Here is a 43,208-nt window from a genome sequence, read left to right as displayed (position 1 = left end):
TCCGGACGACAGATCTCGCGCAAGGCATCACGCCGGTCCCGCTCGGGGTCAGACCGGGTCGGGAGGACCACCATCTACATCCTCACTGTCCCGCTTAGCGTCACACCGAAATACGGTTTCCGGCAGAGGTCAGAACGCCGCTACCTGGCCGTGGTCCTCGCGGAGGGGCGGCAAGACGCCGGCGGCCAGGTCCTCGCCGGTGAAGCGCCAGGTCAGGGCGGTGTTGCGGCGGTCACCGGTCTGCTCGACGGCCATCCGCAGGGCCCGGGGCTGCCCGACCAGAACGACCATGGCCTTGGCCCGGGTGATGGCGGTGTACAGAAGGTTCCGGCGCAGCAACAACATCCCGGCGCTGGTGCTGAGTGGCACGACGACGTACGGGTATTCGCTGCCCTGCGAGCGGTGGACGGTGATGGCGTAGCCGTGGGCGAGCTCCTCCAGCTCGTCGAAGTCGTACTCGACGGCCTCACCGTCCTCCAGGGTGACCTCGAGGAGGCGGTCCTCCAGGGACAGGGCGGTGACGGTGCCGGCGGTGCCGTTGAAGACGCCGGCCTTGCCCTTGTCGTAGTTGTTGCGGATGGGCATGACCCGGTCGCCGACGCGGAAGGCGCGGTCGTCGGACCAGTACTGGGGGTCGCCCTCGCGGTGGGGGTTGAGCACGTCCTGCAACAGGCGGCCGATGTTGAGGGCGCCGACGTCGCGGGCGCGGCCGGGGCACAGGACCTGGATCCGGCTGGGCTCGATGCCGTACGCGGCGGGCAGCCGGCGGGTGGCGATGTCGACGACAGTCTCGGCGATGTCCTTGGGGTCCTCGGCGGGCACGAACCAGAACTCGGGGTTGTTCACCGGCAACACGCCTTCACGCACGTTCACGGCGTTGGCGGTGATGCCGCTGCCGGCGCCCTGCCGGTAGACGCGGCTCAGGTGCGTGCGAGGAATGTCCGGCACGTCAAGGAGATCCCGCAGCACGGAGCCGGGACCGACGCTGGGCAGCTGATCGACGTCGCCGACCAGCAACAGGTGCGCGCCGGGCGGGATCTTGTCGACCAGCGCGTCGGCGAGGCCGATGTCCAGCATCGAGCTCTCGTCCACGACGATCAGGTCGGCCGACAGCGGGTCGTTCACGTCGAACAGGCTGCCGTCGTCCTCGGGCTCGGCGTTGCGGCCCAGCATGCGGTGCACGGTCATCGCGGGCATGCCGGTCAGCTCGGACAGACGACGCGCGGCGCGGCCGGTTGGGGCGGCCAAGGTGATCTTCGCGCCGGCGGCCTTGGCTGTCTTGGCTATGTGCCGCACGGTGAAGCTCTTGCCGCAGCCGGGGCCGCCGGTCAGGATCGACACGGTGTGGGTCAGGGCCATCTCCACGGCCTGCCGCTGCGTGTCATCCAACTCCGGGCCGTCCAGCTTGGGCTTGCCGGGCAACGACGAGGGCGTGTCCAACAGACGGATCACGTTGTCGGCCAACAGGGTTTCCTGCTGGTGCAGGTGGGCCTGGAAGACCACGTCCCGGCCGTTGATCTGCTCCTGCACGACCTTTCGCCTACGCCGCAACGCATGCAGCGCCGCGCGGATCATCTCCTCGTCCTGCGCCACCATCGCCGTCGTATGCGTGAGCACCTCGTTCACCGACAGGAAGCAGTGCCCGCCCATGGTTCTGGCCTGGAGCAACGTGTGCAGCACCGCGGCCTGCATGCGTTCCGGGCTCTGCTCCGGGATGCCGGCGGCCAGGGCGATGGTGTCGGCGGTGGCGAAACCGATGCCCCAGACCTCCTCGACCAGCCGATACGGCTCGTTGCGCACCACCTGCAACGACTGCTCGCCCAGCTTGCGGTGGATGCGCACGGCCAGGGCGGGGCTGACGCCGACGCCCTGGAGGAACACCATGACCTCGCGGACCGCGCGCTGGTCGGCCCAGGCCGTGATGATCTTCACCATCCGGTCGCGGCCGATCTGGTGCACCTCCATCAGGCGCTTCGGGTCGCGGTCGATGACGTCCAGGGTGTCCTCGCCGAACGTGTCCACGATGGCGTCGGCCAGCTTGCGGCCGATGCCCCGGACCAGGCCGGAGCCGAGGTAGCGGCGGATCGCGTGCACCGTCGCCGGCAGCACCCGCTCGCACTCGCCGACCCGGAGCGTGCCGCTGGTGGTCCAGTCGCCGTCGACGCGGACGGTCTCGCCGGGCTGCAGGCCGTGCAGCACCGTGCCGGCGATCTTGGTCTCGCTGCGTTCGCCCGTGGTCAGGACCGCGACCGTGTAGCCGTCCGCCCCCACATATATGAGGCGGTCGACCACACCCTCCGCGACGGTCACGCTCCCCATCGTAGGTGTCAACGTTTGTTGACGGCGTGGTTATCGTCAACTAATGTTGACAACGTGACCGACATGAACGACCTCGCCGCGGCTGCCAGCGGCGCCGATGCCCGCACCGGCCTGCGGGCGGCGCTCGCGCTGCGCCGGCTGGCAGAGACGTTGGAGACGCTGCAAGTCGGCAACGCGCGGCGGCAGGGGTGGTCCTGGCAGGAGATCGCCGACGCGCTGGAGGTCACCAAGCAGGCCGTGCACAAGAAGTACGCCAACCTTCAGGAGGAATGATGTTCGAACGGTTCAGCCGCCCCGCGCGGGAGGTTGTCACGACGGCTCGGCAGGAGGCGGAAACGCTGGGGCACCGGCATTTCGGCACCGAGCACCTGCTGCTGGCCCTGGTGTCCGGCACCGGTGGCGGCCATGACGCCCTGGTCGCGGCCGGTGTGGACCGCGCGCTGGTCGCGGCGGCGATCGCCGACACCACCGTGCTCGGCGCCGCCGACGCCGATGCCCTGAAGTCCGTGGGCATCGACCTGGACGCCGTGCTCTCCCGTATCACCGAGTCCTTCGGGCCCGATGCCTTGCGCAAGGCCGTTCCCGGTCGCCGACGCGGTCGGGTCGGCGTTTCGCCCCGGGTGAAGAAGGTGCTGGAGCTGGCCCTGCGGGAGGCCGTGCACCTGGGCCACTCGGCCATCGGCACCGAGCACATCCTGCTCGGTATTCTCCGTGACGGCTCCGGGCGCGCCTTCACCATCATCACCGGCGCCGGCGTGGATCCGGTCGAGCTCCGGCGGACCGTCGTCGACGGGTTCGGCAAAGCCGCCTGAACCATGCCATGTTCTGTCAGGGTTACCCGGCAGGGTGCCCGGCATGGACGATCTCAAGGGCAAGATCGCAGTCGTGGCCGGGGCCACCCGTGGCGCCAGCCGGGCCATCGCGGTCGAACTCGGCCGCCGCGGGGCCCACGTGTACGTCACCGGGCGGAGCACCCGGGCCGAACGGTCCGAAGTGGACCGCGCCGAGACCATCGAGGACACCGTCGAGCTGGTCGAGAAGGCCGGCGGCAGCGCCGTCGCCGTGCGGGTGGACCACCTCGAAGCGGCCGAAGTGCAGGAACTGGCCGCCCGCGTCGACCGCGAGCAGGGGCGGCTCGACATCCTCGTCGACGGGCTGTGGGGCGGCGACGGCCTGATGACCTGGGGTGTTCCGGTGTGGGAGCACCCGCTGGCGGAGAGCCTCCGCATGATCCGCCTCGGCATCGACTCGCACGTCATCACCAGCCATTTCCTGTTGCCGCTGGTCATCCGCAATCCGGGCGGCCTCGTCGTCGACATGACCGACGGCACGGCCGAGTACAACGCCCAGTACCGGGAGGGCACCACTCTCGCCTTCTACGTGGCCAAGGCGGCCGCCCACCACCTGGCCATCGGTCAGGCGGCCGAGCTGAAGTCCTTTGACTGCACGGCAATTGCCCTCACACCGGGGTATCTGCGGTCCGAGGCGATGCTTGAGCACTACCGCGTCACCGAGGAGACGTGGCGGGACGCCCTCGTGCGGGAGCCCCATTTCTGCATCTCCGAGTCCCCGGCCTTCGTCGGTCGCGGTCTGGCGGCGCTGGCCGCCGACCCGGCGCGGGCCCGGTTCACCGGCCAGACCCTCAACAGCGGGCAGCTGGCCCAGATCTACGACATCGACGACGTCGACGGCAGCCGTCCGGACGGCTGGCGGTACATGATCGAGGTGGCCGGCACCGGCAAGCCGGCCGATCCCACGGGTTACCGATGAAACGAAGGCGGACTTGGTGGCGCATATGCCACCAAGTCCGCCTTCACGTCTCACGGTGGCGCGAGGCCATCCGCCGCACGACCGCTACGAAAGCGGCCCTGGTCTCGGCCGGCCCCAGCACCTCCACCTCGTCGCCCAACGCGATCAGCTGACCGGCGGCGATGGTGGCCTCTTCCAACTCCACGGTGACCTCCGTCCAACCGTCGGAAGCCGGCGGCCCGGCCTGCTCCAGGGCTTTCACGGCGGCGTCGGGGTCGAGGATCTTCGGCAGCGCACGCATCCCGTACGGGCTGAGCCGGATCCGCACGGGCACGGTCCGCAGCGACTGCTCGAACTGCGCCGAGGACTGCTCCCACCAGGCGACGAGGTCGAAGTCCGGCGGGCGTTCGAAGCGCTGGTCGGTCTCCGCGACGGCTTCGATCCGGGCCACGCGGTAGGTGCGGAGGTCCCCGTCGACCTCGGCCACCAGGTACCAGACGCCGGCCTTGAGCACGATTCCCAACGGCTGCAAGGTGCGCTGCACAGTCTTGCCGGACCGGCCGTAGGCGATCTCCACTCGCCGCTGCTCCCACACCGCCCGCGCGATCGCCGCCAGGTGTTCCGTGTCGTCGGCCGGACGGAACCAGGATGGCGCGTCGAGGTGGAAGCGCTGGGCCATGGCCTGGGCCTGTTCCCGCAGCGCTGGCGGCAAAGTCGCGAAGAGCTTGGCGTGCGCGGCGGACATCGCCGTGCCCAGGCCCAAATCGGCCAGCGCCTGCGGCACGCCCATGGCGAACATCGCCACGGCCTCCCTCGACGTGAGGCCGTCCAGGTGCGTGCGCCACCCGTCCACCAGCCGCACGCCGCCGTGCCGCCCCGCCTCCGTCCACAGTGGAACCCCGGCGTCGCGCAGGGCCGCGATGTCCCGGTGCATGGTCCGCTCCGAGACGTCCAACGCCGCGGCTAACTCCGCCACCGTCGCGCTTCTCTTGCTGTACAAGGTGAACAACAGGGCCACCAGCCGCTCGGCGCGCATCCTAGTGGGGCACGCCGTCGGACATCAGCTCCATCTCGGCCGGCGTCACGTCGAGCCGTGCCACAGTGGTGCCGGCCCGACCGCAGAGGGCGACCTCACCCGGACGCAGGTCGTCAGCCAAGCCGCCATCAGGCCGGTTGCGCAAAGACAGCACGGCCTCGCCATGACCAGGGGCGCAGACAACGACAACGTCGGCGGCACGCCAGAACTCGGAGCGGGTGGGCACGCGGGAGGCGACGTGGATGACCGTGCACCAGGGCGCATCGCCGACCCAGTTGGGCGGAGGCTCGGGGGCGTCGAGTACCAGGGCCTGCGGCGCACGGGGACCGGCCGGCACTCCCGGCCACCGCACCGAGCGCTGGGTGAAGGTCATGCGACGGCCGCCGACCTTGGTCCACAGACCCTGCCATGACGGCTGCCGCTGGCTGTACACCGTGACCTGGCAGCCGACGGCCAGCAGCCGGTGGGCCACGAGCCGGGCGACGCCGACGCCGTCGACCAGCCCGATGCGCACGGGGTGGGGCTGAATCGCCGGCAGGCAGGCGATGTTGCCGCCGCGGTCGGCCCCGAGCAGCACGCCGGCCGCCGGCACGTGCAGGGACAGGGAGATGTCGGCCAGGTTCCGCCACGGCTGGGCCGGCAGTTGAGAGGTGCTCATCGTCGTACCAATCCAATCGCGCTGGTCAGGTCCCGAGCCCCGCCGCCCAGCGGCAGCGTGGCGACGACACCGGCGGCCTGGTTGTCGGTCAGCGGCTCGACCAGCCCGGTGGCGATCAAGGCGGCACGGGCATTGGCGGCGGCGCCGTGGTCGGCGGCGAAAAGCCTTAGCACCGAGCGGGTCTGGGCCGAGTGACCGTCGAGTTCGACGGCCACGGACACGACGCAGCGGTCGGCGGCGATGGAGGCGGCGGTCATCAGGAGCTTGCTCCAGTCGCCCGTGACGGCGAGGCAGCAGTGCGCGCCGGCCTGCGTGAGCCAGGCGTCGGCATGGAACCGGCCCTGGTGGCTGGGGTCGCCGACGGCCCCGAGCAGCTCGGTCGCCGCCGCCGACCCGAGCAGATGAACCTGGAATCCGTTGTCCATCAGGTGCACCCGCAGCCGGGCGGCCGCCGCGACGAGCGCGGTGCGAGCGCCGGCGGTCCCGCCACCACGGCGCTCGGTGGCCTCGGGCGCCCACAGCGGTTCGTGCCGCAGCACCAGCCACACCCGTCGCAGCACGGGCACGGCCGAGGTCGGCAGCCGGCGGTAGACCATCGTCGGCCCGAACCGCTCGGTCACGTCCAGCGGCGGCAGCGGGAACTGCTCGATCAGCACCTGGAACCCGGCCAGCTCCGCCGGATCGGCCGCCACCTGGGCGGCCAGCGTCGCCACGTCCAGCCGCAGATTGCCGGCGATCTCCAGCTCCAGCACGGCGGCGAAGCCCTGCCCGTCGCCGATCACGCCGAGCGGCGCTGCGCCGCGACCCGTCACCTCGACGACGTGCAGGTCGGGCAGCACTTCCCGGATCACGCCGAATCCCGGGCCGGTCGAGGGTGGCGGTGGCCCCGGCGCGGGCGCGCGCAGCCGGAAGGCCAGGTGCTCGGTGGCCCATTTTCCTTGCCAGAACAGGAAGGTGCCGACCAGCGTGAGGCCGGCCAGCACCATCAGGGCGATGCCGAAGGGCCCCATGATCGCCACCCCGGCCCCGGCCGTGCCGACGGCGGCCTCGGCGGAGATCCACCGGGCCCGCCCGATCCGCCCCGGGCGCCGGGGTCGCGTGCGTGCGGGACTGTCTGCCACAGATGCAGTATGCCGATAGAGTCCGACTCGGCACGCCCAGTTGGGGAGGGCAGCGATGGTTACCACGCGAGACCAGGTCGAGGCCTACACGTACGAGAGCAGGCGGCAGGTCACCAGCCTGATGCTCGGCGCGGACGAGGCCGTGACCGATCCTCGCCGCCGGCTCAACCGGTCGACCGTGGGTGGCACGGTCATCGCCGTGCTGCTGATGGCGGGCTTCGGCATCGCCGGTTTCCTCGGCGGCGGCAGCGGTCCCGCGCTGCCCGGCTCGGGCGCCGTAACGGTGAGCGGCACCGGCGACCATTACGTGATCGTCGACGGGCAGGTGCACCCGGCGCTGAACCTCGCGTCGGCGCTGTTGGTCGGCGGCGGCTCGCTGACCGAGGTTCGCTCGGAGGTGCTGGCCGGCAAGCCGCGCGGCCTGCCGGTCGGGATCCCCAACGCCCCGGACGCGTTGCCGTCCAAGGACAATCTCACCAACGGCGCCTGGACGGTGTGTGCGCTGCAGTCGGGGTCCGTCTCGGCCCCGCCGCAGATCACGCTGCTCATCGGGGCCGCCCCGAGTCAGGGCACTGTGGACTCCGCCTCGGGCGTGTTGGCCCAGCTGCCGGACGACAGCACGTGGCTGATCAGCAAGGGCCGCCGCTACAAGCTGACCGGCAACACCCGGGCCCTGCTCGGCCTGCAACGCGCCGCCACCGTCCGGCTGCCGGCCGAGGTGTTGGCGGTCGTGCCGGAGGGCGCGGAAATCACCCAACCGAGTGTCACCTCGGGCGGCGCGCCGACCGTGCAGCTGCCGTCCCAGGTCGGCGTCGGCGACGTCATCCAGACCCGGCAGACCGGCGTCCAAGAGCAGTTCTTCGTGGTCGAGCCGGACGGCCTCGCGCCGATCTCCGAGCTGACCTACGCGCTGCTGGCCGCCTCCGGCAGCCGCGTCGACCAGCTCGACGCCAACGTCGCGGTGTCGGCCCCGCAGTCGCACGCCCAGCCGCCGGGCAGCAACACCTGGCCCGACCGCATCCCGCAGCCGGTCGGCCCGCAGCTGGACCAGCCGCTGTGCCTGAGCACCACGCCCGGCCAGGCCCCCGGCGACGCCCCGTGGCAGCTGTCGGTCAGCCTGCCACTGGCCATGCCTTCGCCCTCCGGGCTGTCCACCGTGACCACCAAGGCCGGGCACGTCACCAACGTCAAGATCGCCGCCGGCTCCGGCGCCGTGGTGAAGGCATCCTCAGCCGCCGGCCAGGACGGTGTGCTCACCCTCGTGACCGACTCCGGCCAGCGGTTCCCCATCCCCAGCGCCGACGCCGCGTCCCGGCTGCACTTCGACCCCAACGCCGCCAAGAACGTGCCGCTGCCCTTCGTCACGCTACTGCCGGCCGGGCCCACGCTGGATCCGGCCGCCGCGGCTAAGGAATTCCCCGGCGGCAACTAGGTCTCGGCCATTACGGTGGGGCCATGGCATCGGTCAGGCAGGTCCAGGTCACCTTCGACTGCGCGGACCCCAAGCGCGTCGCCCTTTTCTGGTGCGAGGTGTTGGGCTACGTCGTGCCGTCGCCCCCGCCGGGCTTCGACAGCTGGGACGACTTCGACCACTCCCTGCCCGCCGACCGCCAGGGCTCGGCCTTCGCCTGCGTCGACCCCAACGGCGTGGGCCCGCGGCTGTACTTCCAGCGCGTGCCCGAGGGCAAGGTCGTCAAGAACCGGGTGCACCTCGACGTGCGGGCCGCCCCCGGCCTCGCCGGCCAGGAGCGCCTCGCCGCCCTCCGCGCCGAGCGCGCACGCCTGGAGGCCCTGGGCGCGGTGTGCCATCTGGAGCAGGTGTCCGACGACTTCAACGAATCCTGCATCACCATGCTGGACGTCGAGGGCAACGAGTTCTGCCTGGACTGATCCGGCAACGAACGCCGGAAACACCGTTGGGCGGGGGCTGTGCCCGGTTCAAGGGGTGTCTGTGAGGGCGTCCAGGGCGTGGCGGAGTTGGCGGCGCTGGGTGGGGTCGAGGTGGTCGAGCAGGTGACGGCGGACGGCGTCGGCGTGGGCGGGGCGCGCTCGGCGGGCGAGGGAGTGGCCGGCGTCGGTGAGGTGGACCTCGACGCCGCCGTCGGCCGGGTGGCGGGTGAGAAGGTCGCGATGTTCCATGCGGCTGAGCTGGTGGGACAGGCGGCTGCGGTGCCAGCCGACGGATTCGGCCAGGGCGTTCTGGCGTAGGCGGCCGCCGCCGAGCTCGGCGACGCGGGTGAGCACGGCGAAGTCGGCGTCGGAGAGGCCGACGGCGGCGGTGATGTCCTCGGCGATGCGGGCCCGGACGGTGTCGGCGGCCGACTTCCAGGCGTGCCAGAGGGCCATCTCGTCGGCGTCCAGTTCGCTCACCCGGTCACGGTAGCGGGCCGGGTGTTGACATGACAACAGAAACGGGCGCACGCTGTTGTCATGACAACAGCTGGCCAAATCGCGCTGGTCACCGGCGCGAACAAGGGGATTGGCAAGGCGATCGTGGCGGGACTGGCGGGGCGAGGCTTCACGGTCTACCTCGCCGCTCGTGACGCGGACCGGGGAAAGAAGGCGGCGGACGAGGTCGAGGGGGACGTCCGGGCGATCACGCTCGACGTCACCTCGGACGACCACGTCCAGGCCGCGGTCGAGCGGATCGAGCACGAGGCGGGCCGCCTCGACGTCCTGGTCAACAACGCGGGCACGCATCCGCTCAACAACCGGAAACTCGATCACCTGCCGACGCCGACCGAGGAGACGGTGGAGGACCTGCGCCACGTCTACGAGACGAACGTCTTCGCGGTCGTGCGCCTGACGAACGCCTTCCTGCCCCTGCTGCGCCGCGCGTCGGCGGCGCGGATCGTCAACGTGACCAGCAAACGCGGCTCGATCAGCGAGGACGGCGCCTGGGCCGGGCAGCCGGTCATGTCCTACTCCAGCTCCAAAACGGCCCTGAACGCCATCACGGTCCACTACGCCCGGGCCCTGGCCGACACGCCGATCAAGGTCAACGGGGCGGCCCCGGGACACGTGGCCACGGACTTCAACGACTTCCGCGGCACCCGCACGCCCGAACAGGGCGCCGACGTGGCGATCCGCCTGGCCACGCTGCCCGAGGACGGCCCCACCGGCGCGGTGTTCCAGGACGACACGCAACTCGCCTGGTGAACGGCTACAACAGCTCGACCTCGGTCGGCTCCGGGGTCTGAGGCATCGAACGAACGTCGTCACGCCCGCCCGGGCGCCAGCGGCGGAGGGCGGCGCGGCGGAAGGCGATGCCGCCGACCAACGCCAGCAGGCCGGCGAGGGCGAGGCCGCCGGCCCAGGCCAGGGCGGTGCGCAGGACGGGGCCGAAACCCTCGTCCTCGGCGGGGCGGGGGAGCACGGCGACGGTCCCGACAGGACGGTCCGATGTGGACGGAGCAATCACGGGCGCGGTCAAGGCGGCGAAGGGATCCACGACACCGGCCCCGACCTTGTCGTCACGGGAGCCGGCGACGGGCACCGCGGTGTTGATCAACCGCTGCACGACGGCGGGGCCGGACAGGCCCGGGAACCGGGAGCGGACGAGGGCGGCGACGCCGGAGACGATGGCGGTGGCGAAGCTGGTGCCGGACTGGGTGATGTAGCCGCTCCCGCCGGCGGCGGTGCTGGTCAGATCGGAGCCGGGGGCGGCGATGCCGACCCAGGGGCCCTGGTTGGACTGGGCGATGGGGGCGCCGTTGACGTCGACGGCGGCGACGGCCAGAACCCCGGGATAGGCGGCGGGGTACCAGGTTTGCCCCGGCTGCGACTGCTGTTCGTTGCCGGCGGCGGCGACCACGACGACGTCCCGGGACAGCGCGTACTGGACGGCGTCCCTGATCGAGGGCCGGTCGACGGGCAACGCGAACGACAGGTTGAGCACGGAGCCGCGGTCGGCGCCGTCGTGGATCGCCTGCGCGATCACCTTGTCCGGCAGGTCGGAAATGGTGCCGACCATGCGGATGGGGGCGATCTTGGCGTCGGGGGCGACGCCGACGACCCGGTCGTCGTCCAACGGCCGTGCGGCGATCAGGCCGGCGACCATGGTGCCGTGGTTCTGGCAGTCCTCGGCCGTGCCCGGCGAGTCGGCGGCCACCCGGGGATCGTTCACGGCCGCCACGTCGACGCCGGGCACCACGGCCGGAGCCAGCTTGGGATGCCGACTGTCCACACCGGAATCGACGACGGCCACGGTGACCCCGGCCCCGGTGCTCAGGTCCTTGACCCGGGGCAGGCCGAGCCGGTCGATCATGGGATCACGGCCGGCCGCGGCGGGAATGGGCTGCCCCGCAGCCGGCGGCGGCTGGCACACGGCGAAGGCCATGGGGGCCGGCACGACCAGCAAACCCGCGGCCACCAACAGGACCGCAGCGACCCGCATCATGCGCGCAGGTTCAGCAGCGCGGCGTACACATCCCAGACCGCCAGCACCAACGGCACGACGGCGAGCAGCAGCGCGGTCTCGGTCATGTCCAGCAACCGGACCAGCCGCGGATTGGCCGCGCGGCGACCGCTGTTCACGCCGATCAGCCCGGCCAGCAAAGCAAGTCCGACCAGCACGGGCGCGGCGATGCCGAGCATGGCCGTGGTGTCGGCGGCGAAGTGCGTCACCGCAACTCCCGTGCCAGCAACAAAAACCGCCGCCACGGTGATGACCGGTGCGGACACCTGGGCGCGTTCCCGGAACAGTCGGGAGCGCAGCACGACCAGGATCGTCAGCACGGCGGCGAGCACAGCCGACCAAAGCGCCGCGTCCGCGGCCAGCAGCGCGATGCCGACGCCGACGGCGGCGTGACAGCCGGCGATGAGCCCGGTGAACAGCTGACGGGCTCGGGAAACCCGCTGCTGGGTGCGTTCCAGCTCGACCTGCCCCGGCAAATCGGCCAGGTCCTCGGCCGAGCGCGGCAACACCGGCCGCGGCAAGCGGGCCGCGCGCAACGCCAAAGTCGGCATGACGGTCGTGACGGCCAGGGCCAGCGGCGCGATGACACCGGCGGACCGCCCCGGCCCGACGTCGCCGACCACCGCCAACAACCCGCCGAGCAGACCGAACAGCCCGAGCACGCCCACCGCCGCAAACACTGCGTCACCGCCGCCGACCACCACCGGCCCGAGCCCGGCCACCAGCAGAAACACCGCGCTGGCCAGCAGCAGGTGCCCACGGCCCCAGTCGCCGCCGAGCAACACGACGGCGCCGACGGCCCCGACCGGGGCGGCCAGCGCGGATGTGAGGATGCCGGCCTGGAGGTCGCCGCCCGCGCGGGCCAGCGCCCCGCCGCCCAGCAGCAACAGAACCGCGGCCACCAAAGCGAGATAGCCGCCGACGAGACCGCCGTGCGCGGCGACAGCGGCGGTCGCCGACAGCACGGCGATGGCCGCCACCACGCCACAGGCCAGCCGGGTCTGGGCGCTCTCCCACGCCGTGTGCACGCCGCCCGCGCCGATCACCTCGACGACGTCGTCGTACAGCGGCGGCGGAGTGCGTTCCCGCGCCTGGTGCAGCACCAGCACATCGCCGTCATGGATGCCGGAGCCGGCCAGGCTCAGCGCGGAATCCAGCCGCGAACCGTCCGTCTTGCTCACGGCCCAGCCGCCATGGCCGACCCCGCCGTCGTCACCACCGCCGTCGGCGGCGTGCCGCAGCAGTGTCGGCAGCAGGTGCGCCAGCGGTATGCCGGCCGGCACCGCGAGGTCGACCCGGGTGCGGGGGCCGGCCACCGCGATACGGCAAAAGGCCCCGGTCTCTGCCTGCACGCTTCTCCCCCAAACGGAGTACGCCGTTGCCACGCAGCCCATAGAGTAGATCCGTCGATCGGGAGGTGTCGTGTCAACTGCGCTGTTCCGACGGCCGCCGAGAGCGCCGCGGCCGACGGTCCCCGCCGGTGACGTCCTGCTGCAACCGCCGCCCGAGCTGCCCAAACCCGACACGGGAAACGTGTGGCTGACCGCGTTGCCCGCGCTGTCCGGCCTCGGCTCGGTCGCCTACCTGCTCGGCGGGGCGGCCAACCCGATCACCTACGTGGCGGGCTCGTTCTTCCTGTTCTCCTCGCTGGCCATGGTGGCCGGCTCGCTGCTGCGCTCCAGATCCACCCAGAAGGGTGACTCTCAGCAGATTCGTCGGGACTACCTGCGCTACCTGGGCCGGATGCGCCAGCAGGTGCGGCGGACCGCGGCCGCGCAGCACGAGTCGTTGGGCTGGGGCGCGCCCGAGCCGGAGCAGCTGTGGGCGGTCGCGGCCAGCAAACGGCTGTGGGAGCGGCGTCCGGCCGACGAGGACTTCGGCGTGGTGCGCGTCGGCCGTGGCCCGCAGTACCTGGCCACGCAGCTGGTGCCGGGCGAATCCGGCCCGGTCGAGGACCTGGATCCCTTGGCCGCCTTGGCTCTCAAGCGTTTCATCAGCACCCACACGGTGGTGCCGGACCTGCCGGTGCAGGTGTCGCTGCGCCGGTTCGCGGCCATCGGCATCGGCGGCGACCGCGACGCCGCACGGGCCGTGGCGCGCTCGCTGATCTCGCACGTCGCGACCTTCCATCCGCCGCAGGACCTGCGGATCCTCATCTGCACGTCCGAACAGGACGGTCCGGACTGGGGCTGGGCCAAGTGGCTGCCGCACTGCCACCACCCCGACGAGGTCGACTACGCGGGCCCGGTGCGGCTGATCAACCCGTCGCTGGTGGCGCTGGAGGACTGGCTGGGCGTGGAGCTGACCCGCCGGCCGCGCTTCAACCGCACCGCCGAGCCGGATCCCGACGTCCCGCACGTGCTGGTGGTGATCGACGGCGGCATGGTAGCCGGCACCGAACTCGTGCTCGGCCACGACGGCCTGCAGGCGGTCACGGTCGTCGACCTGGACGGCCGGGCCGGCGACCTGATCCGGACCCACGGCCTGGAGCTGATCGTCGACGACGGCGAATTGGCCGTGCGCAACGGAAGTCGGCTGGAGGCGCTGGGCACGGCCGACGCGATGCCCGCCCCGGTGGCGGCCGCGCTGGCGCAGCAGCTGGGCGGCCGGCGCCTCGACGTGACCTCGCACGCCGACGACCTGGCCACCACCAGCCAGACCCTGCCCGGCCTGCTCGGCATCACCGACGCCGGCGCGATGGACCTGGACGTGCTGTGGAAGCCCCGCCCGCTGCGCGACCGGCTGCGGGTGCCGATCGGCATCAGCGCCGACGGCACGGTGCTGGACCTGGACATCAAGGAGTCCGCGCAGGACGGCATGGGCCCGCACGGCCTGGTCGTCGGCGCGACCGGCTCCGGCAAGTCGGAGCTGCTGCGCACGCTGGTGCTGGGCATGGCCGCGACCCATCCGCCCGACCAGCTCAACCTCGTGCTGGTGGACTTCAAGGGCGGCGCGACCTTCGCCAAGATGGGCCATCTGCCCCAGGTCGCCGCCGTGATCACCAACCTTGAAGACGATCTGTCCCTTGTGGACCGCATGCAGGAGGCGCTGTCCGGCGAGATGAACCGCCGGCAGGAGATCCTGCGTGACGCCGGCAACCTGGTGTCGGTCCGCGACTACGAGCGGGCCCGGCAGAACGGGGCCGGCCTGCCGCCGCTGCCCAGCCTTTTTGTCGTGGTCGACGAGTTCTCCGAGCTGCTGAGCCAGAAGCCCGACTTCGCCGATCTGTTCGTCCAGATCGGACGGCTGGGGCGGTCGCTCGGGTTGCACCTTTTGCTGGCCTCGCAACGATTGGAGGAGGGGCGGCTGCGCGGTCTGGAGGCGCACCTGTCGTACCGGATCGGGCTGCGCACGTTCTCGGCGCAGGAGAGCCGCACGGCCATCGGTGTGCCGGACGCCAACGACCTGCCCAACGCCCCCGGGCACGGCTTCCTCAAGACCGACACCGCGACGCTGCGCCGGTTCCGCGCCGCCTATGTGTCCGGCGCCTACCACTCCGCCGAGGATCGCGACGGGCAATCGTTGCTCGGGGTGGGCGATGTGCGGCCGTTCACCGCGCGCTCGCTGCCCGTGCCGGTCGGGCTGGACAACCTCACGCCGGCGGCGGCCGACGCCGACGAGGACGACGAGAACCCCAGCCGGCCAACGATTCTTTCGGTGATGGTGGACCAGCTGATCGGCCAGGGAAGCCCCGCGCATCAGGTGTGGTTGCCGCCGCTGGACGCCCCGGACACGTTGGACGCGCTGCTGCCGGGCCTGGCCGTGCGGCCGGGGCGGGGCTTCGGCGCGGCGCCGGAGTTGGCCCCGCTGACCGTGCCGGTGGGCACCGTGGACCGGCCGTACCACCAGCGGCGCGACCCGATGCTGATCGACCTGGCCGGGGCCGGCGGCCACGTGGCCATCGTCGGCGGGCCACGGTCGGGCAAGTCGACGCTGGTCCGAACCCTGGTCGCCGGGCTCGCGCTGCGGCACACCCCGGCCGAGGTGCAGGTGTACTGCCTGGACTTCAGCGGCACGCTGTTCGCGATGTCCGGGCTGCCGCACGTCGGCCGGGTCGCCGGCCGGCAGGACAACGAGATCGTCCGGCGCACGGTGGCCGAGGTCAGCGCCGTGGTGGAGCGGCGCGAGACCCGGTTCCGCGAGCTGGGCGTGGACACCATGGCCGACTACCGGCGGCTGCGGGCCGAGGGCAAGGTGGCCGACGACCCGTTCGGCGACGTCTTCCTGGTGGTGGACGGCTGGTCGGTGCTTCGTCAGGACTACGAGGACCTGGAGGCCTACCTGCTCAACCTGGTCGGCCGGTCGCTGACCTACGGCGTGCACGTGGTGCTGACCGCCAACCGCTGGCTCGACCTGCGGCTGGGGCTGCGTGACCTGGTCGGCGCCAAGATCGAGCTGAAGCTGGGCGACGCGCTGGACTCGGAGATCGACCGCAAGGCCCAGCAGGCCGTGCCGGCCGACCGGCCCGGCCGCGGCGTGACCAGGGAACGCCTGCACTTCCTGGGCGCGGTGCCGCGGGTGGACGGCCGCAGCACCGCCGACGACCTGGCCACCGGCATCGCCGACCTGATCGCCAAGATCAACGAGAACTGGTCCGGGCCGCCCGCGCCCGCGGTGCGGCTGCTGCCCCGGATGATCGAGTTCGCCGAGCTGCCGGTCCAGCGTGGACTGGTGATCGGCGTGGAGGGGCAGCGGCTGGAGCCGGTCGTGCTGGCCGACCAGGGCCTGGTGCTGATCGGCGACAGCGAGTCCGGCAAGACCTCGACGCTGCGGGCGATCGCGCGCCAGGTGGTGAACCGCGGCGACGCCAAGGCGGCCAAGGTCGCGCTGATCGACTACCGGATGACCATGCTCGGCGAGTTCGAGGGGCCGGAGATGCTGGCCTACGGCACTACGCCGCAGCAGACGGTGGAGATCGTGGCCGGCCTCGTCGAAGGCTTCACCAAACGGTTGCCGGACACCGATGTCACGCCCGAGCAGCTGCGCAACCGCTCCTGGTGGACCGGGCCCGACGTGCACATCGTGGTCGACGACTACGACCTCGTGGCCAACTCGGTGGGCAATCCGCTGGCCCCGCTGCTGGACTTCCTACCGCAGGCTCGCAACATCGGGCTGCACCTGTACGTGGCCCGGCAGGCCGGCGGTGCGGGGTCGGCGATGCTGGAGCCGGTGCTGCGCCGGATGCGGGAGCTGGGTTTCCCGGCCGTCATCCTAAGCGCGCCGCCCGACGAGGGCACCCTGTTCGGCGTGCGGTCGGCCCGACTGCCGGCCGGTCGTGGGACGTTGGTGCACCGCCGTCTCGGCGCCGTTCCCGTGCAGCTGGCGCGGTTGGACTCGCACCATGGTTGACATGCTTCTGGTGGCGCACCTGGTGATCGCCGCGATCTGGCTGGGCTCGATGAGCTACAGCCTGACCGTCGTGCAGCCGAAGGTGGACCGCTTCTTCCTGGACGAGGAGCAGCGCGAGGAGTTCCTTGTCCTGCTGGCCCACGGCAACCGCTGGAAGGTCGTCGGGCTGGTCGCCGCTTTGGTGCTGAGCGGAATCGCGCTGGCCGTTCTGGTCACGCCCTGGTACGCGGTCTCCGTTGTGCTGTACGGGATCGCCGCCTCCATCTTCTGGCACGTGTCGTGGCGGCACTGGCCGGCCCGGATCTTCGCCGTGGTCGAGGAACTGGCTTCCTACCGGCGTCGCCTGCGGATTTTGGCTTCCTGCATGGTGGTGCTGGTCGGCGTGGCGTTCGTGTTCGCGTTGGGCCTGACCGTGGTGCGGCCATGAAGGTCGCGATCACCGGCTCCAGCGGCCTGATCGGGACCGCGTTGCGCGAGTCGTACGAGGGCGACGGCCACACTGTGGTTCGGCTGCCTCGGCAGGTGGACCGGTCGCAGGTCGACGGGGTCGACGTGGTGGTGAACCTGGCCGGCGCCGGCATCGGGGCGCGGCGGTGGACGCGGTCGTATCGGGACGTCATTCTGCGTTCCCGGGTCGACACGACTTCATCGTTGGTGACGGCCATCGGCGAGGCCCGAAGGCCGCCCAAGGCGTTGTTGTCGGCTTCGGGCGTGAGCTACTACGGCGATCGTGGTGACGAGGTGCTGACCGAGAGTTCGCCTGGGGGCATGGGGTTTCTGCCTTCCGTGGTACGTGCGTGGGAGGCGGCGGCGGTGGCCGAGATTCCGGTGTGCCACCTGCGTTTCGGTCTCGTGTTGTCGGCGTCGGGCGGTGTGTTGGGTCGGATGCTGCCGTTCTTCCGGGCTGGCCTCGGCGCTCGATTCGGCTCCGGGCGGCAGTTCTGGAGCTGGATCTCGCTGGTCGACGCGGTGCGGGCGATCCGGCATCTGCCCGGCGCGCAAGGGCCGTACAACGTGACCGCGCCGGAACCGGTGCGCAACAGCGAGTTCACCCGCGCCCTGGCCTTGGCGGTTGGCCGTCCGGCCGTGCTGCGGGTGCCGGCCTGGTCGTTGCGGTTGGCCCTCGGCGGCGTGGCCGGCGACGCCCTGGAGAGCATTCGCGCGCGGCCTACCCGCCTGATCGAGGCCGGGTTCCGGTTCGAGCACCGGGAGGTGTCGCGTGACGTTCTCACAGGCTGAACTGGTGGCCCAGGCCGGTGTCGACCCCTGGGCGTTGCGTGACAAGCTGAAGGCGGGCGATCCCGCGCAGATCGAGACGCTCGCCGCCGCCTTCTACGGCGCGGGTGGCGACATGGCCGACTCCAACGCCGCCAAGCAGCAGGCGCAGGTCTACGTCGGCGAGGGCTACACCGTCAACGGCTCGTCGCCGGTCGACTTCGACGCCGAGGCCCGCGGCACCAGGCAGTCGCCCGACCACCTCAACGCCATCGCCAAGGTGCTGACCGGCGTCGCCGGCGACCTCGACCGCCAGACCGGCAGCGCCGTCAAGGAGATCGGCAGCCTGGAGAGCACGCTGTCCGGCATCAACGGCGAGTACACGACGTTCATGCAGGGCATCGGCCACCACCTGCCGCCCGATGACCAGCAGTCGGCGCGGCAGGAGTTCCTGGACAAGGCCGTCGCCGCCGTGAAATCGAGCGGCACTCAGGTCACCAAGCTGGTGACCGACTACGAAGTGGCGCTGATGGGCTACCTCAAGCGGATGGGCGACCTGGGCTATGTGCCGTCGGCCAACCTGCAGGAGGGCCCGAACGTGCTCGACCTGACGCTGGACAATGCCGACGGTGAGCTCAACGGTGGCATCAACCCCGACCTGCCGACCGACCTCGCGGCGTTGCAGAAGCTGTTGGACGCCGCCCGCGCCGACGGGCTCGACCCCAAGCGCTACGCCGCCCTGCTCCAGCAGTACTGGCTGGTCAAGGCGGCCAACGACGCCGGGATCGACCTGAGCAAGTGGGATCCCAAGGCCGGCGTAGACGGCAACCTGGGCAACATCATGAACGTGTACAAGTTCTACGGTCAGTTGTTCCTGGACCATCCCGAGTTGCAGTGGGCCGGCATGGCCAACATGATCGGGCCGTCCTTCGCCGGCGGCTTCATGGACCTGGACAGCATGAAGGACTTCGCACACGGCCTGGCCGACAAGATCAACTCGCTGCCGCCCGAGCTGCGTGCCGCGGTCCCTCAGGAGCTGCGGGACCTGGCGTCCGCCGGGGCCAACCTGACCGCCGGCGAGCTGGGCTGGTTCGAGAACAAGTTCCTGGCCATGCAGAAGCACATCTTCATCGACCAGGGCTCCATGCACGAGGCCTACGTCAACGGCGGCACCGGAGCTATCGACGAGATGCGCCGGGCCGGGCTGATCGACGACCGCGCCGCCAACGCGTGGAGCGACATCGCCAGCGGCGATCCCGGGCGGATCCAGCACGGCAACACCGACCTGCTCTACCGTGAGCAGAACCAGGTCATCGCCAAGCAGTACGACGAGATGTACAACCATGACGGCGTCGTCGGCAAGGCGATGACCTACGGCATGACCGTGGCCGGCCAGGCCTCCATTCCCGGCACCAAGACCCCCGGCGAGTACAAGCCGCTCACCGTCGGCGCCGATGTCACCGTTCCCGGCCTGTTCGCCGACGAAACCGTGGGCGCCCATGTGACAACGCCGCTGCCCTCGTTCAACGTGGCCGACCGTGATCACCGGTGGGACTACGTCACCCACGACACGTTGCCGGCGTACCAGAAGTTGTTGGCCGAGCACCCGGATCAGGCGCGGGCCATCGTCGCCTCGTCCGTGCCCGACCGGGTCGCCGACCAGCGGCTGGAGCACCGGTGGCCGCAGTTGGCCGAGCACATGCTCGACGACTGGGACCTCGACGTCGACGCCGACGTCCGCTTCCACTGGCCGTGGTCATGAGGTGGCTGGCCGTCCTTCTCCTTCTCCTGCTTGGAGGTTGCACCGTGAGCACACCCGTCGCGCCGTCTCTGGTGCACGACGACAAGGCGACGATCGACCTCACGCGCAAGCCGACCCGGGCCGACTTCGGCTTCGCCGCCGGCCGTAACGACCGGTCGTACCAGCGCGGGTCGGGGGTCGACGCCATTGGCACCACCGTCGTGCTGCCCACCGGCACCTTGCACATCCCCGCTTTCGGCATCACCGCCGACGGCGGCGACTTCACCGGCGCGGTTTCGCTGCCGCCCCAGCACATCGTCGTGCAGCGCAAGTTCGACCGGGCCGCCCAGGCCCAGCAGAGCCTGCTCGCCGACGCCCCCACCCTCGGTCTGTCCACACAGGACATTCGTGACCAGCTCTCCCGCGTCACCGGCGCCACCATCGGCTCCGGCGTCGTCGACGGTCTCGTGCAGAACTGGTTGGCCGCCTACGTCGAGGTCATCGGCTACGAGGACGGCGCCGTCGGCGTCAACTACACCTTCACCATCGACCAGTTCCACAACGACGCCATCGACGCCGTTGTGCACGACGGCGTTTTCCCCATCGACCTCACCCACCGGCCGTCCCGCGCCGAACTCGCCTTCCGCGACGGCTTCCCCACCGCCCGCGTGCAACCGGCTTGGAACGCCACCCTGTCCGTCCGGCTGACCTTGCCCGGCGGCGTCATCCAGCGCCCCGTCCGCAGCGTCGACTCCACCGCCACCCAGACCGTGGTGTCATTGGCCTCCAGCAGCATCGCCGACGCCCAGGCTTTTCTAGCCGCCGACGCTCCCGCTCTCGGCGTGGACCCCGGTTCGGTGTGGGACGGCGCCGGCCACGTCAAGAAGACCCTGCCCGGTCTTCGCACGGCCTTCTACGACGTCTCCGTCACCGTCGACGCCACCCTCGGCCAGCCCGGCTCCTTCGCCGCCTCGCTGTCGTACACCTTCACCTACCACTAGCAGGAGGCATACCCATCCACCCGCACGTACTCGGCCTTGGGCACGGTGACGGTCAGCACCGTGGCATGGTCCGACGTCAGCGCCATCTGTGCCGGATCGTCGTCGCTCGACCGCTGGATGAAGCGGATCCCGTCGAGCTTGATCGCCTGATCGGCCGTGGCCAGCACGTTCTGCTCCGCGCTGTACTGGTTCTCCTTGGCCAACTGCGCGATCACCGGCGCCGACCACTTCACCGCCGCCCAGTGGGTGTCCTTGCACTGTCCGATGTAGACGTCCGGTGCCGACGTCAGATAGCCCATCCGCACCAGTGCCTTGCCGAAGGCCTCGATGTCCGATCGCACGGTCGCACGGTCGTCCCGGGGCGCCGACTGCCCCGAGCAGCCGACACAGCATGCGAACGCCGCCACGAGGGCAATCACTGTGCGCTTCACTTGCCACCAGCCAAATTGTATCCGTGGTCGAACCGACCGGCGGCGTTGTTGGCCTGCTCGTAGACCGAGGCGCCCTGCCCGAGCGTGCCCTCGGACTCGTTCGCCACGCCGCTCATGTAATCGTAGTACGCCTTCTTCAGGTTGTCGTCGCTCATGACCTGGGCGACGTTGAGCATGTGTCCGTGGCCGTCGAGCAGCTGCGGCGGAATCTTGTCGGTGCCCGGATAACCGGCCTCCTGCAGGATCGCGGTGCGCTCGTAGTCGCCGACCATGGCCACCTCGTGGCCGTTGTCCTTGAGCGCTTCGAGCTGCTGCTCGGAGCCGGCGGGCGCGCCGTACAGGCTCTCCAGCCCCATGTTCGTGGTGTGCTTCATGGCGTCCCACACGGAGTCGGACACCTTGAGGAAGGCGCCGCCGGCCGCCTCGGCCAGCTTGCCGGCCGGGATCATGTCGACGCCCGCGGACAGGATGCCCTTCATGATCTCCTTGGCGTGCTCCTCGCTCTCCACCTGCTCGCCGACGACCTCGACCGCGGCACTGTTCTCCGAGCCGGCCACCGAGCCGTAGGCCTGGGAGACGTCATCGAGGTAGTGCGCGGACTGGTTGTGGTGCAACAGGTCCACGTCGCCCCGCGCGCCGGCGAGCATCGCGTTGTGCGCGGCCTGCCCGGCCGCCGAGTCGAAGATCTTCGTCGCCTCCGGGTTGCCGGCGAAGGTCTTCGCGAACTCCTGGGCCAGCTCCGGCGGCACCTCGAACGCGGCGTTGTCGCCGAGCAGCTTGCCGTTCGCGTCCACAGGCAGGACCTCGTCGCCATGAGTTCGGTAGCCGGCGGCCATCTCCTGCACGTAGGAGCCGCCGATCTTGGCGAAGTTCTGGGCGGCGATCGGCGGCACGTCCTTGCTGTCGTGGGCCATGTCGTTGAACAGGGCCTTGGCGAAGGTGACGGCCTCGGGGCTGTGGCTGCCGTCGGTCTCGTTGTCGGCGCCGGCGGCGGCCTCGAAGGCGGCACCGTAGCCGTGGGCGATGGAGCCGGTGGAGTCGTCCTTGCCGTACTCGACGAGCTTGTGGATGTTGTCCTGGTAGGCGGCGGTGGGGTCGCCGTGGATGTGCACGTCGGTGCCGGGCTGGCCCATGGTGGCCAGGGCTTCGCGGGCGGCCACGGGGTTTCCGCCGAGGTCCTGGGTCCAGGCGGCGACGACGTCGTCGGGAACGCCTACGTCGTAAGGGAAGGAGCCGGCGGGGCCGCCACGGAAGCCCATGCCGCCGAAGCCCTCGGCGCCGTGCTGGGCGAACTCGTCGAGGGCGTTGGCCCGGGCGGCCTGGGCCAGCCAGTCGGGTGGGAAGTGGCCGTTGGAGGCCATCGCGGCGCGGCTCCACGAGGTGGCGGCCTCGCGAGGCGGCACCAGGAACTGGTCGGCGACGGCCTTCATGCCGGGATCGTCATTGGCATTGCTGACGGCGGTGCCGAAAGCGTGGCTGAATGTCTTGAGATCCTCGGCGGCGGTGTGGCTGCCGCTGGCTTGCAGCATGCTCGGCAGGATCTGGCTCAGCTGCGGCCCGAGTTCGCCGTAGAAGGCGGCGGAGAAATAGGGATCATCCATGTACGGCGCGATCTCGCCGGCCACGGTGTGCGCGTTGCGGGCCCAGTTCTCGTCGAGCGAGTGATTGTTCTTGAGATCGTCGGCGTATTTCTTGGCCAATGTCTGAAGATTTTTCACGTAAGCGTCGGCATCGGCGCCGAGATCCTCGAGCTGGCTCGGCGGCACATAACCAAGATCGGACATCGTCCGCTGCGCGCCGAAAAGCGTCTCCTCATATCCGGTGAGCAGCTGGTGCACGGCACCGCCGTGCGCCTTGACCGCGGCCACGGCCTGATTGACGAAATCGTCCCGTGCGGCCTGGCGGTCGTCCGGCGGCAGGTGGTGGCCGGTCTGCTGCATGAAGGCGACCCACTGCTGCTCGATCGCGGCCAGCTCGCCGTTCAGGCCGTTGACCTCGGACGTCGCCTTGCTGATGGCCCCGTCCAGGTCGCCGGCCACGGTGTCCAGCGTCCTGCCGATCTGCTGGAGGTGCTCCGGACTGGTCTTCGTGCCCGCGGCCTGGGCGTCGAAGTCCACCGGCGAGGCCCCGTTGACCTGGTAGCCCTCACCCACGTAGTGCTGCGCCTTCTGCTGATAGGAGTTCGACGTGGTCATGTCGCCGCCGGCCTTGTAGAACGCCGCCGCGAGACCCTCCACCTGAGCCGGATCGCCCTTGGCCAGCCGGCCCTGCTCTTTCCACGGGTCGAATCCGGCCTTCTGGGCGAGTTCGTCGTTGGAAATCAGGTCCATGGTCGCGGCCTCTCGTCCCCGAAGCTGGTCCGAGGATAGGGGAGGATCCGTCACCTGGCCGCCGATCGGCGAAACCGTCACCCACTGGCACACTGGCCTCATGGTCAAGACGGCGCAGCTGGCAGTGGTCGGCACCGCACTCGTCCTCGGCGGCCTGCTCACCGCCTGCACCGGCGACCCGGGCACGGCCGGCCCCACGTCCACATCGGTCACGACCTCGGCCGCGCCGACCACCACGGCGGCCACGACCACGACGACCAGCAGGAACCTGGCCCTGCCGCCCGGCGTCGGCCCGTTCAACAGCGCGGTCTGCGTCGCGAACCTCTACGCCTCCGGCGTGGTCAACGGCCTGATTCCCTACCTCAACCAGGTGAAGAAAGGCCGCCCGATCAGCGATGCGGGCTGGCAGGACATTCAGACGACGCTCCCCGACGCCATCGCCAGCTCCACGCCGCAGCGTGGCCTTCTCCAGCAGTTCGGCGTGCCCGCGGCCTTTCCCGCCTATCAGGACTCGGACGATCTGCTGGCGGCGATGAACGCGGTGCTCGACGCGGGAAAGGCGAAAGACGCCGCCAAGCTGGCCCAAGCCTTCGATCGGCTGCAGACGGCCAGCGCGCTGTTCGGCGAGGACTGCGGTGCCCTCACCCGCGGTTGATCTTCTGAGGGGCTACTCAGAGTAGCGCTCACTCCCCTGAGTTGACGAAAACGACTCCGCCGTTTGCCGAGTCGTTCTACAGTGACTTCACGGGCAAGGGGAACCGCACCCGGCCGTCGGAACGTCTGACCGACTGCCGTCATGAATGGACAGTGGGGCGGTCTCACCAACGACAGACCAGTACAGGGAGGGTCTCCGTGAGCGGTCCGAAGATCGATCTGGCCACCGTGCAGGCGGCCGAGAACGTCGTGAACAACGCGGTGTCCGAGATGGAGGGCATCACGAAGAAGATTCTCGACCAGGCCGGGCTCAGCCAGGCCGCGATGAAGGCGCCCGCGGGCCAGGTCACCGCGTCCACCTTCGACCAGCTCGGCGGCGGTGGCCGCGCGCTGTCCGAGGTGCTGGGCCAGCTCAAGACCGATCTCGGCCGGCTGCGCGAGACCGCGCTGTCCGGTTCGGACCAGGCCACCCAGGCGGCCAAGGCGGCCTCGCCCGGCGGCCTGAGCACCAGCGTCGCGCAGGGAATGTGAGGGGGATTCGGCTATGACCGACTACATCGAGTTCAACACCGAGCAGATCTCGCAGATCGCCTCGGCCACCCGCGGCCACCAGTCCGACTGGGACGGTGTGTGGGAAGGCGTGCGCAGCAAGCTGTCCAGCACCGTCTCCGAGGCGCTCGACTCGCTGACCGGCTCCTCGTTGCAGGACCGCACCAACGAGTACCACCGCAAGACCGAGCAGTACACGGCGCAGCTCAATTCGCAGCAGCTGGCGGTGGGCAAGGTCGGCGACATCGCCACCGAGACGAACCGGAACATGAGCAACGTCATTCGAGGCTGATCGGGTCGACCCGACGCGGACACCGGGGGCTCCGGTGTCTGGTCGGCGTCCCGCGGGGAGGGTAGGCATCCATGGGGAACCAGCTGTTCGGGTGGTCTGACGACCAGAAGGTCGTGCTCGACCCCGACCTGCTCAACGAGGCGGCCAGCCGGCTCAAGCAGCAGGGGGGCGACGAGCTCGTCAACCAGTTGAGGAACGCGTTGGCGCCACCCGGGGCGTTCGGCCAGATCGACGGCGGTCTGTCCGCGCAGGTGCGACTCACGCACATGTTCACCTCGTTGCAGTCCGAGCTGGCGAAGGTCGGCCTGGACATGCAGGATCTCGCCGCCCGCACGCTGGCCGCGCGGCAGATGGCCATCCAGGCCAACGCCGACACGACGCACGCCGCCAACAACGGCGCCCCGAACGGCGGGCGATGATGGCCGACTACGACTTCTACGACGCCTACGACGTCATCCAGAGCGGCCAGCCCTACAGCCTCAAGCAGGTCGCCGACACCTGGCGCAACTTCGCCAGCGCGTGCCTGAGCGCGGCCGACCAGCTCAAGGGCACCAGCGACATGGTGACCGCCCAGCAGGGCACGCCGTACCAGAACTTCGGGGCCCGGGCCACGCCCGTGGCCAACTGGATGAACCAGGTCGCCAACCAGGCCAACACCGTCGGCACCGGGCTGGCCAACGCCGGGGCCGTCGGCAGCAGCGCGCAGATGGAGGCGCACGAGCAGTACGCCACCGTCTCCCAGAAGATCGACAAGATCGTCGGGCCGGACGACGCGCTGTCCATGGGCAAGGTCAACGGCATGAAGGCGGCCGAGGCCGAGGGCGCCGCCGTGCTCAATCCCCAGATCGACAAGTGGTCCGCCGCCTACAACGAGTTCAACCCCGGCACCGTGCCGCCCGCGCCGGTCACCAACGGCGGCTCCGGCACCGGAACCGGCGCCACGAAAACGTCCACTTCGGACGGACCTGGGTCCACCGGCAAGACCGTCGGCACGCCGGTCGACACGCACACGGTGACGACGCCGACCGCCGACGGACGCCCCATCGCCACGGACACCACGCAGACGCCGCCGCAGCTGCCCGGCAAGGAGGACTACCCGCACTCCTCGGTGATCGGCTCCGACGGCAAGGACTTCACCGGTTGGGTGAAGGACCCCCGGACCGGTTACCTGATCGACCCCGGCAGCGGCCAGGAGTACGACCCGACCAGCGGCCGCTGGGTGGATCCCGTGACGGGCAAGCCTTTCGGCGACGTGACCCAGTACTCGTCCCGCCTGGAGGGGCTGTCCGGCGGCACGCCCGGCCCGTTGGCGCTGGGCGGCGGTGGCGGGGGCGGCGTCTCCGTCGACCCGCTCTTTTCCCTTGGTGGCAAGCCGTTGTTCGGCGGCACGGTGCCGCCGAGCCTGAACCCCGCCAACCCGGCGTACTCGCAGCTGGCCCAGACCGCAGGCAACTCCATGGCGGCCAAGGCATACGCGGCCAACGCCCTGGCTCAGCAGGAGGCACAGCAGGGCGGACGTCCTTACGTGCCGCCCATGCAGGCCGGCGCCGGTGGCGGTATCGGCGGTGGCGCCGGCTCTCGTGCCCGCCGCAACCGCGCCCTGGCCGAGCCGGAGTCCACGTGGACCGGCCGGGCCAAGGCTCGCGCCCGTGCGACGGCCGCGGCCGGTGAGGCCGAAGGCTCTTCCGGGCAGCGCGGCTACGTGCCCGGGATGCAGGCCGGCAAGGGCGAGAAGGACCGCGACAAGACGCGGGAGAACCCCGACTGGCTGGTCGAGGACGACGTGTGGTCCAGCGGCCAGCGGGCCGCCCGTGGCGTCCTCGGAGAGGACAGCTGATGTCGGACATGAAGTACGACTCCGGCGGCCTCCGGGACGGCGCCTCCAAGAACCGCCAGTCCGGCGAGGCCGCCGCCGGGGCCGCCCGCACCCTGAGCGGGGTCTCCGTCGACGCCCATCCGTTCGGCGACGTCAACAACGCCGGCTCCTTCGCCGGCGCCGTCGGCGAGGCCCACCAGCACCACATCACCGGCGCCACCAACGCTTCCACCCAGCGCGACATCGAGGGCGGCCGCGCCGACAAGACCGCCACCCTCGGCGACGAGCTGACCTCCGCCACCACCACCGTCGCCGACCAGGCCGCCGTGCGCCGCGTCGCCGACGGCATGTCCTGACCGCTTTCCCTGCACCCGGCCGTCGATGACCCAGGACGTCTATATGGGATACATGGGACGGGGCGTGCTCAGCCGGGCAGCAGCGCAAGCGCTCGACGATGCGCTGACCGAGCCCAAGGGGTAACCGCGGGGTTCAACGATGACGGTCGGACCCCGCAACGCGCTGACCTGTGACCGTCTGGGGCTCGAACCCGAAACCTACGGGCTGCCAGTCCACTGTTGTGGTTGATCGCTGTCGGCCCTGTTTCCCTTGCCTTGCAATGGATCTACTCCACCCGAGGTTTGCGCAGTGAAAGGTGGCGGTTGTCAGCCGGTGATTCGCACAGGTCTAGTTCGGCCTCGCTTGCAAGAGCCCTTGCGTCAGTTGCTGGACGGCGAACCGACCTATCAGGTGGACGCACGCGTCCTCCTCTCTGGCGAAGGGCACTTCGTCGAACCTGCTGCCGCGTTCGCTCCAGAACACATGCCAGGTGCCGTCGTCCTCGGCGGTCAGGCACCATCGTTCGTGTGCCTCGCCCCCGATGGCGTACTTGTCGGCCGCGACGCCCAGGAGGTCGAGGAAGCCACCCACCGTGTCCATCAAGACGACCATCAGATCTCCTTCAAGTAGCCGGCGAGGACCAGATCCTCAACGGGGTGCGGGGAAAGGTACTGGATCCCGCCGCCCGGGAATCCCATGGCGGGGGCGATCCCGCCCATCCACGCCGGGATCTCCTTGACGACCTCGTATCGGTGGTAGCCCTTGTCCAGCGAGTCACCCGGGATCGCACGGTCGTTGAAGGGGGTTCCCGCGGGGGACAGGTACCGTCCGTTGGGATCGCCGAAGCGGTCGATGACTGAGCCGCGTTCGAGGACCACTGGAAGTCGATCCTCCGAGCTGGAGAACCCGTCGGGGTATCGAGTCTTGTCGGGCCAATCGTAGTCGTCGTACCCCTCGGGGGTTTTGCCGTGGTAGTAGCGGGCTCTCCAGTCGTCCTTGCCGAGGCCGGCGTAGCCGTCCTCGCCGTGGAGGAGCTTCTTGACCTCGTCGGAGTCGGCCGGCAGTCCGGGCTTGAACGGTGAGTCGCTTCCCGCGCCGCCTTGCGCCAGCTGGGCTTTCTTCAGGGCGGCTTGCGCGAGGTCTCGCTTGTCCACCAGGTCAGCGTCTGGGTGGGTGAGGTATCGCGTCTGGACGGGGCCGTCAGGGCCGTTGCGGGCACCGGTGGGACCGGTCGAATAGCGGTACTTCTGCGGAAATTGGGGATCTGTGGTGGCGTCGCCTCGGCGCCCTGTGGCCTTGCTTTCGGTGCCGAAGAGATCCCCGCTGATCCGCGTCCGCTCGCCCTCCTTGCCTCCCGGCAGCCGTGTGGCAGTCCGATCCTTGTCGCTCGCGGACTTGGTGGACGGAGACTTCTTGTGTGTGGCACTACCCTTCGGGCCGGCCTTGCCTTTGGTGTCCGGGTGCAGCTTCTCCAGTAGGCCCGCACCGTGCTGGTCGGCTTGCTCATGCAGATCCGCGGTGGTGCGCAGTCGCTGGCCCGCGCCTTCGACGACGCGGCCACCCTCGCCGAAGACCTTGCCGGTGACCTGTATGCCCGTGCCGAATGCCTTGCTGATTACGCTGCCGATCCCTGACCGGTCGCTGCTGGCGTGTGAGAGCAGGCGCTGTCCGGCCGAGTCCAGCTTCTGACCGCCCTCGGCCAGCTTCCCGCCGAAACCGCCGAGCTTGGTGCCGGACCGGCGAAGGTGCTCGGGATTGGTGTGGATCTTGCTCATCGGTGGTTACCCCATGCTCGCGAGCGCACGGCAGGTCTCGTACAGCTTGGCAGCCGACGTTTGTCCCGGACGTCACCCGGAATCGACTGAAGCTTGTCGATCGCCTCCCGAACGACTTTGGGGTCGAAGCGCGTCCCGTTGCCCGTGTCGATCCTCGCCATGCCGCGCCCCCGTCGCTCGCCCCCAGTGCCGGGTAGATGGACGCAGCCCGCCTCCTGCCGGTTCCCGATCGTACCGACAACGGTGACGACCCGTCGCCGGACTGCAACCATGTGTAGTCAACCGAGTGTATGACGATCGGCGTGGTCTTAGGCCGAACGCGGGCCGAGAAACGCCGGCGCGACGCGCCAACGAGGACAGCGCGGAAGCTGGTCCGTATGTCCGGCAACGGGATCTGAGCCAGGGAGAGGGGCGAGGTCGTCAATCGGACCGGGTCGAGGCGATTGGCGCCGGGTTAAGGGCCCCCTGGCCAGCAAGGATGTCGCCGTTTCCGTGGGGTAAACGCGGGTTTGATCTTGAAGGGACTAGGCGGTTCAGCCTCCGATGGGCAGCAAAAAGCCCCTGACCAGGGCAAGGGTGCCTGTAGTCAGGGGCTGGAGTGTGGGCCGCCTGGGGCTCGAACCCAGAACCTACGGATTAAAAGTCCGCAGCTCTACCAATTGAGCTAACGGCCCGTGGGCCACACGATAGCGCCTCGGGTGGGGAGGCTGCCGCCGCATTGGGCTGTCGGGCTGGACACAGTGCGTCACGGGCGGGTGATCAGCGGCGATGGCGAGGGATGCTACGGTGGGTAGTCAATGAATAGCGGAGGGTGTGTGCGTTGTCCTTCTGGCCCGGGCGGATCATCCTGGACCTGCGTGCATATGCACGGTCATGGGTGGCCGGGTATCCAGCCGGCGGGGGAGGGCTCTTGACTGGCTAAGGGGGAACGGCGCGGACGGAGGTTGGCGGTGGACCACCTCGAGAGGCGCCCGCTGGTGGGGAGGGCGGCGGAGCTGGCGCGGCTGGAGGAGGTGGCGGCGCAGGCGAAGACGGCGTTCCGGCTGGTGGAAGTGGTGGGGGAGCCGGGCGCGGGCAAGACGAGGTTGCTGGGGGAGTTCACGAGCAAGCGCCTGGTGCTGAAGGGCCGGGCGGTGGAGCAGGAGCGGGAGGCGCCGTTCGCGCCGCTGGTGGATGCCCTGGTGGACCGGGTGGACGCGGGACTGGCGAGCAGGCTGAGCGAGGCGGAGACGCAGCTGCTGGCGTCGGCGTTCCCGGTGCTGTCGAAGAAGCCGAACCAAGAGGTGGTGAAGCCTCGCCTGTACCGGGCGATGAGGTCGCTGCTGAGGGAGCTGGCGCCGGCGACGGTGGTGCTGGACGACGTGCACTGGGCGGACGAGGCGACGATCGAGCTGGTGGACTACCTGGTGCGCCACCCGCTGCCGGCGCCGATGCTGCTGGTCCTGGCCTACCGGCCGCACCAGGTGTCGTTCCGGCTGTCGAGGGCGCTGGCGGACCAGGCGGTGAAGATCGAGCTGGGCCCGCTGTCGAAGGCGGATGTGGACCAGCTGCTGGGGCCGACGGTGAGCCCGCACGCGAGGAATCGCCTGTACGAGGAGAGCGGCGGGAACCCGTTCTACCTGGACACCCTGGCCCGGGAGCTGCCGGAGTCGGCGAGGGCGACGCTGGCGGGGGAGCTGGCGGGCCTGGGCACGACGGAGGCGCTGGTGGCGAAGGCGGCGGCGGTGGCGGGCGAGAGCTTCGAGCCGTCGGTGATCGCGCACGTGGCCGAGGTGCCGGAACAGGCGGTGCTGCAAGCGTTTGACGACCTGGTGGCCCGGGACGTGCTGCGAGAGGTGGAGGGCTCGGGGCGGTTCCGGTTCCGGCACGGAGTGCTCCGCCAGGTGGCCTACGACGGGGCGGCGGCGGGCTGGCGGCATGGGGCCCACACGCGCATCGCGGCGTATCTGGCGAAGGTGGGGGCGCCGGCCACGAGGAGGGCGGAACACGTTGTCCGCTCGGCGAAGTACGGCGACGTGGAGGCCAGGGACACGCTCGTCACGGCGGCCAGGGTGATCGCCACGAACCAGCCGGCGAAGGCGGCCAGCTGGTACGAGGCGGCGCGGCAGCTGGCGACCGAGGACGACGTGGACATCCGCACGGAGCTGGCCTTCTGCCACGGCGTGAGCGGCCGGATCATGCCGGCGCTGGAGATGTTCGGGGCCGCGCTGAAGACGATGCCGGAGGACCACGACAGCCGGGCCCCGGCGGCGGCCTTCGCGGCGCTGCTGGCGCACCTGCGCGGCGAGCACGACTGGGCGCGGCTGCTGCTGACCTCGGAGCTGAACCGCCAGCCGGAGGCGCCGCCGCTGCGCCTGCAACTGGTGCTGGACGCGGCGATGAAGGGCGAGGCCCGCACGGCGAAGCCGTTCCTGGACGCGGCGCCGGACGACGACCGCAACCGCTGGACGGTGCCCTTCGCGGCGCTGAACGCATACGTGAAAACGGTGGAGGGCAACCGTTTCGACGCGGTGAAGGCGGTCAACGACGCGGCTCGCATGGTGGACGCCAGTGACGACGACGAGTTCCTGACCTGGCTGCCGGCGATCCACATGCTGTCCTGGGCGGAGGTGCTGATCGGTCAGCACCGGCTGGCCCTGCGCCACTTCACGAAGGCGGTGGACCTGGCCCGGGACAACGGCCACCTCTACTTCATGCCGCAGCTGCTGCACGGCCTGTCCTTCGCCTACGTCGTCGCCGGCCGCACCGCGGACGGCCTCGCCGCGGTGGAGGAGGCGTTGGAGTCGATGCACCCGCAGGCCGGGATCCGGGGCGCGCTGCTCGGGGTGTGGTGCCAGTTGCAGAGCTGGCGCGGCCAGCACGGGACGGCGGTCCGCGCCGGCAAGCGGGCGATCGCGGCGATCGGCGACGCCCATCCGCCCCTGGCCTCGCTGGCCCGCAACCAGCTGCTGCTGGCCCAGGTGCACGCCGGCAACCACGCCAAGGCGGTCGAGGAGATCCGCGAGCACCTGCCGAAGATCGACCCGTACACCCGGCTGGCCAGCTGCTGCCTGCTGGCCAAGGCCGACACGGCCCACGCCAAGCACTGGGCCGAGGAGGCCGACCGCCTGGCCGACGGCCGCCTCGACGTGGACGTCGTCTTCCGCGACATGGCGGCGGCGTATGCCGACAACGACGCCGACAAGGCTCTCAACGCCGCCGCGGCGGCGGAGCGGATCGGCATGCCGCTGTGGGAGGCGACGGCCCGCCTGCACGCCGGCACGTGCCTGGCCCGCGACGGCCGCCGAGACGAGGCGCTCAGAGAACTGCAGGCGGCAGCGGCCATGTTCAACGTCTGCGAGGCGACGGAGCTGCACGCCACGGCGGTGCGGGAGCAGCGCCGGCTCGGGGTGCGCGTCCCGCACACGGGCGCGCTCGCCAACACCCTGTCGCCCCGGGAGCTGGATGTCGCGGAGCTGGTCTGCGCCGGCAGCACCAACCAGCAGATCGCCGAGAAGCTCGTGCTCAGCGTGCGGACGGTGGAGACCCACCTGACGCACATCTTCGCCAAGCTCGGCGTCACCAACCGGGCCGGCGTGGCCCGGGTGCTGGCCAGCCAGAACGAGGATTGAACTCCTGGCCTCGCTCAGCGGTATCTACCGGCACGAACGAGGCGAGAAGGAGGTGGGCGGTGCGCAACGCAGATCCCGATCCCGGCTCGCTGGCCGACGACCCGGGAGCCGTGCTCTGGCTGGGCTCACCGGACCAACCCCGCGTGCTGCTGCTGCACGACATGGCGATGACCGGCTCGACCAGCTGGCTCGGCCAGTTGCAGCTGGCCGACGACATGTGCCTCGGCATCGTGGACCGCCCCGGCTACGCCATCACCGACCGGGCCTCGAACGCCGGCTGGACGGCGGACGCCCGCATGCTGCTGGACCTCCTCGACGACAACGGCCCCGCGCACCTGGTCGCGCACGGCTGTTCGGCCGCGGGCGCGCTGCTGGCGGCGCAGCTGGCGCCGACGCTGGTGTCCTCGATCGTCCTGGTGGAGCCGCCCTTGTTCCAACTGGTCGAAGGGAGCTCGCTGGTCGAGGACCTGGCCGGCAAGTTCGTCGAGTTGTACGACCAGGGCTGCCTGTTGGCGGGTGCGGAGTTCCTGCGGGAGTACCAGCTGACCCTGGGATATCTGGAGCCGCCGCCCTGGGACGTGCCGGAGCGCTGCGCCGAGGCGGCCCGCAAGGAGACCCCGGCCTGCCAGGCCCCGCTGGACCTGGAGGCGATCGCCGCGTTGCAGACGATGATGACGGTGGTGGTCGGCGGCCGGGAGGGGCCCGAGCACGATCCGGGCGAGCGCACGGTGTTCGGCGGCGCGCTGTGGAAGACGGCGGAAGCGCTGGTGGAGGCGGCGGACGGCTGGTTGGTGCCGGTGGAGCCGGCCGGTCACGTGGTGCAGCGCTGCACGGGCCTGTTCAACGGGGTGCTCCGGCGGCATCTGGACACCTGGTGGAGCACCGAGGACCACAGCCACGCCGCCGCCGGGTAGGCGAGGCCAGCTCAACCGAAGATCGGGAATTCGCTAGTCTCCTCGCGTCCGGTCAGTCGCGGCCGGGATCCCTTGCGAGGCTGGAGATAGGTGAACCGGGTCGTCATCGTGTCCGCCAGCGTCGGCGCCGGCCATGACGGCGCGGCGCGGGAACTCGCGCGCCGGTTGGCCGAACACGGCCACAGGGTGGACATCCACGATTATCTGGACCTGTTGCCGGGCTCGATGGGACGAGCGCTGGGCGCGGCCTACCTGCGCCAGCTGCTGGCCGTGCCGCGTAGCTGGGACGTCCTGCTCAAGCTGCTGCAACGGTCACGCCTGTTCGCCAGGCTGATCTGCCTGCTGTTCAGCGTGACCGGCCGGCCGTTGCGCCGAGTGGTGGCCGGGGCGGATCTCGTGGTGTCCACGCATCCCTTGCCCAGCCAGACGTTGAGCCGTTTGCGGCGAAAGGGCCGCGTGACCGTTCCGGTCGTCACGTACCTGACCGACATGTCCGTGCACCGCCTCTGGGTGGCGCCGCACGTGGATCTGCACATCGCGTTGCACGAGGTCGCCGCCGAGCAGGCCCGTCAGTTGGGCGCCAAGCGCATCGTCGTCACGGGCCCGGCGGTCGGCCCCGCGTTCCGGCCGGCCGCGAGCAACGCGGAACGCCTGCGGGCCAGGGAGAAGTTCGGGCTGCCGGCCGAGGGTCGCCTGGCGCTGGTCGCCGCCGGGTCCTGGGGCGTGGGCGACATTGCCGACACAGCAAGGGAAATCGCCGCGACCGGGGCCGCGACGCCGGTGGTGCTGTGCGGCCAGAACGAGACGTTGCGCCGCGAGCTGGCCGACGGCATCGCGCTGGGCTGGATCGACGACATGCCGACGCTGATGCGTGCCTGCGACATCGTCGTGCAGAACGCGGGCGGCCTCAGCTCCCTGGAGGCGCTGGCCACCGGGCTGCCGGTGATCACCTACCGCTGCCTGGCCGGCCACGGCCGCACCAATGCCGCCGCGCTGGACGAAGCCGGTCTGGTGCCCTGGATCCGTGACGAGAACGACCTCGCGCGGGCGCTGGCCACCAGGCCGACCGAGGCGGCGTTGTCGGCGACCTGCCCGAGCGTGCCGCTGGACGCGGAGATGGGCCACACCGAGCCGGTCCGCCGCCGCCGGCGGCTCGCGCTGGCCGCCGCGTCCACGGTGGCGGTGCTATGGCTGGCCACGGTGGGCGTCAGCCTGGCGGTGGCCGGCGGCTTCCAGTCGATCGGGCCGGCCAGCCGCCGCGGCGGCGCGGTCTACGTCCTGGTCGCCGTGGACAGCACAAAACCGATGTCGAAGCAGACCATCCACAAGCTGGCCATCGCCCACGGCGCAGCGGCCGTGAGCACGACCGTGCTGCGCACCCAGCCGGAAACCGTGCGGGCATTGGCGAAGGCCGGCGTCACGATCGTCAACGCGGCCGACGGAGCCCCTTACGAGACCGGCGTCTTCACCGGCCGCGGCTCGATCGGGCAGGTGGCCACGGGCATCGCCGCGGTCACCGGGCGGTCGCCGCGGCTGATGGTCAGCAACGGCGAACTGGACGCCGTCGACCTGGGAATCGTTGCCATGCACCGGGAACGCATCATCGTGCCGGCCGCGACGGTGCACTGCGGGGCGGCGATGGGGCACGGCATGCGGGGCGTGATCCTGGTCGAGTCGACCGGCGACTGCGACCTCGGCGCCACCCTGGACGCGCTGGCCGCCTTGGCGCACCGGCACTCGGTGCGGCAGGCGTCGATCGAGGAGCTGTCGGCATGATCCGTCCCGTGCTGGCCGGCGCGGCCGCCGCGCTCCTGGCGCACGCGCTGCCCTCGGTCCTGGCGTCCGCCCCCCTACGGCAACGGATCGCGCCGCGGCTCAGCGGTGTCGGTGAGCAGACACGGGTGGCTCTCACCATCGACGACGGCCCGCATCCCGTTGCCACGCCACGGTTTCTTGACGTGTTGGCCCGGCAGAACGTGCACGCCACGTTTTTCCTGCTCGGTCAGGAGCTGGTGCGCAACCCGACGCTGGGCAAGGAGATCGTCGCCGCCGGGCACGAGATCGCCGTGCACGGGTGGGAACATCGGATGTTGGTGCTGCGCGGGCCGTTGGGCACCCGTGACGACATCACCCGCGCCTACGAGTACATCGGCGAGGTCACGGGCGTGGTCCCGCGCTGGTACCGGCCGCCGTACGGGGTGCTGTCCACTACCGCCGTGCTGACCGCCCGCACACTGGGCCTGACGCCCGTGCTGTGGACGTCCTGGGGCCGGGACTGGGAGAAAAGCGCCAACCCCGACTCCGTCTACGCCACCGTGGCCAAGGGCCTGCGCGGCGGCGGAACCGTCCTGCTGCACGACTCCGACTGCACTTCCGTGCCGGGTTCATGGGCGGCGACCCTGGGCGCGTTGCCGCGCATCCTCGCTGAGTGCGACCATCGGGGCCTGAAGGTCGGGCCGCTGCGGTCACACCAGGTGAGCTGAGGACGCCCGAAACCGGGGGGTCACCGAGCGGTGCTGACCGTTGACGCGGCAAGGATCGGCGAGCTGCTGTCGTTCGACGTGCTCGTGCCGACCCTGCGCACCGCGTTCTCCCACGGGCAGCGGGCCACCGTCGCGCCGCAGCGGCACCGGCACCGGGTGGACAACGAGCTCGACGCCACCATGCTGATCGGCGCCTCGTGGACGCGGAACTACCTCGGCGTCAAGGTGAGCACCGTCTTTCCGCGCAACGTGCTCGCCGACCTGGAGTCGTACTCCTCGACGTATCTGTTGTCACACGGCCGAACGGGGCATCCGCTGGCCGTGCTGGACGGCGGCGAGCTCACCCGGCGCGCCACGGCCGGTGTCTCCGCCCTCGCGGCCAGTTACCTTGCCCGGCCGGACACGAAAACGCTGCTGGTGATCGGCGAGGACCGTTACGCGCGAGCCACCGCGCAGGCGTACCAGGCGGTGTTCGACCTCGAACGACTGCTGGTGCTGGGCGAGAGTGCCGGTTTCGTCTGCGACGGCGTGATGGTGGCGGCCGTCACAGATCTGGAGGCGGCGCTGGCCGCCGCGGACGCAGTGGTCTGCGCCACAGTCGCGACCTCGACGCCGGTGCTGCCCGGCGCGTGGGTGAAACCCGGCACCTTTGTGCATCTCGCGGGGAGCTTCACGCCGTACACAAGGGAAGGCGACGATGCCCTCATCGCCGACGCGTCGGTTTTCCTCGACACGTCAACGGCCCTGACCGAATCCGGCGACCTGGCCCAGCCGGCCGCCGCCGGCATCTCGCCCAAGGTCCGCGGCACCCTGTTCGACCTGTGCTCCGGCGCCGTCGCCGGGCGGCTGGACCAGGGCGAGGTCACGCTGCTCAAGTCGGTCGGCACGGCCATTGCCGACCTCGCCACGGCGGCGGTGGTTCACACTTCTGTACCCTCGCGGTGAGAGTCAGTTCACTCCGTCCTCACGACGGGCAGGGGGCGTCCTGCCCGACATGTAGCCTGGCGCATTGCAACCAGCCTGGTCCGGACGGCGTCTGAACAGCATTCGGGGACCGGAAGAGTTCCGGTGGTGCGGGCGTGGGTTCGACGAAGGGGTGGGTTGGTCGCATGGTGGGCACAGGCGCGCGGATAGCCCTCATCGGCGGCAAGAGCGTGCTGGCCGCGGTGTCGGTGCTCGTGCTGGGCACCACGTACTACGGCTGGTCGACGATCTCCAACGCCGAGGCGGGCATTCAGCACGCGGACGTGATCGACACCAAGACCACGCCGAAGACGCCGGGCCAGGACATGAACATCCTGCTGGTCGGCATGGACAGCCGGACCGACGCGCACGGCGACCCGCTGCCGCCGGCCCTGCTGGCCTCGCTCAGCGCCGGTCCGGACGACGGCGAGATCGAGTCCGACACGCTGATCGTGGTGCACGTGCCGGGCGACGGCACGGCCGCGTCGGCGTTCTCCATCCCCCGCGACTCGTGGGTGGCGATCGACGGCGAGAACGGCAAGGACAAGATCAACGCAGCCTTCGGCTACGGCTTCAACGAGGCCAAGCAGGACGCGCAGCGGCGCGGCGAGAAGGACCAGAAGAAGCTGACGCTGGCCGGCATGGACGGCGGCCGGGGCAAGACCCTGCGCACCGTCGAGACGCTCACCGGCGTGACCATCGACCACTACGCCGAGGTCAACCTGTACGGCTTCGCGCAGATCAGCGACGCCGTCGGCGGCGTGCCGGTGTGCCTGCTCAAGGACACCTACGACGACATGACCGGCGCCCGGTTCAAGGCCGGCCAGCAGACCGTGCAGGGCGTGGCCGCGCTGCAGTTCGTGCGGCAGCGCCACGGCCTGATCAACGAGCTCGACCGCGAGCACCGCCAGCAGGCGTTCCTGGCCTCGCTGGCCCACCAGATGCTGTCCACCGGCGTGCTGACCAACCCGAGCCGGCTCAACACCATCATCCAGGCCGTGCAGAACGCCGTCGTCGTCGACTCCGGCTGGCAGCTGCTGGAGTTCGCCGGCGAGATGCAGGGCCTGTCCGGCGGCAGCATCACCTTCAACACCATGCCGGTGACCAATGTCGACGGCAAGGTCGGCGGCGCGGACGTCGTGCTGGTCTCCCCGACCGACGTGCAGAGCTGGGTCAAGGCCCTGTTCAGCAAGGTCGGCAAGCAGGCGACCAGCACCGCACCGACCACGACCTCGACCACCACCGCGCCCGGCGCCAACGCGTCGATCACCGTCGACGTGAGCAACGCCAGCACCATGGGCGGCCTGGCCGGCCGGGTGTCGACCTTCATGGTCGGCCAGGGCTACGGCAAGGGCGATGTGCTCACCGCCAACGCGAAGCGGGCGACCTCGCTGGTCGAGTACGCGTCGGGCGACAAGGCCGCCGCGCAGAAGGTGGCGACCGCGCTCGGCGACCTGCCGATGGCCGTCAGCTCCTCGGTGAGCCCCGGGCACGTGCTGGTGCTGCTGGGCAACGCCTACCACGGGCCGGCTTCCGGCGCGGCCGAAGGCGTCGCCGGCAGCCCGCAGTTCAAGATGGCGCCGGGCAGCACCGCCACCACGACGGTGACGCCGGACCGGCCGCAGATCGACGCCAGCGGCGTCACCTGCATCCCTTAATCGGTGGCGCGGCCGCGCCACCGGCGGTCACCATGACCCTTCGTGACCGTTCTCGACCTGCGCCCGTGGCGGACCTCGCGCGACTACCGCCTGCTGTGGTCGTCGGGCGCGATCTCGGTGCTGGGCAGCTTCATCACCTACGTCACGGTGCCGTTGCAGATCAAGGAGCTCACCGGCTCGTACCTGGCGGTCGGAGCCATGGGCCTGGTCGAGCTGGTGCCGATGATCGTGTTCGGGCTGTACGGCGGGGCGCTGGCCGATGCCATGGACCGCAGCAGGATCGTGCTGCTGTCCGAGGCCGGCCTCGGTGTGGTGTCGTTGGTGCTGCTGGCCAATTCCCTGCTGCCGCACCCGATGCTGTGGTTGATCTACGTGGTGGTCGCGCTGGCCGCCGCGCTCGACGGCCTGCAACGGCCGTCGCTGGATGCCCTGCTGCCCCGCATCGTGCCGCGTGATCAGCTGACGGCGGCGATCGCGCTCAGTTCGATGAGGTTCAGCGTCGGCGCGATCGTCGGCCCGGCGATCGGCGGCCTGATCGCCGCGACCTTCGGCGTCTCCATCGCGTACGGCTGTGACCTGGTGTCCTTCGGCATCGCGCTTGTCCTGCTGGCACAGCTGAAAGCCGTGCCGCCACTGTCCGATGCGGACAAACCGTCGTTGCGTGGCATCCTGGAAGGCTTGCGCTACGCGGGAAGCCGGCCCGATCTGCTGGGCACGTATCTCGTGGACCTGGCCGCCATGATCCTGGCCATGCCCAACGCGCTGTTCCCGTTCCTGGCCGACGAGCTGGGCGCGCAGTGGGCGCTGGGCCTGATGTACGCGGCCACGTCAGTGGGCGCGCTGGCGGTGACCCTGACGAGCGGGTGGACGTCGAAGGTGCATCGGCACGGCTTGATGGTCGCGCTGGCCGCCGGCGTGTGGGGGTTGGCGATGGCCGGCGCCGGCTGGGCGCAACCGGTCTGGCTCGTCCTGTTCTGCCTGGTGATCGCCGGGGCGGCCGACTGCGTCAGCGGGCTTTTCCGCAGCACCATGTGGAATCAGACGATTCCCGACCACCTGCGCGGCCGGCTGGCCGGCATCGAGCTGCTCAGCTACACCGCGGGCCCGCAGCTGTCGCAGATCCGCGCCGGCGGCATGGCCAGCCTGATCGGCGCCCGCCCGGCGATCTGGACCGGCGGCTTGGCCTGCGTGGTGGCCGTGATGGGCTCGGTCGGGCTGCGCGGGTTCATCCGCTACGACGATCGTTTGCGACCCAACGGGTAGGAAGTCGGCTGATTTCCGCTCAACCGACGGCAAACAGGCCATTACGGACAGCCCGATCGGGCGGGTTTCGGCCGAACGGGCAGCACCCGGTCGCGCCGTAGTCGATCGGGGGTAGACGCGTGGTCAGGCGGCGGCCGAGGATCGGCACGGTCTCAGACGTAGATTGGGGAGCTCACGTGAGAACGAGCAGAGCCGTCGCGCCCGCCGTGGTGACGGCGGCCGCCGCGGTGTTCGTGGCGATGATCGCGCCGACGCAGGCGATCGCCGCCACCGACGCCGCGGCCGCCGACGCACAGGCCGCCGCGCAGAACGTCATCGTGGTGATGCGCGACCAGCATCCGGATCTCAAGCCCAAGGTGCAGTCCGACCAGCGGTCGGCGGCGGTGACCGGCGACCAGAAGCCCGTGGTGCAGGACCTGTCCGCGCACGGCGCCACCGACGTCAAGCAGTTCAGCACGGTCAGCGCCGTGTCGGCCAAGGTCAAGCCGGCCGAGGCGGATCGCCTGCGCGCCAACCCGAGCGTCGCCGCGGTCGTGCCGGACCTGACGATCAACCGGCCGCGCACCACCGCGGACTTCAAGCCCGGCCAGCAGATCTGCCCGCCCGACCCCGGCAAGCCGTTGCTGGAGCCGGAAGCCCTTGACCTCACGCACACCACGCAGGCCCAGAAGACGGTCACCGGCAAGGGCGTGAAGGTCGCGTTCCTGGCCGACGGCATCGACGTGGACAACCCGGAGTTCATCCGGGCCGACGGCAGCCACGTCATCACCGACTACCAGGACTTCTCCGGTGACGGCGTGAACGACTCCAGCGGCGGCGGTGAGGCCTTCGGCGACGCCAGTTCCCTTGCGGCGCAGGGCTCCCGCACCTACGACCTGTCGACCGAGCTGCCGTTCTCCAGCCTGCCCAAGGGCTGCGACATCCGGATCAAGGGCTTCGCGCCGGACGCGGAACTGGTCGGCATCAAGGTGTTCGGCGAGAACGGCACCTCGACCTCGGCCATCCTGCGCGGCATCGACTACGCCGTGAACCATGACAAGGTGGACATCCTCAGCGAGTCCTTCGGCGGCAACCCGTTCCCGGACCCCACCACCGACCCGATCACGCTGGCCGACAACGCCGCCGTGGCCGCGGGTGTGACCGTGGTGGCCTCCAGCGGTGACTCCGGCATCTCCGGCACCGTCGGCTCGCCGTCCAGCGGCTCGCAGATCATCTCGGTCGGCGGCACCACAGCCGAGCGGCTCAACGCCCAGGCCTACGGCTTCCCCGGCTGGACCAGCAACAACATCGCCGGTCTCTCCTCCGGCGGCCCCACCTTCAACGGCAAGGTGCCCGACCTCGTCGCCCCCGGCGACGGCGGCATGGCCGCGTGCACGGTGGATCCGCGCTGGGACGACTGCACCAGCGCCACCGAGCCCTTCGGTGGCACCAGCCAGTCCGCCCCGTTCGTGGCCGGCTCGGCCGCGCTGGTGATGCAGGCCTACGAGCGGGCCCACTACGGCGCCAGGCCGTCGCCCGACCTGGTCAAGCGCATCCTGACCGGCACCGCCACCGACCTCAACGTGCCGGCCGACCAGCAGGGCGCGGGCCTGGTCGACAGCGACGCCGCGGTCAGGGCCGCGCTCGGGCAGGGCGGTCTCGTGCCGTCGGTGGACCAGATCGACCTGGCCGGCAAGGCCGGCAGCAGCCAGCACACGTCGATCACGTTGACCAACACCGGCTCCAGGCCGCAGGTCGTCACCGACAGCTCGCGGACGGTCGGTGGCACCACGTTCAACGACACCCGCAGCATCGCCATCACGGCACCGTCCTCTTCGGACAAGCTGCCGCCGCAGGGCGCCGCGGCCGCCGCGCCGGTCACCTTCACCGTCCCGCCGGGGACCCCGTTGTTGGACATGACGATGGTCTGGCCGGGCACCCAGGACTCCGGCCAGCTGTCGGTGATCCTGAGCGACCCGAGCGGCCGCTTCGTGCAGCAGTCGTACGACTTCGGCTTCTCCGACAACCAGTTCGTCAGTGTGCACGACCCGGTGCCGGGCAAGTGGACCGCCAACGTGGTGTGGAGCAACGGCCGTTCGCACCTCCAGGAGCCGCCGCTGACGCCGGGTTCCTTCCGGGGCAACGCTTCCATTCAGTTCGTGGGCAAGAAGTTCACCTCGGCCGGCATCACCGGCACGCCGGTCAAGGTCGTCCCGGCCGGCGGCTCGGCGACGTTCGACTTCACGGTTCCGTTGCCGGCCAAGGCCGGTGACGTGCCGTCGTCGATCCAGTTCGACACCGCCGGCCAGCACCTGAGCGTTCCGGTCGACCGTCGCGCCTTGATCCCCGCGAATCCGGGGCAGGACAACAAGTTCGACGTCACCGTGATCGGCGGTGTCGGCCGTGACGTCGGTGGCGAGAAGGGCTTCTACCTCGACGTGCCGGGCGGCCACCAGAGCCTGAGCGTCGACCTGGCCGCGCCGGACCCCGGCACGCCGATGGAGTTCTACCTGGTCAGCCCGGACGGCCAGATTCTGTCCGGCGACGAGAACGCCGCCGAGTCGGTGTGGAACGACGACGGTTCGAGCAAGGCCACCGGCGGCGGCACGCTGACCGTGAACCAGCCGAAGGCCGGGCGCTGGCAGCTGCTGGTGATCCTGAGCCTTCAGGTCAGCGGCAAGGAGTTCAGCGAGCAGGTGACCGGCAGGGTCCGGTTCGACACCGCGGTCGCGAAGGCCAGTGGCCTGCCCGCCACGGTCAAGGCCGGCCAGAGCGTGACGGCCTCGGTCGACGTGACCAACACGGGGTCGACCGGCCAGTGGTTCTTCCTCGACCCGCGGCTGGCCGGGCAATCCACTGTGGATCTGAAGCCGGTCGCCGGCGGCTCCGCCGTGACGCTGCCGGTCAACGTCTCCGGCACGAAGCCGCCGACCTGGCTCATCCCGCCGCACACGGCCAAGGTGACCCAGTCGGCGACCGCCTCGCAGCCGGTGGACCTCGACCTGTTCAACACCAAGGGCGCGCCGGAGCGGCTGGCCCTGGCCACCAACCGGCCCGACCACGCCGTCTCGGTCAGCGCGTCGGCCGACCAGGTGGCGACCGGCAAGTGGGCCTCGGACATCGACGCCGTGGGGCCGTTCCCCAACGGCGCGCCGTCCGGCACCGGCACGATCACGGCCAGCATCGTGACCGCGCCGTTCGACCCGGCCTTCTCGTCGGACACCGGTGACTTCTGGCAGCAGGGGGTCGGCGGTCCCGCCGCCAAGCCGGTGTTCGTGCCGGCCGGGGCCACCCGCACCATCAAGATCACCATCGCGCCGACCGCCGCGGCCGGCGCGAGCGTGCACGGCACCGTGTACGTGGACACCTACAACCCGCTCGTCGGCGAGGGGGCCGAGCTGATCGGCATCCCGTACGGCTACACCGTCAGCTGATGGGGTGAAGTCGCCGCCGCACCGGCCGAACCGGGGCGGCGGGGGCCCGAAAAACCCGCCCGGGCGGAACGGGGTACCCCTGGTGGCGCGCCGGGGCGCGGCGGCCCGCGCCCC

36 protein-coding genes and 1 tRNA gene are annotated in these 43,208 nt (G+C 70.6%); 25 read left to right on the top strand and 12 right to left on the bottom strand.

Features of this window, described 5'->3' with window-relative positions:
- Positions 1–129: 129 nt before the first annotated feature.
- Positions 130–2,310 carry an ATP-dependent RecD-like DNA helicase gene (locus AB0M73_RS42585; RefSeq protein WP_363904243.1) on the bottom strand — a complete coding sequence of 727 codons (2,181 nt, stop codon included), beginning with the start codon at positions 2,308–2,310 and terminating at the stop codon, positions 130–132.
- Between the two features lie 63 nt (positions 2,311–2,373).
- Between AB0M73_RS42585 and AB0M73_RS42580 the strand changes: the two genes are divergently transcribed.
- From AB0M73_RS42580 to AB0M73_RS42570, 3 genes are read left to right on the top strand one after another with little or no spacing between them, the layout of a single operon-like run.
- Complete coding sequence (locus AB0M73_RS42580; protein WP_043721028.1) at positions 2,374–2,592, top strand: DNA-directed RNA polymerase sigma-70 factor; 219 nt, start codon at positions 2,374–2,376, stop codon at positions 2,590–2,592.
- A complete protein-coding gene (locus tag AB0M73_RS42575; protein ID WP_363904240.1) occupies positions 2,592–3,131 on the top strand; it encodes a Clp protease N-terminal domain-containing protein in 540 nt (179 codons plus the stop codon). The genes AB0M73_RS42580 and AB0M73_RS42575 overlap by 1 nt, the downstream gene beginning before the upstream one ends.
- A 43-nt stretch (positions 3,132–3,174) precedes the next feature.
- A complete protein-coding gene (locus AB0M73_RS42570; RefSeq protein ID WP_363904237.1) occupies positions 3,175–4,089 on the top strand; it encodes an SDR family oxidoreductase in 915 nt (304 codons plus the stop codon).
- 43 nt (positions 4,090–4,132) lie between these two features.
- On the opposite strand, the gene AB0M73_RS42565 is transcribed toward AB0M73_RS42570, so the two are convergent.
- Genes AB0M73_RS42565 through AB0M73_RS42555 form a run of 3 tightly spaced genes read right to left on the bottom strand, consistent with a single transcriptional unit; the run spans position 4,133 to position 6,883 of the window.
- Complete coding sequence (locus tag AB0M73_RS42565) at positions 4,133–5,104, bottom strand: YafY family protein (protein WP_363904234.1); 972 nt, start codon at positions 5,102–5,104, stop codon at positions 4,133–4,135.
- 1 nt (position 5,105) lies between these two features.
- Positions 5,106–5,762, bottom strand: a complete 657-nt coding sequence (locus AB0M73_RS42560) for a hypothetical protein (RefSeq protein WP_363904232.1) — start codon at positions 5,760–5,762, stop codon at positions 5,106–5,108.
- Positions 5,759–6,883 (bottom strand): type VII secretion protein EccE, encoded by a 1,125-nt coding sequence (locus AB0M73_RS42555; RefSeq protein WP_363904229.1) that lies wholly within the window; start codon positions 6,881–6,883, stop codon positions 5,759–5,761. Before AB0M73_RS42555 ends, AB0M73_RS42560 begins: the two co-directional genes overlap by 4 nt.
- A gap of 55 nt (positions 6,884–6,938) precedes the next feature.
- On the opposite strand from AB0M73_RS42555, the gene eccB reads away from it, so the two are divergent.
- Both eccB and AB0M73_RS42545 read left to right on the top strand, forming a co-directional pair.
- A complete protein-coding gene (eccB, locus tag AB0M73_RS42550) occupies positions 6,939–8,315 on the top strand; it encodes a type VII secretion protein EccB (RefSeq protein WP_363904227.1) in 1,377 nt (458 codons plus the stop codon).
- 23 nt (positions 8,316–8,338) lie between these two features.
- Positions 8,339–8,773 (top strand): VOC family protein, encoded by a 435-nt coding sequence (locus AB0M73_RS42545; RefSeq protein ID WP_363904224.1) that lies wholly within the window; start codon positions 8,339–8,341, stop codon positions 8,771–8,773.
- Positions 8,774–8,821: 48 nt separating this feature from the next.
- On the opposite strand, the gene AB0M73_RS42540 is transcribed toward AB0M73_RS42545, so the two are convergent.
- Positions 8,822–9,253 carry a MarR family winged helix-turn-helix transcriptional regulator gene (locus AB0M73_RS42540; protein WP_363904221.1) on the bottom strand — a complete coding sequence of 144 codons (432 nt, stop codon included), beginning with the start codon at positions 9,251–9,253 and terminating at the stop codon, positions 8,822–8,824.
- Between the two features lie 60 nt (positions 9,254–9,313).
- Here AB0M73_RS42540 and AB0M73_RS42535 point away from each other — a divergent pair, with 60 nt between their 5' ends.
- Entirely contained in the window at positions 9,314–10,042 is a 729-nt protein-coding gene (locus AB0M73_RS42535; RefSeq protein ID WP_363904218.1) for an SDR family NAD(P)-dependent oxidoreductase, read from the top strand.
- A gap of 4 nt (positions 10,043–10,046) precedes the next feature.
- Here the strand turns inward: AB0M73_RS42535 and mycP are convergent, their stop codons facing one another.
- Complete coding sequence (gene mycP / locus AB0M73_RS42530) at positions 10,047–11,282, bottom strand: type VII secretion-associated serine protease mycosin (protein ID WP_363904215.1); 1,236 nt, start codon at positions 11,280–11,282, stop codon at positions 10,047–10,049.
- The gene (gene eccD, locus AB0M73_RS42525) at positions 11,279–12,652 is read right to left on the bottom strand and encodes a type VII secretion integral membrane protein EccD (protein ID WP_363904212.1); all 1,374 of its coding nucleotides are present in this window, start codon (positions 12,650–12,652) and stop codon (positions 11,279–11,281) included. Before eccD ends, mycP begins: the two co-directional genes overlap by 4 nt.
- A 70-nt stretch (positions 12,653–12,722) precedes the next feature.
- Between eccD and eccCa the strand changes: the two genes are divergently transcribed.
- The 5 genes from eccCa to AB0M73_RS42500 are packed head-to-tail and all read left to right on the top strand — an operon-like array spanning position 12,723 to position 20,606.
- The gene (eccCa, locus tag AB0M73_RS42520; protein WP_363904209.1) at positions 12,723–16,649 is read left to right on the top strand and encodes a type VII secretion protein EccCa; all 3,927 of its coding nucleotides are present in this window, start codon (positions 12,723–12,725) and stop codon (positions 16,647–16,649) included.
- Entirely contained in the window at positions 16,642–17,076 is a 435-nt protein-coding gene (locus tag AB0M73_RS42515; RefSeq protein WP_363904206.1) for a hypothetical protein, read from the top strand. Before eccCa ends, AB0M73_RS42515 begins: the two co-directional genes overlap by 8 nt.
- Positions 17,073–17,888, top strand: a complete 816-nt coding sequence (locus AB0M73_RS42510; protein ID WP_363904203.1) for a TIGR01777 family oxidoreductase — start codon at positions 17,073–17,075, stop codon at positions 17,886–17,888. Before AB0M73_RS42515 ends, AB0M73_RS42510 begins: the two co-directional genes overlap by 4 nt.
- Complete coding sequence (locus tag AB0M73_RS42505; protein WP_363904200.1) at positions 17,869–19,626, top strand: hypothetical protein; 1,758 nt, start codon at positions 17,869–17,871, stop codon at positions 19,624–19,626. The genes AB0M73_RS42510 and AB0M73_RS42505 overlap by 20 nt, the downstream gene beginning before the upstream one ends.
- Before the next feature lie 44 nt (positions 19,627–19,670).
- A complete protein-coding gene (locus tag AB0M73_RS42500) occupies positions 19,671–20,606 on the top strand; it encodes a hypothetical protein (protein ID WP_363904197.1) in 936 nt (311 codons plus the stop codon).
- Here AB0M73_RS42500 and AB0M73_RS42495 read toward each other — a convergent pair.
- Both AB0M73_RS42495 and AB0M73_RS42490 read right to left on the bottom strand, forming a co-directional pair.
- The gene (locus tag AB0M73_RS42495) at positions 20,603–20,947 is read right to left on the bottom strand and encodes a hypothetical protein (protein WP_363904194.1); all 345 of its coding nucleotides are present in this window, start codon (positions 20,945–20,947) and stop codon (positions 20,603–20,605) included. The two genes, AB0M73_RS42500 and AB0M73_RS42495, sit on opposite strands and share 4 nt — an antisense overlap.
- An 86-nt stretch (positions 20,948–21,033) precedes the next feature.
- Entirely contained in the window at positions 21,034–23,367 is a 2,334-nt protein-coding gene (locus AB0M73_RS42490) for a hypothetical protein (RefSeq protein WP_363904191.1), read from the bottom strand.
- 100 nt (positions 23,368–23,467) lie between these two features.
- On the opposite strand from AB0M73_RS42490, the gene AB0M73_RS42485 reads away from it, so the two are divergent.
- The 6 genes from AB0M73_RS42485 (at position 23,468) to AB0M73_RS42460 (ending at position 27,034) form a co-directional block, all read left to right on the top strand.
- Positions 23,468–24,022 carry a hypothetical protein gene (locus tag AB0M73_RS42485; protein ID WP_363904188.1) on the top strand — a complete coding sequence of 185 codons (555 nt, stop codon included), beginning with the start codon at positions 23,468–23,470 and terminating at the stop codon, positions 24,020–24,022.
- A gap of 197 nt (positions 24,023–24,219) precedes the next feature.
- Positions 24,220–24,552: a hypothetical protein gene (locus AB0M73_RS42480; RefSeq protein ID WP_043721056.1), complete on the top strand. Its 333-nt coding sequence runs from the start codon at positions 24,220–24,222 to the stop codon at positions 24,550–24,552.
- A 13-nt stretch (positions 24,553–24,565) separates the two neighbouring features.
- Complete coding sequence (locus AB0M73_RS42475) at positions 24,566–24,862, top strand: hypothetical protein (RefSeq protein ID WP_043721058.1); 297 nt, start codon at positions 24,566–24,568, stop codon at positions 24,860–24,862.
- A gap of 71 nt (positions 24,863–24,933) precedes the next feature.
- Positions 24,934–25,281, top strand: coding sequence for a hypothetical protein (locus tag AB0M73_RS42470; RefSeq protein ID WP_043721060.1), 348 nt, complete (start codon positions 24,934–24,936; stop codon positions 25,279–25,281).
- Positions 25,281–26,699, top strand: a complete 1,419-nt coding sequence (locus AB0M73_RS42465; RefSeq protein ID WP_363904184.1) for a hypothetical protein — start codon at positions 25,281–25,283, stop codon at positions 26,697–26,699. The genes AB0M73_RS42470 and AB0M73_RS42465 overlap by 1 nt, the downstream gene beginning before the upstream one ends.
- Positions 26,699–27,034, top strand: coding sequence for a hypothetical protein (locus AB0M73_RS42460; protein ID WP_363904181.1), 336 nt, complete (start codon positions 26,699–26,701; stop codon positions 27,032–27,034). Before AB0M73_RS42465 ends, AB0M73_RS42460 begins: the two co-directional genes overlap by 1 nt.
- A 328-nt stretch (positions 27,035–27,362) precedes the next feature.
- On the opposite strand, the gene AB0M73_RS42455 is transcribed toward AB0M73_RS42460, so the two are convergent.
- From AB0M73_RS42455 to AB0M73_RS42445, 3 genes are all read right to left on the bottom strand, one after another.
- The gene (locus tag AB0M73_RS42455) at positions 27,363–27,626 is read right to left on the bottom strand and encodes a hypothetical protein (protein ID WP_363904178.1); all 264 of its coding nucleotides are present in this window, start codon (positions 27,624–27,626) and stop codon (positions 27,363–27,365) included.
- Positions 27,626–28,789 (bottom strand): TNT domain-containing protein, encoded by a 1,164-nt coding sequence (locus tag AB0M73_RS42450; RefSeq protein ID WP_363904175.1) that lies wholly within the window; start codon positions 28,787–28,789, stop codon positions 27,626–27,628. Before AB0M73_RS42450 ends, AB0M73_RS42455 begins: the two co-directional genes overlap by 1 nt.
- A 601-nt stretch (positions 28,790–29,390) precedes the next feature.
- Positions 29,391–29,463, bottom strand: a tRNA-Lys gene (locus AB0M73_RS42445).
- A 276-nt stretch (positions 29,464–29,739) separates the two neighbouring features.
- On the opposite strand from AB0M73_RS42445, the gene AB0M73_RS42440 reads away from it, so the two are divergent.
- The 8 genes from AB0M73_RS42440 (at position 29,740) to AB0M73_RS42405 (ending at position 43,094) form a co-directional block, all read left to right on the top strand.
- On the top strand, positions 29,740–32,400 hold the full coding sequence (locus AB0M73_RS42440; RefSeq protein ID WP_363904172.1) for an AAA family ATPase: 2,661 nt from the start codon (positions 29,740–29,742) through the stop codon (positions 32,398–32,400).
- A 59-nt stretch (positions 32,401–32,459) separates the two neighbouring features.
- The gene (locus AB0M73_RS42435; RefSeq protein WP_363904169.1) at positions 32,460–33,314 is read left to right on the top strand and encodes a hypothetical protein; all 855 of its coding nucleotides are present in this window, start codon (positions 32,460–32,462) and stop codon (positions 33,312–33,314) included.
- Positions 33,315–33,404: 90 nt separating this feature from the next.
- Positions 33,405–35,090, top strand: coding sequence for a glycosyltransferase (locus tag AB0M73_RS42430; RefSeq protein ID WP_363904166.1), 1,686 nt, complete (start codon positions 33,405–33,407; stop codon positions 35,088–35,090).
- On the top strand, positions 35,087–35,797 hold the full coding sequence (locus AB0M73_RS42425) for a polysaccharide deacetylase family protein (RefSeq protein ID WP_363904163.1): 711 nt from the start codon (positions 35,087–35,089) through the stop codon (positions 35,795–35,797). Before AB0M73_RS42430 ends, AB0M73_RS42425 begins: the two co-directional genes overlap by 4 nt.
- A gap of 30 nt (positions 35,798–35,827) precedes the next feature.
- Complete coding sequence (locus AB0M73_RS42420) at positions 35,828–36,742, top strand: ornithine cyclodeaminase family protein (RefSeq protein ID WP_363904160.1); 915 nt, start codon at positions 35,828–35,830, stop codon at positions 36,740–36,742.
- A gap of 164 nt (positions 36,743–36,906) precedes the next feature.
- Positions 36,907–38,418 carry an LCP family protein gene (locus AB0M73_RS42415; protein ID WP_363904158.1) on the top strand — a complete coding sequence of 504 codons (1,512 nt, stop codon included), beginning with the start codon at positions 36,907–36,909 and terminating at the stop codon, positions 38,416–38,418.
- 42 nt (positions 38,419–38,460) lie between these two features.
- Positions 38,461–39,681, top strand: a complete 1,221-nt coding sequence (locus AB0M73_RS42410) for an MFS transporter (protein ID WP_363904155.1) — start codon at positions 38,461–38,463, stop codon at positions 39,679–39,681.
- A gap of 176 nt (positions 39,682–39,857) precedes the next feature.
- Positions 39,858–43,094 carry a S8 family serine peptidase gene (locus AB0M73_RS42405; protein WP_363904152.1) on the top strand — a complete coding sequence of 1,079 codons (3,237 nt, stop codon included), beginning with the start codon at positions 39,858–39,860 and terminating at the stop codon, positions 43,092–43,094.
- The last annotated feature ends 114 nt before the right edge of the window (positions 43,095–43,208 follow it).

This window comes from Kutzneria sp. NPDC051319, assembly GCF_040682195.1.
In the GTDB taxonomy this organism is placed as follows: Bacteria; Actinomycetota; Actinomycetes; order Mycobacteriales; family Pseudonocardiaceae; genus Kutzneria.
Note: the sequence above shows the minus strand (reverse complement) of the source record. Positions and strands in the feature narration are given on the sequence as shown.

Coding starts and splice junctions, on each gene's coding strand:
- AB0M73_RS42575 (WP_363904240.1), top strand. CDS start 2,592: ATGTTCGAACGGTTCAGCCGCCCCGCGCGGGAGGTTGTCACGACGGCT.
- AB0M73_RS42570 (WP_363904237.1), top strand. CDS start 3,175: ATGGACGATCTCAAGGGCAAGATCGCAGTCGTGGCCGGGGCCACCCGT.
- AB0M73_RS42565 (WP_363904234.1), bottom strand. CDS start 5,104: ATGCGCGCCGAGCGGCTGGTGGCCCTGTTGTTCACCTTGTACAGCAAG.
- AB0M73_RS42560 (WP_363904232.1), bottom strand. CDS start 5,762: ATGAGCACCTCTCAACTGCCGGCCCAGCCGTGGCGGAACCTGGCCGAC.
- eccB (WP_363904227.1), top strand. CDS start 6,939: ATGGTTACCACGCGAGACCAGGTCGAGGCCTACACGTACGAGAGCAGG.
- AB0M73_RS42545 (WP_363904224.1), top strand. CDS start 8,339: ATGGCATCGGTCAGGCAGGTCCAGGTCACCTTCGACTGCGCGGACCCC.
- AB0M73_RS42535 (WP_363904218.1), top strand. CDS start 9,314: ATGACAACAGCTGGCCAAATCGCGCTGGTCACCGGCGCGAACAAGGGG.
- mycP (WP_363904215.1), bottom strand. CDS start 11,282: ATGATGCGGGTCGCTGCGGTCCTGTTGGTGGCCGCGGGTTTGCTGGTC.
- AB0M73_RS42515 (WP_363904206.1), top strand. CDS start 16,642: ATGGTTGACATGCTTCTGGTGGCGCACCTGGTGATCGCCGCGATCTGG.
- AB0M73_RS42510 (WP_363904203.1), top strand. CDS start 17,073: ATGAAGGTCGCGATCACCGGCTCCAGCGGCCTGATCGGGACCGCGTTG.
- AB0M73_RS42490 (WP_363904191.1), bottom strand. CDS start 23,367: ATGGACCTGATTTCCAACGACGAACTCGCCCAGAAGGCCGGATTCGAC.
- AB0M73_RS42485 (WP_363904188.1), top strand. CDS start 23,468: ATGGTCAAGACGGCGCAGCTGGCAGTGGTCGGCACCGCACTCGTCCTC.
- AB0M73_RS42475 (WP_043721058.1), top strand. CDS start 24,566: ATGACCGACTACATCGAGTTCAACACCGAGCAGATCTCGCAGATCGCC.
- AB0M73_RS42470 (WP_043721060.1), top strand. CDS start 24,934: ATGGGGAACCAGCTGTTCGGGTGGTCTGACGACCAGAAGGTCGTGCTC.
- AB0M73_RS42465 (WP_363904184.1), top strand. CDS start 25,281: ATGGCCGACTACGACTTCTACGACGCCTACGACGTCATCCAGAGCGGC.
- AB0M73_RS42460 (WP_363904181.1), top strand. CDS start 26,699: ATGTCGGACATGAAGTACGACTCCGGCGGCCTCCGGGACGGCGCCTCC.
- AB0M73_RS42455 (WP_363904178.1), bottom strand. CDS start 27,626: ATGGTCGTCTTGATGGACACGGTGGGTGGCTTCCTCGACCTCCTGGGC.
- AB0M73_RS42450 (WP_363904175.1), bottom strand. CDS start 28,789: ATGAGCAAGATCCACACCAATCCCGAGCACCTTCGCCGGTCCGGCACC.
- AB0M73_RS42425 (WP_363904163.1), top strand. CDS start 35,087: ATGATCCGTCCCGTGCTGGCCGGCGCGGCCGCCGCGCTCCTGGCGCAC.
- AB0M73_RS42415 (WP_363904158.1), top strand. CDS start 36,907: ATGGTGGGCACAGGCGCGCGGATAGCCCTCATCGGCGGCAAGAGCGTG.